Source organism: Pararoseomonas baculiformis (assembly GCF_017813395.1).
GTDB classification, from domain to species: domain Bacteria; phylum Pseudomonadota; class Alphaproteobacteria; order Acetobacterales; family Acetobacteraceae; genus Roseomonas; species Roseomonas baculiformis.
This window is the reverse complement of record NZ_JAGIZB010000019.1, coordinates 55,774-97,382: the sequence shown is the minus strand read 5'-3', so window position 1 is coordinate 97,382 and position 41,609 is coordinate 55,774. Positions and strand designations below refer to the sequence as shown.

Sequence of the window (41,609 nt, the reverse complement as noted above, 5' to 3'; positions counted from 1 at the left end):
GGACGAGTATGCCCGCGGCATGCTCACGGGCGGCACGCTCTTTGAGGAGATGGGCTTCTACTATGTCGGCCCGATCGACGGGCACGACCTCGACCACCTGCTGCCCGTGCTGCGCAACCTGCGCGAGGCCGAGGAGAGCGGGCCCATCCTGCTCCATGTGGTCACCCAGAAGGGCAAGGGCTACGCCCCCGCCGAGGCCTCGGCCGACAAGTACCACGGCGTGGTCAGGTTCAACGTCGTCACCGGCGAGCAGGCCAAGGCGCCCCCGGGGCCGCCCTCCTACACCAAGGTTTTCGCCAACGCGCTCATCGCCGAGGCCGAGGCCGACCCGCGGATCGTGGCGGTCACGGCGGCCATGCCCAGCGGCACGGGGCTGGACGCCTTCGAGAAGCGCTTCCCCCGCCGCAGCTTCGACGTGGGCATCGCCGAGCAGCACGCGGTCACCTTCGCCGCCGGCATGGCCACCGAGGGGCTCCGGCCCTTCGTCGCCATCTACTCGACCTTCCTCCAGCGCGCCTATGACCAGCTGGTCCATGACGTGGCGCTGCAGAACCTGCCCGTGCGCTTCGCCATGGACCGGGCCGGGCTGGTGGGGGCGGATGGGGCGACCCATGCCGGGGCCTATGACATCGCCTATCTCGGCTGCATCCCGAACATGACCCTCATGGCCGCCGCCGACGAGGTGGAGCTGATGCACATGGTGGCCACCGCAGCCGCCCATGACAGCGGGCCCATCGCCTTCCGCTACCCGCGCGGCGAGGGCACCGGGCTCGAACTCCCGGCCCGCGGCACCCCGCTTCCCATCGGCCGCGGCCGCGTGCTGCGCGAGGGCAGCAGCATCGCCATCCTCTCCTACGGCACCCGCCTCGCCGAGGCCCTGAAGGCCGCCGACGAACTCGCCGCCCAGGGCCTCTCCTGCACCGTCGCCGATGCCCGCTTCGCAAAGCCGCTCGATACCGAACTCCTCGAGCGGCTGGCCCGCAACCATGCCGTCCTCGTCACCGTCGAGGAAGGATCGGTGGGCGGCTTCGGCTCCCTCGTCGCCCAGCACCTCGCCCATGCCGGCCTGCTGGACGGCGGACTGCGCTTCCGCCCCCTCGTCCTGCCCGACACCTATATCGACCACGACAACCCTAAAAAGCAGTACGACCTCGCCGGCCTCAACGCACCACAGGTCGCCGCCACCGCACGACACGCTCTGGGGAGGGACAGGACAGGGCGCTCCAGCGCCCCCGATCGCCGCGGCGCGATGGCAAGCTGAACCCTGGCGGTGTATCCGGGCGCGGTCCGCCGCCCCGGACGCAGAGGGGCGGCCCGAACCATGCGTGGGGCGCCGCCGTGAAGACCAGTCCATCGCTCATCGGCCGCGTCACCGCCTTCAGTGCCGCCCGGCCCTGGCTGGTGCTGCTGCTGGGCCTCGTCCTCTCCGCCGCCGCGCTGTTCTACACCACGCGCCATTTCGCCATGACCACGGACACGGCGGAACTGATCTCCACCGATCTTGAATGGCGCCAGCGCGAGATCGCCTATGGCGCCGCCTTCCCGCAGAAGCAGGACCAGATCGTCGCCGTGATCGACGGCGCCACGGCCGAGATCGCCGAAGCGGCCGCCACGCGCCTCACGGACGCACTGCGGGAGCAACCCGCCCTGTTCCGCAGCGTGCGGCGCCCGGATGGCGGCCCCTTCTTCGACCGCAACGGCCTCCTCCTCCTGCCACTGGAGGAGGTGCAGGCCACCGCGGAACAGCTCATCCGCGCCCAGCCCTTCCTGGGTCCGCTCGCGGCCGATCCCAGCCTGCGCGGCGTGCTCGGCAGCCTCTCCACGGTGCTGGAGGGCGTGGCGCGCGGCCAGGCCGGGCTGCGCGACATCGCCCCCGCCGCCAGCGCCCTGGCCGAGAGCTTCGAGGCCGTGCTGGCCGGCCGGCCCGCCTTCTTCTCCTGGCGCAGCCTGATCGCTGGCAGCCCACCCGGTCCGCGGGAGACGCGGCGCTTCATCCTGGTGCAGCCCGTGATGGATTACGGCGCGCTGCAGCCCGGCGAGGCCGGCAGCCAGGCCATCCGCGAGATGGCCAGGCGCCTGGACCTCGATCCCGCTCATGGCGTCACCCTGCGCCTGACCGGCCCCGTGCCGCTGGCGGACGAGGAATTCGCAAGCCTGGCCGAGGATGCGGAACTGGTCACCGGCGCCATGGTGCTGGCGCTGGTCGGCATCCTCTGGGTGGCGGTCCGCTCCGTCCGTTTCGTGCTTGCCATCCTTGCCACCACCTTTCTCGGCCTCATCATCACGGCCGGGCTGGGGCTGATGGCCACCGGGCGGTTCAACCTGATCTCCGTCGCCTTCATCCCGCTTTTCGTCGGGCTCGGCATCGATTTCAGCATCCAGCTCAGCGTGCGCTGCCTGGCGGAACGGCTGGTGCATCCGGATATCCGGAAGGCTCTGGCGGAGGCGGGGCGCGGCGTCGGGCGCAGCCTCGCCCTGGCGGCTGCGGCCATCGCCGCCGGCTTCTTCGCCTTCCTTCCAACAAGCTATATCGGCGTGGCCGAACTGGGGATGATCGCGGGGCTGGGCATGGGCATCGCCTTCCTGCTCAGCATCACCCTGCTTCCCGCCCTGCTCGTGCTGATGCGACCACCCGCCGGTGGCCGGGCGGAACTCGGCTATGCCGCCCTCGCCCCGGTGGAGCACGCCCTGCACCGCCACCGCCGCGCGGTGCTGGCCGCATCGGCCCTGGCTGCGGCCATCTGCCTTGCCCTGCTTCCCCTGGTCCGCTTCGACTTCAACCCGCTGAACCTGCGCAGCCCCAAGGTGGAGTCCATGTCCACCATCGCGGAGCTGATGGCGGACCCGGACCGAACGCCGAACACCATCAGCATCCTGCTCCCTTCCCTTGCGGAAGCCGAAGCGCTGGGCCGCCGGCTCGAGGCCTTGCCGGAGGTGCTGCGGACCGTTTCGCTCGCCAGCTTCATCCCCGCGCAGCAGGAGGAAAAGCTGGCCCTGGTGCAGGACGCCGCCATGCTGCTCGGCCCCACGCTGGAAGGGGTGGAACCCCTCCCGCCGCCGGATGATGCGGCGCTGCTGCGCAGCCTCAACGCCACCACGGCGGCCCTGCGCGATGCGGCGGGCCAGGGGCGGGAGGATGCGGCGGCGGCGGCCCGCCGCCTGGCCGATGCGCTCGCCCGCCTGGCTGCCGGCACCCCCGCCCAGCGCGCCGCCGCCGCGGAGGCCGTGGTCGCCCCGCTGAACACGTTGCTGGCCCAGACCCGCGCCCTGCTTTCCGCCGGCCCCGTCACCCTCGCCGATCTGCCGCCCGAACTGGTGGAGGACTGGACCGCGCGCGACGGTCGCCTGCGGCTGGAGGTCTATCCGCGCGGCAACCCGAACGACAACGACGTCCTGCGCCGCTTCGCGGAAGCCGTGCAGGCCGTGGCGCCGGAAGCGGTGGGCGTGCCCATCTCCATCCAGGCGGCGGGGGACATGATCGTCACCGCCTTCCTCCAGGCCGGCTTTCTCTCCGCCCTCGCGGTCGTCATCCTTCTCGCCCTGGTGCTGCGGCGGGCGAAGGACGTGCTGCTGGCCATGCTGCCCGTGCTGCTCAGCGGAATGCTCACCCTCGCCACCTGCGCGGCGCTCGACCTGCCGCTGAACTTCGCCAACATCATCGCCCTGCCGCTGCTCTTCGGCATGGGGGTGGCCTTCAACATCTATTTCGTCATCGCCTGGCGCGCGGGGGAGCACGAGCTTCTGCAATCCAGCCTGACCCGTGCCGTGATCTTCAGCGCCCTCACCACTGCCACGGCCTTCGGTGCGCTCTGGTTCTCCAGCCATCCCGGCACGGCCAGCATGGGCCGGCTGCTGATGATCTCGCTGGGATGGGAGCTCCTGGTCACGCTGATCTTCCGCCCTGCGCTGCTGGCCGTGCCGCCGAAGCACCCTGCCGCGTAATTCACGGGCTCTTGCGCGATTGGCGGCTGTGCCCTGGCGCGGCGGCCACTATGCTCCCCCCATGCTCCGTCGCAGCCTTCCGCTCATCCTCGCCGCCACCCTCTCGCTTGGCGCCTGCGCCACACGAGGAACGGATGGCGAGCTGGCCTCCACGCCGGGCGACCCGCTGGAGCCGATCAACCGCGACATCCTGGACGCCAACCTGGCCGTGGACGACGCGGTGCTGCGCCCGGTGGCGCTGGGCTATCGCGAGGTGGTGCCCGAATTCGCCCGCACCGGGATCCGCAACGCCCTCGACAACATCTCGGAGCCGCGCATCCTCGCGAACAATCTCCTCCAGGGCCGCTTCCTCGATGCCGGGCACACGACGATGCGGTTTTTCTTCAACTCCACCGTGGGCCTCGGCGGGCTCTTCGACGTGGCCACCGATTTCGGCATCGCCCGCCGCACCGGCGATTTCGGGCAGACCCTCTACAGCTGGGGCCTGGATGACGGGCCCTATCTCATGCTTCCCCTCGCCGGCCCTTCCAACACGCGGGACACGGTGGGCATGGTAGCCGATGGCTTCATGAACCCGATCAGCTGGCTGCTGCCCTTCGAGGCGAATGTCGCTCGCACCGTGGTGGGCGGCATCGACCTGCGCGAGCAGAACATCGAGGGGCTGGACCAGCTCCGCAGCGGCTCGCTGGACTTCTACGCAAGGCTGCGCAGCGTGTGGCAGCAGCGCCGCAACGCTGAGCTGGGCCGGGTCGGCGATACCGGCGACCGGATCGACGTGCTTGAGGACCCGGGCGCTCAATAAGCCGCTCCAGACCGTGCGGCGTCGGTCCTGAACTGCCGGTTACCGGAGAGGGCTCTGCCCTCTCCGGACCTCACCCGCCAAGGGCCTGAGGCCCTTGGAACCCCGTCTGGCTGCCGCGGATGCGATGCACCAGGGATTTCTTATTCTCTATCCTGACCTTGCAGTCTCCTCCGGTCATGGACCGGAGGCGCACCGTCAGCGAAACCGCTCCAACTGCTAGAAAAAGATGATGGTGAGGGGTCCGGGGAGAGGAAGAATTCCTTCTTCCTCTCCCCGGGGGCCGCCAGCGGAGAAATCACCCCCGCAGCAGTTGCTCCGTCTGCTGCCGCAGTTCCGCCGCCAGCCGGTCAGCCCCGCCCTGCTGCAGCAGGGTGGCGAATTCAGAGCGGCGGGAAGCCAGCTCGCTGATCGTGCCGGTGAGATACACGTCCACGATACGCCAGCCCGCGCTGGTATTGCGCATCAGGTAGTTCAGCTGCACCGGCGCGTCATTCACCCGGTTGAGGCTGGTGCGGACCAGGCGATCGCCATTCTGCAGCGTGGTCTCGCCCGTGGTGGTGAAGCTTTCGCCGGAAAAGCCGTTGAAGCGGTTGGCATAGGTCGCGATGGACCAGTTGGAGAAGGCCTGGATAAGGGCGGATTGCTGCTCCGGCGCCATGCGAGACCAGGAGGGCCCCACCGCGATGCGCGTCATCGCCGCCAGGTCGAAGGCGGAGTTCATTGCGGGCTGCAGCCGCTGGTAGCGCCCGCGGATGCCGAGTTGCCGCGCGTTGCGCATCAGGTCGATCAGCGTGGCGTGGAACCCCTCAACCACCTGAGACGGCGCCGCCTGGGCCTGGGCGGCGCCCGGTGCGGCCAGGGCCGCCCCAAGGCCCAGGAGCAGGAAACGGCGGGAGGAGCGGGGTATGGAGGATAGGTGATCCATCCCCCGAACCTAGCATGCGCGAGCCTGCCGCGCCCCTGCCAAGCGCGCGAGCGGCGCCCCTAGCCCGCCGTGACCTTCGCGGCGCGGATCACGGGCGCCCAGAGGTCGAATTCCTCACGAACGAAGGCGTTGAGCGCCTCGGGCGCCGAAGGCTCTGCCTCGGTTCCCAGCTCGGCGAGCCTTGCCTTGGTGGTAGGGTCCGTCAGGCATTCCTTCACGGCAGCATTCAGCCGGGCCATGATCTCCCGCGGGGTGGCACGCGGAGCGAAGAGCGCGGTCCAGGAACGCACGGCAAAGCCGGGCACGCCGGATTCCGCCACGGTGGCGATCTCGGGCTTCAGCGCCGAGCGGCGGTCCCCCGCCACCGCCAGGATTTTCACCGTGCCCGCATTGTCCTGCGGCAGCGCGGTGGGCAGGTTCAGGAAGGCCATCGAGACCTGCCCCGCGACGAGGTCGTTCAGCGCCGGCCCGCCGCCGCGATAGGGCACATGCACGATCTCGACGCCCGCCTTCATGGCGAAGAGCTCGCCCGCCAGATGCTGCGATCCGCCAACGCCCGACGAGGCGAAGGAGTGCCGGCCGGGCTCGCGCTTCAGCAGCTCCAGCAGGCCGGGCAGGTCCTTCACGCCCAGCTTGTTGGCCACCGTCAGCGCCAGCGGCACGTCCACCAGCATGGAAACACCCGCGAAGGCCTCGCGCGGATCCGGAATCGAGCCCGGCGCCACGATCGGATACATGACGTGGTTGCTGGCGGAGGAAACGAGGAACAGGCTGCCATCCGCTGGCCCGCGCGCCACCGCCGCCGTGCCGATCGAGCCGCCCGCGCCGGTGCGGTTCTCCACCACGAAAGACTGGCCAAGTATGGCCTGCAGCTTCGGTGCCAGAAGCCGCGCCACCACGTCGTTCGACCCGCCCGCCGCATAGGGAACAAGCAGCGTCACCGGGCGATCCGGCCAGCCACGCTGCGCGATGGCAGGCATGGCAAGCGAAGCGCCCGACATCGCCAGCAACCCACGCCTTCCGAACCTCTCCATGTTTCTCTCCCTTTGATCCGAGCCGTTATCCAGGCCCGACGAATTGAATTGCATATGCAGCGTGCGCTGCATGACGATACCGGAACAGAGCCGGAAGTGAACGGCCGGAACCGGAGGAAACAGCATGACCACGCGCCGCAACCTGCTGCTGGCCGCGCCAGCTCTTGCCCTCGCATCCCGTGCGGTTGCGGCATCCTGGCCGGAACGGCCGGTCCGCGTCATCGTGTCCTTCACGGCGGGCGGCACGACGGACATCATCGCGCGCCTCGTCGGGAACCATCTCTCCGAGAGCTGGGGCCAACCGGTGGTGATCGAGAACCGGCCCGGCGCCGGCGGCAATATCGGCACGGAACATGTCGTTCGCTCCGCCCCGGATGGCTACACGCTGCTCGTCGGCTCGGTCGGGCCGCTCGCGGTGAACCAGTCGCTCTACCGCAACATGCCCTATGACACGCGGCGGGACCTCGCGCCCGTCACGCTGCTCGCGGGCGTGCCGAACATCCTTGTCGTCCGGCCGGAACATCTCGCCCGCGACCTTCCGGCGCTGCTGCAGCTGGCGAAGGAGAAACCGGGGGCGCTGTCCTACGGCTCGACGGGCGTCGGCACCTCGTCGCATCTCTCGGGCGCAATGATGGACCAGATGGCGGGCACCCGGACCACGCATGTTCCCTATCGCGGCGCGGTAGCGCTGAACGACCTCCTGAGCGGCCGCATCGACTTCATGTTCGCCACCATCCCCTCGGTCATCGAACAGATTCGTGCGGGCAAGCTGCGGGCGATGGCGGTGAGCAGCCAGCACCGCTCCCGTTCCGCGCCCGATGTGCCGACGATGGTGGAGCTGGGCTTCGCGGGCTTCGATGCCTCCTCCTGGTTCGGCATCGCCGCGCCGGCCGGCACGCCGCCAGCCATCGTGCAGAAGATCGCGGCCGATGCCGCCGCCATCGTCAAACGGCCCGAGCTCGAGAAGCAGATGGTGGACCAGGGTGCGGATCCGGTGGGAAGCACGCCCGCGGAGTTCGGCACCTTCATCGACACGGAGATCAAGCGCTGGGCCGATGTGGTCCGGCTTTCCGGCGCGCGGGTGGAATAGCCCGCCCCCGGCCAGGGGGCACGCATCCCGCCCCCTGGCCGTGAGAGTCATTCGGCGTAGCTCGGGTCCAGCCGGTCCAGCATCCGCAGCAGGGCCGGCCATTCCATCACCCCGTAGGGACGGCGCACATTCGGCTGGTAGTTCTGGAAGGTGGCGTCCAGCACGGGCTGCGGCACCTGAACCAGCGGGGTGTTGCAGGCCATGGCCGCGAGCTGCGCCTTGCAGGACAGTTCCAGCCGGTGCAGCGCGTTGAATGCCTCCCCCACCGTGCGGCCCACCGTCAGCAGCCCGTGGTTCCGCAGGATCATGGCGTTGTTGTCGCCCAGGTTGCGGATCAGCCGCTCCTGCTCATCCAGGTTCAGCACCACGCCCTCATAGTCGTGGTAGCTGATATTGGTGAAGCGCATCGCCGTCTGCGTCAGCGGCAGCAGGCCGCATTGGAGGGATGAGACGGCCATGCCGGGCCAGGTATGGGTGTGGATGACGCAGTCGAGTTCATGCTTCGCGCCATGGATGGCGGAATGGATCACGTAGCCCGCGCGGTTGATGCCGAAGTCGAAATCCCCGTAGTCCGGCTTGTCGAGGATGGCGCCGCTGAGATCCACCTTGATGAGGGATGAGGCCGTGATCTCCTCATACATCATGCCATAGGGGTTGATCAGGAAGGCGTTGTCCTCCCCCGGCACGCGGACGGAGATGTGGTTCGCCATCATGTCCGCCATGCCGTAATGCGCGACCAGCCGGTATGAGGCCGCGCAATCGATCCGCGCCTGCCATTCAGCCGGCGAGACGCGTTCGCGCATCGGGCTGATGCGCAGCACCTTTCCCGCATTCTCCAGCATATCCGTTCCTCCCGCCCGTTTTCCCGGGGCGGCTTCTCCGCCGCCTCCGCCATTTTCCGCCCGGCCGCTTCGCCGGGCCAGTGTTTTCGTCCCGCTTCAGGCCGCCGAGCCGAGCGCGCGGTCGGAGGGCTTGTTGCCCGGCGGCGGCGTGGGGTGCCGCTCCAGCGCATGGCGCAGCAGCGCGCCGGACCGGTACACGCCATGCACCATCTTGCTGTAGGGCACGATCACGAACAGGGCGAGGATCACGCCCAGATGGATGGCGAGCAGCACGCCCATCGCCCCCGTCGCGCGCAGCCCCAGCAACAGCAGCCCGGTGAAGGCCGAGAGGAAGAGCAGGATGAGCAGGGCGTAGTCCGCCCCCAGCAGGTTGCGGGCCGCCGGCGCGGGATCGGAAACCACCTTCACCCAGATCAGCCCCGCCGTGCCGATGACCATGCCCACCCCGCCCCAGGTGCCGAGCTGCACGGGCAGGCTCCAGAAGGGATAGGGCGCGGGGTGCCCCATGATGTGGTCGTAGAAGGTCGCGGTGGTTGTGGAGGCGAAGCAGAGCAGGAAGCCGTAGAACATGAAGTGGTGGAACCGCCGCCGCAGCTGCGAGAATCCCTCGTCCACGTCGTTGCAGCCCCCTCCTCCGCCGCCCAGGTTCTTCAGCGTGAGGATGTCGTGCAGCGCCACGGCCAGCGGCTTCGGCCGCGTCAGCTCGTCGGGGCGTCCGCCCGTGTCGCGCCAGAAATTGCGGAACCCCATGCCAAGGGCGAGGATGGAGAAGAGGAAGGTTCCCCCGGCCAGCGTGACCATCAGCCACCACGGGATCACGCGGTAGAAGGCGCCGGGCCCGATCTGCGGCTGGTACAGCACGCGCGGATCCACCAGCGCCATGGTCAGGATGAGGGTCAGCGCGATGGCCGCCGCCGTGACGAGCGAGACCACGGTGCCGTTGCGCTTGAACAGCCCCGCCAGCGGACCGGGCCAGGCATATTCCTCATAGGTTTCCGCCCGCACCTGGGCGAGCACCTGGGGCAGGTTGATGTTGAAGGGATGCGGCGGCGCGTATTGGCAGGCGTAGTAGCAGCCGCGGCAGTTGTGGCAGAGATTGGCGATGTAGCTCAGGTCGCCGGTGCTGAATTCCCGGCGCATGGTCATCGCGGGAAAGACGGCGCAATAGCCCTCGCAGTAGCGGCAGGCGTTGCACACCTCCATCGCGCGGCGGGCATCGGTGGTGGCCTCAGTTTCGCGCATTCCTCGCGGCCTCCCTGCCCGCGATCCGTCCGAAGACGGTGCCGATCGCCATCCCGAAACCGGCCAGGTAGCCCTTGCCCAGGATGGAACCCGCCATGATCTCGCCCGAGGCGAAGAGGTTCGCGCTCGGCTTGCCGTCGTCCATCAGCACCCGCGCATTCTCGTCCACCTTCACGCCGAGATAGGTGAAGGTGATGCCGGGCCGCAGCGGATAGCCGAAGAAGGGCGGATCGGTGATGGGCCGCGCCCAATGCGTCTTGGGTGGCGCCAGCCCCTCCGTGCGGCAACCATCCAGGCCGGTGGGGTTGAATGCGCCGGGCACGCAGGCCGCGTTGAACGCGGCCACGGTCTTCTCCAGCGCCTCCGGCTCCAGCCCCAGCTTCACCGCCAGCTCGCCCAGCGTATCCGCCTTGATGGCGGGGAAGACGCTGGGCATGAACAGCCTCTCGGATTTCACGTCGATGATGGCATAGGCCACCTGGTCCGGCTGCTGCGCCACCAACCGGCCCCAGATCGCGTAGCGCTTGGGCCAGACATCCTCACCCTCGTCATAGAAGCGCTCGCCGTGCTTGTTCACGACGACGGAGAAGGGCACGCAGTCCAGCCGCGTGACGATGCCGCCATCGAATTTCGGCGCGCGCCCGTCGATCGCCACCGCATGGCACTGGGTGGGGTCGCCCACCTGTCCCACGCCCTGGTCCAGCAGGTTCCGCAGCACCTTTCCCTTGGCATAGGGCGTGCCGCGGATGAGGAAGTTCCGCGCCGCCGGGCCCCAACCCTTCTCCAGCCATTCCAGGTCGGCCTGGAAGCCGCCGGAGGAGGCGACCACGGTCTTCGCGCGCACCGTCTCGGGGAAGCCGCGGTGATCGATCACCACCTCCCGGACGAAGCCGTCCTCCATCCTCAGATCGACCGCCTCGGTGTCATAGAGGATCTCGATCCCAAGCCGCTCGGCGGTGGCGTAATAGGCATTCACCAGCGCCTTCCCGCCGCCGAGGAAGAAGGCGTTCGTCCGGCTCAGGCTCAGCGTTCCGGAAAGCGAGGGCTGGAAGCGCACCCCGCAGGCTTCCATGAAGGGCAGCGCCTCCTGGGTCAGGCGGATGGTCATGCGTGCCAGGTGCTCGTCCGTCTGCCCGCCCGTCACGCGCAGGAGGTCGTCCCAGTACTCGTCCTCCAGGTAGGCCTCGGTCAGCACCGATGTCGGGGCGGCGTGCATCGTCCGCATGTTGCGGGTGTGCCGGCTGTTGCCGCCGCGGAAGGCCTTGGGCGCGTGCTCGATCAGCATCACCGAGCACCCGGCCTGGCGCGCCGTTACGGCCGCGCAGAGGGCCGCATTCCCGCCGCCGATGACCAGAACGTCCCAGAGCCGCGAAAAATCCGGCATCTCCTCCCGCATCCCATTTTGTATGCCAGGGGATACGATCTTGACGGGCGCGTTTCAAGCCGCGCCCTCGATGAGCGTGGCTCGATACCGGCAGTGCCGTCCTGCAGGGGGAGGCCGGAAGGCCGGGGCTCAGCCCCGCCGTCCCTCCCAGTGCTCCAGCCCGATCCGTACCTTGAAGGCGTTCCGGATGTGCCGCCGCGCCGCCGCTTCCGCCGCGGCCGCGTCCCGCGCCTCGATCGCAGCCATGATGGCGGCATGCTCCTCCACCGATTCCGCGCCACGCTTCGGCACTGCCAGGGTGGTGCCCGCCAGCAGCGCCAGGGAGATCCGCATGTTCTCCAGCATGGCGTTCAGGAAGCGGTTGCGGGCGGAAAGCCGGATCTGGCGGTGGAAGGCGCGGTTGGTGGCGGCCAGCGCCACCGGATCCTCCAGCAGGCCCCGGTCGCGCTCCACCATCTCGCGCAGGATTTCCACCTCGGTGGCGGTGGCATGGGTGGCGGCCAGACCCGCCGCCGTGCCCTCCAGCACCTCCCGCATGTGGTAGAGCTCGGTCATCTGGCCGTAGTCCAGGCTGGCCACCACGGCGCCATGATGCGGCTCGTGCAGAACCAGCCCCTGCGCCTCCAGCCGCTTCAGCGCCTCGCGCACCGGGGTCCGGCTGATGCGGAAGCGCTCGGCCAGTTCCGCCTCGCGCAGCCGGGTGCCGGCCGGTAGGGCGCCACTGTCGATCGCCTCCAGCAGCAGGTCATAGGCCTCGGAGCCGGAGGAGCGGCTGGGCCTGGGCGCTTCGATCACCACCGCCCGCTACCCCGCCTGCCGGCCACGCGCGATATCCAGGAACACCTCCTCCAGGTCGTCGCGGCCATAGCGCTCCAGCAATTCGGACGGGGAGCCGCTATCCACCAGCCGCCCCTTCTTCAGCATCAGCACATGGTCGCAGAGCCGCTCCACCTCCGCCATGTTGTGGGAGGCGAGAAGGATCGCGCAGCCGCTCTCCGCCCGGTAGCGTTCCAGCCAGCTTCGCACCCAGTCCGCCGTGTCCGGGTCCAGGCTTGCCGTCGGCTCGTCCAGCAGCAGCACGTCCGGGTGGTTGATCAGGGATTTCGCCAGGGCCACGCGGGTCTTCTGCCCGGCGGAGAGATCGCCGGCCGGACGGTCCAGCAATTCGGTCAGGGAAAGCTGCCCGGCCAGCTCGGCAATCCGGCCGCCCGCATCCGCCACGCCGTAGAGATGCGCATAGACCTTCAGGTTCTCCCGCACGCTCAGCCGGTGCGGCAGGGCGATATAGGGCGAGGAGAAGTTGGCCCGCGCCAGGGCCGCGAAACGATCCCGCGCCATGTCATGGCCCAGCACGCGCACATGGCCCGCGCTGGGGATCAGCAAGCCCAGCAGCATGGAGATGGTGGTGCTCTTGCCGGCGCCATTGCCGCCGAGCAGCCCGAAGGTGGCGCCCCGCGGTAGGATGAAGCTCAGGGAATCCACGGCCAGCACCTCGCCATAGCGCTTGGTCAGCCCCTCGGCGGCGATGGCGGGGGCGGCGGGATCGGTGGCGTGGCGCATGGCAGGGGCATAGGCCCCGGCACGGCGGCCGGCCAGGACGGTCCGCTTCACAAGGCATCATTGCCGCAGGTGCCGGTCCGTCGCGCGGCCCTGGAACAAGGTGATCCCGTTCTCCCAGCCCCAGGCGATGGCCGCGGTGCGGTCCGCCCCCGTCAGCACCACCGGCAGCCCGGCCCGCGTCACGGCCGCCAGCGGTCCGGGATCGGCCGGCAGGGAGTCCGACCAGGCCAGGCGCAGCATCCCTGCCCCGATCCGCCCTGGCGGCAACAACGCCAACGCCGCGCCGCACCCCGCCTCCAAGGCCAGCCCATAGCCGCGGCTGACGGCCAGGTCCCGCCCGAGCGCGAAGCCCGCCGAGTCCGACAGGATCCCGGCGGCCGGGATGCACAGCGTCAGCATCGGCCGCACGGCGCCAGGCAAACGCCCATCCATGGCCAGGAACGCATCCGACGTCAGCGCCGCCACCGAGAGCGAGAGATGCAGCGGCCGAGGTGCCGCCAGCCATTCCGGCCGCGCGATCCCCGCCAGCATCCGCAGCTCCAGCGAAAGGCGCAGCTGCGCGGCCAGGGCTGGCACATCCTCCAGCCCCTGCCCGGGCAGCAGCCGGTCCCGCAGCGCGCCGGGCATGGGAGCGACGGATTCAGCGAGGATTCCGGATTCTCCCTCCGGCGTCAGCCGGCAGAGAGGCTGGCGGCGCAGATAGGGCGCGGGATCGGCCTGGGCCAGCCCCGGAAGGATCGCGGCCAGGGACGCGGCTTCCAGCGGCGGCAAGGCGGCGCGGGGTTCCGGCGCGGGCGGGGCAAGGCCCAGGCTTTCCTCCAGCACGGCCAGCAGCGCGCCCGATTCCTCCGGCAGCCGCAGGCTGCGGATCACCTGCACCAGCGCCGCCTCCTCCACCGCCCCGTCCAGCACCCGCAGCACCGCCGGGCGCAGCGTGTCCGGCGGGGCGGTAGCCACGGCCATGTCGCCATCGGGCAGGTGGAAAACGCGCGCGCGGCGGGCGTGCTGGGGCAGGGCCAGCGCCTCCCGCAGAAGGCGGCGGTGATGCGGGCGATCGAGCCCCCTGGGCAGGCGGGAAAGGCGCAGCCACAGGACGTCCCGCACGGAACCGGAGGCCAGGCAGCGGCGGACAAGCGCCGCCAGCTCCGCCGCGCCGCCCTCCGGCCCTGTGAGGGGTGGCGGGTCCGGCAGTGCCAGCCCCTGCGCTTTCATCCGCCCCTCCGTCGCAGCGCGGCCAGAACCCGGTCGGGTTCCGGGCCGCTGAAGCGGGCGATCCCCCGCGCCAGCCCCCAGCGCAGCCCCGCCTCGTCCTCGACCCCCTCCAGCACCACGCGGCCCGGGCCGAGCAGGCCCCAGAAGGTGGCCGGAAGCAGGTCGAGGGCGGGTTCATAGGCCAGGTGCAGCACCTGGGCCCGGAGATAGGCCGGATCCACCATTCCCAGCGCGGCAGCGGCCGGCCCATCCACGGCGAAAGGCACGGGGGGTGGGCTGGCCAGGGCACGGGGGGGAAGCACGGGAAGGAAGGGCGGCGCACCGCGTGGCGGCAGCACCTCGGGCGGAAGGTCCAGATGCAGGGGCCCTTCCCCGGGCCAGGGCAGGGCCGCGATGCGGCGTGCCACCAGCTCCCATCCATGGGCCTGCCAGGGAGCGCCGACCCAGCCCGCGCCCAGCGCCGCGGCGATGGCGGCCCGGTCCGGCCGCAGGCGCCAGCCAGCAGGGCGGGGCATCCCCCCCGCGCCGAAGCCGAGGATGGCCCGGCGTTCCACCAGTTGCTCGATGGGGCGGGTGGCCAGCATGGCTTCCAGCCCCCTTTGCCCGGGCGCGGGCGGCGGCGGGGCGGCCAGGGCTTCGGTCACCAGCGCGGCGTCACGGCCATGCAGCACGGCGGCCAGGGTACGGCGGGCCACCTCCAGTGCCGGTGGGGCCGCGACCAGGCGCCAGCCTCCATCCTCATCTGCCGAAGCGCGCCCGCCGCGGCGGCGGGCCGCATCCTCCAGCAGGGCGCAGGCGACACGATGGGCCTCCGGCGCCAGGGCCGGGCCCGGGCGGAACAGGAGGGCCGCGAGCGGCGCCGGCCCATCCTGGGCCGGATGCGTGACAGGGAACATCACGGCACCGAATCTGCACCTCCCGCGGTTAATGCTTGGTCACCGAGGGCAACGCCCGGTTGCCACCCGCCCCGGCGGCGGGCTACGCCGGATGCGATGAACGGCGCCGCGCCCGATACCCCTGCCTTGCCCATGGCCGCCGCCGACCTCGCGGAGGCCGTGCGTTCCCTCCGGCGTGCCTCGGTGCTGGTGGTCGGCGACGCCATGCTGGACCGCACGGTCTATGGCCATGTGAACCGCATCTCGCCCGAGGCCCCCGTGCCCGTGCTGAGCGTGGAGCGCGAGGTGGCCATGCCCGGCGGGGCCGGGAACGTGGTGCGCAACCTCACCGCCCTCGGCACCTCGGTCGCCTTCCTCTCCGTTGTCGGGGATGACCAGGCCGGGTCGGACCTCACCGGGCTGATCGGCGGCCAGCCCGGGGTGGAACCCTGGCTGCTGGTGCAGGGCGGCCGCGCCACCACCACCAAGACCCGCTTCATCGCCTCCGGCCAGCAATTGCTGCGCGCGGACCAGGAGGTGGCGCAGCCCATCCACCCGCGCCTCGCGGACCGGCTGGTTCGCATCGCGCAGGACACGGTGGCGGCCACCAAGGTGATGATCCTGTCGGACTACCGGAAGGGCGTCCTGGCCGGGGACGTGCCGGAACGGCTGATCGCCGCCGCCCACGCGGCCGGCCGCCGCGTGGTGGTGGACCCCAAGGGAGAAGACTTCTCCCTCTATTCCGGGGCGGACCTTCTGGTGCCGAACCGCGCGGAGCTGCGCCGCGCCACGGGCATGAGCGTGGAGAGCGAGCACTCCCTCCTCGCCGCCGCCCGTGCCATGCGGGACCGGTTGGGGATCGGCGCCGTGCTCGTCACCCGCGGGCGGGACGGCATGACGCTGCTGGACGGCGACGCCGTGCACCACTTCCCCGCCGAGGCGGCGGAGGTGGTCGATGTCTCCGGCGCCGGCGACACGGTGGTGGCGGTGGTCGCGGCAGGGCTGGCGGCGGGACTGCCCCTGCCTGTGGCGGCCCGGCTCTCCAATGTCGCGGCCGGGCTGGTCGTCGGCAAGCTCGGCACGGCGGTGGCGCGCGACACGGACATGCTGGAGGCGATGAGCGGCGAGCATGGCACGCTGCGCAAGATCGTCTCCCGCAGCCGCGCCGCGGAGCTGGCGGAGCGCTGGCGCCGCCGCGGCTGGCGCGTGGGCTTCACCGACGGGCATTTCGACCTGCTGCGTCCCGGCCATATGCACCTGCTGGAACAGGCGCGGCGCTGGTGCGACCGGGTGATCGTGGGCGTGCAGACCGACGCCGCCGTGCGGCGCGTGAAGGGCCCGGCGCGCCCCATCCAGGCCGAAGCGGCCCGGGCCGCCGTGATCGCCTCCCTGCCCAGCGTCGATCTCGTCACCTTCTTCGACGAGGACACGGCCGAGGCCGCGATCGAGGCCATCCGCCCGGACCTGCTGGTGAAGGGCGCCGATCGCCGGATCGACGAGGTGGTGGGCGGCCTGATGGTGCAGGAATGGGGCGGCGTCGTGCGCCTGGCCGAGCTGCTGCCGGAACGGGCGATCAGCGCCGCCGATATCGGCCGCTAAGGCGCGGCGGCGGGTTGCCGCCGCGCCCTCGCGCCCGCCTCAGCGGCGGCCGCGCAGCGTCCCGATGTCGATCAGGTGCTCCCGGATCCGGTCGCTGGCCAGCAGCGCGGTGATCTTGTCCGGGGTGGGCGCCTGGCCCTCGACGATGGCGGTGGTGAGGTTCAGCAGCTCCTGGTGGCCCTGCTCCTGCACCTCCAGGAAAAGCTGGTCGAAGGCCTCGCCACTGGTGGACTGCAGGCGCTGGATCGTCTGGTACTTCTGGCCGCCGAACTGGGGCTCGGGGAAGTTGTGGCCGGCCATCTTCATGGCCTGCGCCACGGCCTCCTGCTCCCGCGCCTCGAAATTGGCGAAGCGCTTCACCTCGGCATTGGTGGCCTTCTCCATGCCCATCCGCGCGGTGGCGAGGGAGAAGGCGCCGGCCTCATGCGTCATCTTGGCCAGCTGCTCGGGCTGCATGCCCGCAAGGTTCATGGGCGGGGTATTGGCCTGGGGCGTCGCGCCCGCGGCAGGGGCACGGGTGGCACCGGCGCCCTGGCCCTGGGGCTGGCTCTGGGCCTGGGCCATGGCGGGAACGAGGGCTGCACCCGCGAGGGCGAGCGGAAAGCTGCGGCGAAGCATGTCGGGGATCTCCGAGAAGGCGCCCTGGGGGGAACGGGCGCGGTGGGAGAACGGCCAGGCGCAGAAGCGGTTCCGCGCGGCCACGCCATCAAAGACGCAGGAGGCGGGTCTTGACGAACAGCGCTACTCGCAGAGAAGCGCGGCCCGCATCTCCTGCGCGCCCACGGGGTCGCAGGCGGCGGCGAGCCGGCCCGCCGCCAGCACGGCATAGCGGTGCATCAGGGATTTCCGGCGGGCGCCGGCCAGGGCCTTGTGCTCCGTGTCCCGCACCAGCACCGCGTCGAAGCCGTCGCTGACGATCAGCCCGATCTTCTCGGGGATGAGTTCCTGCGGGAAATCGCAATCGACCGCGAAATAGAGCCGGTCGCACCAGTCCCGGTACTCGTGCCACTTGTTGTCCGAAAGGAAGTCGCGCGGGCCCGACTTCACCTCGATGGCGTAGAGATGCCCCTCGGGTGTCAGGGCCATGATGTCCAGCCGCCGGCCGCAGGGAATGGGCATCTCGGCCAGGGGCGCCCAGCGGTTGCGGGCGCAGAAGCGCATGGCGGCGCGGCAGGTGGCGGCCGTGCGCTCGGGCATGCTCAGGTCCAGCGGCATGTTCCCGTTTCGCCCCATGGGGCCGGGCAGGTCAAGCTTTCCGTCCGCTCTGCCCCGGGTGTAGAGGAACGGCGTGTCAGACCCCCTGCCTTTCTGGAAGCGGAAGTCCCTTTCGGCCATGACCCGGGCCGAATGGGAATCCCTGTGCGATGGCTGCGGCCGCTGCTGCCTGCACAAGATCCGCGACGAGGAGACGGAGGAGATCCACTTCACCAATGTCGCCTGCCGCATGCTGGATACCCAGGGCTGCGGCTGCCGCGACTATGCCAATCGGCGCGACCATGTGCCGGATTGCGTGCAGCTGAAGCCCAAGATGCTGGCGGCGCTGGACTGGCTGCCGCCCACCTGCGCCTATCATATCCTCGCCCGCGGCGGGGATCTGCCGGACTGGCACCCGCTGGTCTCGGGCGATCCGGAAAGCGTGCACAAGGCCGGCATTTCCGTGCGCGGCCGCGCCATTTCGGAGCGCGAGGCCGGGGCGCTGGAAGATCATGTGGTGACCTGGCCGGGCCGCTGGCCGCCCGGGTCCCGCAAGGGGGGCCAGGCGCCCCGCGCGGCGGTGGCCGCGGCCAAGGCGAAGGGAAGGAAAGCCGGATGACGGATGCGCTTTACGCGGGGGTGAATGCCGCGCTGATCACGGCGGTGCATGCGGATCTCTCGCCCGACCACCGGCGCACCGCCCATCTCGCGAAATGGCTCCTGGCCAATGGCTGCAACAGCATCGGCGTGCTCGGAACCACCGGCGAGGCCAATTCCTTCGGCCTGAACGAGCGCCGCGAGATCCTGGAGAAGCTGGCCCGCAACGGCATCCCGGTTGCGCGCATGATGCCCGGCACGGGCTTCACCAACATCACCGACACGGTGGAGATGTCGCGCCATGCACGCGACCTCGGCTGCCCCGGCGTGCTGGTCCTGCCGCCTTTCTACTACAAGAACCCCAGCGAGGACGGGCTCTTCGCCTATTACTCGGAGGTGATCGAGCGGATCGGCGGCGGGCTGGCGATCTATCTCTACCACTTCCCCGCCCAATCCGCCGTGCCGCTGACGGTGGAACTGGTGGGGCGCCTCATCGAGGCCTTCCCCGGCGTGGTGCGCGGCATCAAGGACAGCACGGGCGATGCTGCCCAGACCGAGGCCTATATCCGGGCCTTCGCCTCGCGCGGCTTCGAGGTCTATCCGGGCGGGGACAGCCTGTTCCAGCGCATGCTCGGCCTGGGTGCCGCCGGCTGCATCACGGCCGCCACCAATCTCAGCTGCCGCTTCGCCCAGCAGGTCTACACCCACCGCACCGGGCCGGAGGCGGATGCGGGCCAGGCCATGATGAACAGCTGCCGCGCCGCCGCCGGCACCGTGCCCCTGATCCCCGGCCTGCGCGAGATCATCGCCCGCAGCACCGGGGATGACGGCTGGCGCCAGATCCGCCCGCCGCATACCCGCCTGACCCGGGAGGAGGCGGACCGCGTCTGGGCCGCCTGGCAGGCCACGGGCGCCCTGCCCCTGCCCGGGCTGGAAGACGCCGGGCTGCTCCGGGACGCGGCCTGAGCACCGCATGAGCCGCCGCCTCCGCGCGTCGCCTTGCATTCACATTCCGCTTCACGGAACGGAGGCGCGCTGCTACCCTAGGTTGTAGCGTGCCTGGCGGGGTTTCCGGCTGCCGGGCCATTTCAAGGCTCCAGCCCATGCCCGTCCGGCTTTCACCGGGCCAGAACGCCAGTGGCGTCTGGCTCGCCACCAGTGCTGCCCCCAGGAACTGGATCAGCGGCCTCGAACGCCGCGGCCAGGCCATGCAGGGAACGGTGGAGGCCGACTACATCTACGGCCCGGGCGGCGGCGGCACGATGGCCGGTGGCCTGGGCGATGACACCTACTTCATCTGGGAAATGGACGACCAGGTGTTGGAGGAGCCAGGCGGCGGGGTGGATACCGTTGTCTCCTACGCCCCGGCCTACCGGCTGCCCCTGAATGTAGAGAACATGTCGGTCGAGAACGCCGGCAGCTCCGGCACCGGCAATGCGCTGCCCAACATCATGGCGGGCGGCGACGGCGCCCAGCTGCTGGACGGCGCGGGCGGCGACGACATCCTGGCCGGCGGGGAAGGCGCGGATGCCTTCCTGTTCCTGCCGGGCGGCGGCCGGGACATCGTGACGGATTTCCAGCCGGGCACGGACCGGATCGTCCTGGGCGGCGGCTTCGATGCCTTCACGGATTTCAGCGTGGTGCTGGACCACCTCACCCAGGTCGGCACCGATGCCGTGCTCGATCTGGGCGGCGGGGATGCCGTCATCCTGGCCGGGCTGGACAAGGCCCGGCTCACAGCGGCCGATTTCGCCCTGCCCGCCTCCTCCATCACCGGCCTCCGCCTTACCTTCGAGGATGAGTTCAACGGGTTTGCCGCCAGCCCGAGCGGCCTGGGCACGGATGGCGCGGCCGTGTGGCGGTCCACCCTGATCTGGGGCGGCCGGACCCAGGCTTCCAACAACGAGGTCCAGTTCTACGGCGATGCCGTGGCCGGGCCCGATCCCTTCTCCCTGGGCAGCGCCGATGGCGCGGGCGTGCTCGACATCACCGCTCGCCCCGCGCAAGGCCTGCCGGACGGGCTCACCTATTCGAGCGGCCTGATCACCTCCCTCGCCAGCCATGTCCAGACCTATGGCTATTTCGAGATGCGCGCACAGATCCCGGCGGGCAGCGGCTTCTGGCCCGCCTTCTGGCTGCTGCGCGCGGATGGCGTGTGGCCTTCGGAGCTGGATGTGATGGAGGTTCTCGGCGGGGCGCCGGGGCGGATCTACACCACCGCCCATTCCCAGGCCGCCGGCACGCATAGCCAGGCCCAGGGGGCGTATTGGGGAGAGGACCTCTCGGCCGGCTTCCACAGCTATGCCGTCTCCTGGCGTCCGGACCGGCTCACCTGGTATCTCGACGGCACGGAACTCTTCTCCACCGCCACGCCGTCCGACATGCACAGCCCGATGTACATGCTGGCCAACCTTGCCGTGGGCGGCGAGGGAAGCTGGCCTGGTGCCGTGGATGGCCAGGCCTCGGCCGTGATGCGGATCGATTCCATCCGGGCCTACCAGTTCGCCGACCTGCCCGGGCCATTCCAGCCCGCGCCGCTTCGTATCCTGCTCGCAGAAGGCGATACGGGCGCCAACCGCATCGAGGGCAGCACCGGGAATGACCGCCTTCACGGCGGGAAGGGCGCGGACACCATGACAGGCGGCGCCGGGGTGGATGTCTTCGCCTTCTATGCCGGCGACGGGAAGGATGTGATCACCGATTTCGCGTCCGGCACGGACAAGCTGCATTTCTACGGGCTGCAGGCGTCCCAGGTGACTTGGAAGGCCTCCAGTGCCGGCGTGCTCGTCTCGGTGGCCGGCAGCAAGGACGCCATCACCCTGCAGGGGGTGAAGGCGCTGGCGGCGGGGGATCTCACCTTCGGCGACATCCCCGTTGGCGGAACATCCGGCGACACCGTCATCGACCGCTCCTCGGCCACGCGCCCGCAAAGCCTGTGGGATACAACTGGCAACGACGTGCTGAAGGGCGGCGCGGGCCATGACTGGATCCAGGGCGGCCAGGGGAATGACCGGCTGACCGGCGGGGCCGGCGCGGACAGCTTCGTTTTCGACGACTGGGACGGCGACGACGTCATCACCGATTTCCAGCCCGGGCTGGACCGGATCATCCTTCGGGGGGTGCAGCCAGGCACAGTCTGGGCCAATCCCTCCCGCGATGCCGCGGGAACCAGCGGGCTGGAGATCGACTACGGCACAGGCAACGCGATCTTCCTGCCCGGGATCAACGCGATCTCTGATGGCGATATCGTCTTCGCCTGAAGAAGCGGCCGGCGGGGATGGCCCGCGCGGGGGAAAGGACCCTAAGTTCGGCGCGGGGGCGGCCCTGAAGCCTCCTCCCTTCCCCTTTCGCGAAGAGCCCGATGTCCGAACCCCTGCGCTGCCGCATCCCTGCCATCGCCACGGTCCAGGCCGATGACGACACGGCCCGCGTCACCCGCTGGGACTTCCCGCCGGGCGCAGAAACCGGCTGGCACCGCCACGGATGGGGCTATCTGGTGGTTCCCGTGACGGACGGGACCATGCTGCTGGAGGAGCCGGGGGGCGCGATCCGGGAGGCCAGCATCAAGGCCGGCGTCTCCTACACCCGCCCGCCGGGGGTGGAGCACAACGTGGTCAACAATGGCACCGAGCCCTTCTCCTTCGTGGAGATCGAGTTCAAGGCCCATCCCGGCTGACACGGTGCCCGGCCCTCTGGGTCGGGACCTCCACGAGGCGGTGCAGGAGGATCGCGCACCCGAAGGCGAGCAGGGCCGCGAGGAGGATGGCGGCCAGGGGCGGCGCCCCGGCTTCCAGCATCAGCCGGATGACCGCATAGCCCGCCACGCCATGCACGACATAGAGCGGGTAGCTGATGCGGGCGAGCCAATCCCAGGGCCGGGGAACACGCCGGATGGCGTGGCGGCGCGCGAAGAGGGCCGCGAAAAGGGCCAGCGCCGCCCCATAGGAGGCCAGCCCCGGCAGGAGTTGGCCCGCCATCACCCCGCCAGCCCATTGCAGGGCGAAGAGGCCCAGCAGCGCCGCCCCTGCCCCGAGGCAGGCGGTCCAGCCAGCCGTACCGCGATGCCACGCCCCGAATACCGCCCCCACCAGCATGAAGGTGATCATCTGCGCGCTCAGCGCCAGCTCACCCAGCCCGCCGCCCCAGCCCGCCGGCAGGGGCATGGCGCCAAGGATCGCAAAGACCCCGGTCAGCACCAGCCCTGTGGCCAGCAACGGCCGCACCTGCCCCTTCCAGAGAACCGGAGCGATCAGCAGGCAGAGAAGATAGAACCGGACCTCGATCTCCAGCGTCCAGACGATGCCGTCGATGGAGAACATGCCCAGCAGGTCCCGGATAAACAGGATCTGCGCCAGCCATTCGGCCCAGCCGAAGGGCACGGGCCTCCCGAAATACCGGGAGGAGGCGAGGACGGCGAGCATGGTGACCGAGAGCCCGGCGACATAGGTCGGCCAGATCCGGAGAAAGCGCCCCAGCGCGAAGCCTGCCCGGCCGCGCCCGAACAGGGAGAAGGGCACGACGAAGCCGCTGATCAGGAAGAACAGCGCCACGCCGAAATGCCCCGCGAAGTCTTCGGGCAACCAGGCATGGACCGCCACGACCGCGGGCGCCGGCCCTTCCCATTCCGGCGCGCCCAGGAAGGTCGCGGCGGCGGCGCGGTGGTTCCAGAAATGCTCGGTGTAGTGGCTGAGCAGCACGGCCAGGGCTGCCAGGCCGCGCAGGCCGTGGGCGAAGGCGATCCGCCCGGGGCTTCTCCCTAAACTGCTGATTTCACTACTCTCAGGCATCGCGCCATCCACATGCCCCACCGAGTCCTTGTCAAGCCGTTGAACCGGACCCCTGGGAGGGTCCATTCTCCGGATCATGGAACATAACGAGACCGAGAGCGTCCCCCTGCGGGCTCATCCGCTGGCCCTCCCGACGCCCACGCCGGTACGCTGGAATCGCTCCAGCCGGGCGCGGCGGGTCTCGCTCCGCATCGATCCGCGGGCGGGGGAGGTGGTGATCACCCTCCCTCCCCGCTCCAGCCGCCGCGCCGGGATGGCGCTGCTGACCACCCATGCCGCCTGGGTGAAGGAGCGGCTGAGCGGCCTTGCCCCGCCCGTGCCGCTGCTGGAGGGGGAGAGCGTGCCCCTGGGCGGCGTGCCCCATGTGATCCGGCATGACCCCACCGCCCGCGGCCCCGCCATCCTGTGGAACGGGGAGATCGTGGTGGCCGGGGACAAGGCCTTCCTGACCCGCCGCGTGGGGGATTTCCTCAAGGCGGAGGCGAAGCGGCGCATCGCCGTGCTGGCCACCGGCCATGCCGCCATGCTGGGGGTGAAGATCCGCCGCATCGGGCTGAAGGACACGCGCTCCCGCTGGGGGAGCTGCGCGCCGGACGGCACCCTCGCCTTCTCCTGGCGGCTGGTGATGGCCCCGGACTGGGTGCTGGACTATGTGGTGGCGCATGAGGTGGCGCATTTGCGGGAGCTGAACCATTCGGACCGCTTCTGGGCCCATGTCTCCCGCCTGACGCCGCATCGCGAGGCCGCGCAGGACTGGCTGCGGCGCCACGGCCCCACCCTGCTGCGCGTCGGGTAGCGCCGGCGGGCAGATCTATCCGGGCCCGCTGACCATCAGCGAGCCGCATTTCCTCGCCGGCGTGAATGGCAGCGCGCGGGGGATCGCGGATAGCGATCCACTGCCGGCCAGCGCCCTTCCCCTGAACGCGCGGGCCTCGGCACGATGGAACGGGCCGGACGGGCCGCCCTAGATCCCCCGCTGCAGCCCGCCATCCACGGCGATGGCCTGGCCGGTGACATAGGAAGCGGCGGGCGAGGCGAGAAAGGCAACCATCGCCGCCACCTCCTCCGCGCTGCCCAGCCGGCCCATGGGAATGTCCGAGGCCACGCGCGACAGCACCGCGGCCTCGGTGATGCCCTCATCCCGCGCCATCTGCGCGGCGCGGCTCTGCCAGAGCGGCGTGAGCGCGCGGCCGGGCGATACGCTGTTCACCCCGATCCCGTCCGGCGCCAGTTCCAGCGCCAGCGTCTTGGCCAGGGCCAGCACCCCGGCCTTGTGGACATTCGAGACGACCTGATGCGCCGTGGGCTGGCGCGCGGACACCGCGCCCAGCAGCACAACCCGCCCATCCCCCGCGCGCCGCAGCGCGGGCAGCATGGCGCGGATGGCGCGCACGGTGCCGAGGATGTTGAACTCGTAGTTCTGCAGCCAGGCCTCGTCGGGCAGGTCCTCGAAAGCGCTGCGGCGGCTGCCGCCGGCCGCGCAGACCAGGGCGTGCAGCGGGGCGTCGCCGAGATGCCGCAGCAGCGCGGCCAGGGATTCCGGATCGGACTGGTCGCAGGCCACGCCCTCCGCCCCGGTTTCCCGCGCCGCCGCTTCCAGCCTTGCCCGGTCGCGCGCGGCAATGGTCACCGCGGCCCCCTCCCGCACCAGCATCGCCGCGGTGGCGAGGCCGATGCCCGAGGAACCGCCGATCACCAGGGCGCGGCGGCCCCGCATGCGCAGATCCATGCGCCTATTCCACCTTCGCCCCGGTGGCGCGCACGATGGGCGCCCATTTCTCCTTCTCGCCCCGGATGAAGCGCGCCAGCTCCTCCGGCGAGCTGGGAAGCGGCTCCACCCCCTGCCCTTCGAGCGAGGCGGCGACCTGCGGATCCGCCAGGGTCTCCCGCATCACCGCGTTCATCCGCGCGGTGATGGCGGGCGGAAGCCCCTTCGGCCCGACCAGCGCGTACCAGTTCTGCACCTCGTAGCCCGGCAGGGTTTCCGCCACGGTGGGCGTATCGGGCAGCGACTTCACGCGCTGCAGGGTTGGGACGGCCAGCAGCCGCAGCCGCCCGCTCTGCACCTGCGGCAGCGCCGTGGGCGCGGTGGAGAAGGCATAGTCCACCTTGCCGCCCATCAGGTCCGTCATCATCGGGCCGCCACCGCGATAGGGCACATGCACCGTTTTCACCCCGGCCATCTGGTCCAGCAGCGCGCCGGCCAGGTGCCCGGCCCCACCGACGCCGGAGGAACCGTAGGTGATCGTCTCCGGCTGCGCCTTCGCCGCCGCGATCAGGTCGGCCACGCTGCGCCAGGGCCGGTCCGCCGGCACGACCAGCACGTTCAGCACATTTCCCGCCATGGCGACGGGGGTGAGATCCGTCTGCGGATCGAAGGGAAGACTGCTGTAGAGCGTGGGGTTGATGGACAGCGCGCCGATCGTGCCCATCAGGAATGTGGTGCCATCGGCCGGGGCGCGCACCACGATCTCGGTCGCCAGGTTACCGCCCGCACCGGGGCGGTTGTCGATCACCACGGGCTGGCCGAGCAGGGCGCTCAGCCGGGGCTGCATCACCCGCGTGCTGATATCGGTGGCCCCGCCCGCCGCGAAGCCCACGACGATGCGGATGGGCTTGCTGGGCCAGCTCTCCTGGGCCTGGGCGCGGACCGCCGGGATGGAAAGCGCGCAGCCCCCCAGCCCGGCGCCAAGCAGGGCGCGACGGTTCATCATCGGACTCTCTCCTCCATCGGCCTCCCCGGGGCCCGTCTGTCGCGGGTCTGTCCGGGGGGCCGTTCAACGCGTGATCAGCGGCCTTTGAACTGCGGGGGGCGCTTCTCCATGAAGGCGCGGCGCCCTTCGATGTAGTCCTCGCTGGCGAAGCAGCCGAGGACGAGGCGGTTGCACAGCTCCTCATCCGGCTGCGCCTTCAGCGCCTCGCCCACGATGGCCTTCACCGAGCCGACGGTGAGCGGCGCGTTGCCCGCGATGGTGCTGGCATAGTCCTCGATCGTCGCGTCCAGCGCGTCATCGGCCACCACGCGGTTCACCAGCCCCATGATGCGGGCATCCTCGGCGCTGAAGCGCTTGGCGGTGAAGAACAGCTCCTTGGCGAAGGAGGGGCCGACGAGATGCACGAGGCGGCGGATGCCGGGCAGCGGATAGCCCAGGCCGAGCTTCGCCGCCGGAATGCCGAAGGAGGACTTCTCCGTGCAGATGCGCAGGTCGCAGCACACGGCCAGCGCGCTGCCGCCGCCGATGCAATGGCCGCGAATGGCGGCGATGGTCGGCTTCGGGAAGTCGGACAGCGCCTCGTACACCTTGGCGGTCTGCGCCTGGTAGGCATCCACCGCCTCCTTGCTGCCGCGCTCGCTCTCGAACTTCGAGATGTCGGCGCCGGAGACGAAGGCCTTGCCGCCCGCGCCGGTCACGACGACCACGCGCACCTCGGGATCGGCGGCGAAGTCGGCCAGGATCCGCTCCGCCGCGACCCACATCTCCATGGAGACGGCGTTGTGGCGCTCGGGGTTGTTGAAGATCATCCAGCCGACGCCACCCTCCTTGCGGGAGAGCATCTTGTCGGTGCCAAGCGCCGGGTTCGGCGGGGGAAGCGCGTCGGGCATCTTTGCGTCTCGGTCCTAGATCACCTGGCGGGACTTGAGGCCCGCGATCTCGTCTTCGGAATAGCCGGCATCGCGCAGCACCTCGGCGGAGTGCTCGCCCACGGCGGGCGGATGGCTGACGATGCGGCTGGGCGTCCGCGACAGCGCGATGGGCTGCGCGACATAGGTCTGGGACTTCGTGCCATCATCCAGCGTGGCCGCGATGCCCAGATGCTTCACCTGCGGGTCGTCGAACATCTGGTCGATCGAGTAGATCGGCCCGGCCGGCACGCCGGCCTCGTTCAGCGCCGTCACCCATTCCTCGCTCGTGCGCTCGGCGATCTTCGCGTCGATCAGCGCGTTCAGCGCGTCGCGGTTCGCGGAACGCGCGCCCGCATCCTTGAAGCGCGGGTCCTCCAGCCATTCCGGCGCGTTCACGGCGGCGGCGAAGCGCTTCCAGATGGCGTTGCCCGTGGCGGCGATGTTGATGTGCCCGTCCCTGGTCTTGAACACGCCGGTCGGGATCGAGGTCGGGTGGTTGTTGCCCGCCTGCTTCGGCACCTCGCCGGCCTGGAGCCAGCGCGCGGCCTGGAAGTCCAGCATGAAGGCCTGGGCCTGCAGAAGCGAGGTCTGCACCCACTGGCCCTTGCCCGAGACCTCGCGCTCCAGCAGCGCCACCAGGATGCCCTGGGCTGCGAAGATGCCGGCGCAGAGATCGGCGATGGGGATGCCCACGCGCACCGGCCCCTGTCCCGGCAGGCCGGTGATGGACATCAGCCCGCCCATGCCCTGCGCGATCTGGTCGAAGCCCGGGCGCCCCGCATAGGGCCCGTCCTGCCCGAAGCCGGAGATGGAGGCGTAGACGAGGCGCGGGTTCACCTCGGCCAGGTCCTTGTACCCGATGCCCAGCCGGTCCTTCACATCGGGGCGGAAGTTCTCGACCACCACATCGGCCCCGGCGGCCAGCTTCTTCAGGATGGCCACGCCCTCGGCGGACTTCAGGTTCAGCGTCAGCCCGCGCTTGTTGCGGTGCAGGTTCTGGAAGTCCGGGCCGTTGCGCGGGCCGCCCATCGGGTCGCCCTGGTCGAGCCCTTCCGGCATCTCGATCTTGATGACCTTCGCGCCCCAGTCCGCCAGCTGCCGCACGCAGGTCGGGCCAGAGCGGACGCGCGTGAGGTCGAGCACGGTGTAGCGGGACAGGGCCCCCGCCTGGTTCGCGTCGGCGCCGCCTTCGGCGGCCGGGTTGGTGGCGTCGAGCATGGGGGTTCCTCCGTGCAACGCAGGCTGCGGGTTTCGCCGGGCCCTGTCAACAGCCTGTTGACAGGACATGCGGTGTCGTGATGGCCTCTCCCGCATGGATGCTCTCCCTCCCCCGGCGCCCCTTTCCGAGCGTGCCCGGGCCGCGCTGGAGGCCCTGATCCTCTCCGGCGAGCTTGCCCCGGGCAGCCGGCTGAACGAGGTGGCGCTGGCCGCCCGCCTCGGGCTTTCGCGCGGCCCGCTGCGCGAGGCGCTGCGCGGGCTGGAGCGGGACGGGCTGGTCACCGCCGGCCCGGCCGGCCAGGGCATGAGCGTGCGCCGGCTTGAGCCGGAGGAGATGGCGGAGCTCTACGACATGCGGGCGCTCCTCCAGGGCTTCATCCTCGCCCGGCTGGCGGAACGGCAGGCGGCTGGCGCGCTTCCCGCCGCTGTACTGGATGGGCTTTCGGCCGAGGTGGCCGCCATGGAGCGGGACGCGGCGGCCGGGGATGCCGGGGCCTATTATGCCCGCAACCTGGCCTTCCACGACGCGCTGCACGAGGCGGCCGGGCATCGCCGCGCCGCCTCCCTCTATCTCTCGCTTCTCAAGGAGAGCCATCTGGCCCGGCAGCGCTCCCTCTCGCGCCCGGAGCGGATGCGGGAGAGCAATGCGGAGCATGCCGCCATGCTCGCCGCCGTGGCCGCCGGAGACCCCGTGCTGGCAAGGGATCTGGGCGAGGCCCATGTGGCCGGCGGCGGCAAGCGGCGCTGGCTGGAATCCCTCGGCCGGGGCTGAGGCGGGCCGCCCCTACTCCGCCAGCATGGGCCGGAGGCCCCAGCGCTGCGCGGCGCGGAACAGGGTTCCGTCACTTCGGGCCGAGGCCAGGAAGCCGTTCACCTCCGCCAGCCAGGCAGGGTCGCCCTTCGGGACCGCATAGGCGTAGAGCGTGTCGGCCAGGCTGTGCGGCGCATCGAGCACCTGCCAGCTCCCCTCTCCCCGCAGGCGCCAGGAATCGGCGTGGTCCGTCACGAAGACATCGGCCCGGCCGGCATTGATCTCCTGCTCCGGGACCGAGGGAGCCCTGACCGGGAGAAGTTCCGCCTGGCGAAGCCGCTGGCGCATCGACTCCTCGGCCACGGAGCCGGCGATCACGGCCACCACCACCCCTTTCCGGTCCAGTTCCGCCCATCCGGCCACCCTCTGGCTGGCGCGCGGCACGACGGCGGCCAGGGGCCCGGCCATATAGGCCTTGGTGAATGCCACCCGCTCGGCACGCGCCCCGCTGATGCCCAGCCCGCCCATCCCCAGGTCGCAGCCGCCACGCTCCAGCATGGCAATGGCCGATCCCGCCGGGCTGTCCAGGAAGACCGGGCGCACGCTCAGCCGTGCGGCGAGGGCATGCGCCATGTCCGCATCCAGCCCTTCCATCGCCCCGTTGCGCGCATTGCGCCAGGAGATCGCGGGCAGGTCGGGGGCGGTGCAGACCAGCAACTCGCCCCGCCCGCGAATGGCGAGGAGGCGCCCGGCCCCGGCCAGGGCGGGTGCCGGGAGGGATGGCAGCTGGGCCGCCGCCGGAACGAATTGCGCCTCACGGCACGAAGCAGTCTCGCAAAAGATAGACAGCCCTGCGATGATGGCCAAGGTCGCACGACGCATGAACACGACGCCATCCCCCCTTCGCCGGGTCTTGAATCTGGGTCCAGCCAAGCCGGCAGCGCCGCGGCCGTGGCGGCTCTTTGCCGCGACCGTGCTGGTGGTCGGAATCTGCTTCGCGGCAGTTTATCTCATTCTTTTCGACCGGGGCCAGCGCGAGGCGGCGAATGACGCCGAACGCCTGACGCTGGGCGTAACGGCGGCCATGGCGGACCAGCTGGCCCGCGCGATCCAGACCGTAGACTTCGTCCTGCTGGACATGGCCGAGCGCAGCGCCGCTTCCGATCCCGCCGCCACCGCCCGCGCCCTGGCAGGGCGCATCCGGGACGTGCCGCAGCTGCGGGCCGTGCTGATCGTGGATGCGAACGGCATCGTCACGGCCGCCACGGTGGAAAACCTGCGCGGGTCCTCGGTGGCCGACAGGGACTGGTTCCGGGTGCTCCGGCTGGGTGGGCCGGCGCTGCGGCTGGGCTCGCCCGAGGCGGGGCGCTTCCTCGGCGGATCCGCCGCCATGCAGGGCCGTGCCATCCAGGCAGCCGGGATCTGGTCCATTCCCCTGGCGCGCGGCCTCCGGAACGCGCGGGGCGAGTTCACCGGCGCCGCGGTGGCGCTGCTGAACCCGGACTACCTGATCTCCGTGGGGCGGCGCCATGCGGAAGCCTTCGGGGTCACCGTCCGCATCCACTCCCTCAACGGCCTGCTGCTCGCGCGGTCGGACGGGCGCGTGGAGGGGGTGGGCCAATCCCACCCCACGGCCTGGCTGTTCCGGGATTTCCTGCCCCGGCGGGAGAGCGGGACCTATTCGGGGCTGGATCAGGACGGGCAGGACGTCTTCGCCGCCTTCTCCACCATCCGCCAGGGCACGCTGGTGATCGAGGCGGCGCGGCGCAAGGCGGCCGCCTTCGAGGGGGTGGAACGCCTCGCCACCCTGCTGATCGGCGGGGGCATCGCCATCGCGGCCATCATGGTGGTCGCGCTCTGGCTCATGTCCCGGCAGGCGGCGGCGCTGAAGGCGCAGGGCGACGCCCTGGCCGAGAGCGAGCAGGAGGCCCGGGCCGCCACGCGGGCGAAGGAGGAATTCCTCGCGGCAATGAGCCACGAGATCCGCACGCCCATGAACGGGGTGATCGGCATGACCGGCCTGCTGCTGGACAGCCCGCTGGACCCGATCCAACGCCGCTATGCCGAGACGATCCAGGGCAGCGCCGAGCATCTGCTGATGGTGCTGAACGACATTCTCGACTTCTCGAAGCTGGAGGCGGGGATGATCGAGCACGAGCACATCCCCTTCACCCTGGAAAACGAGATCTCCATCATCGTGGAGCTTTTCGCCGCCCGCGCGGCCGCCAAGGGGGTGGAGATGGTGGCCTCCCTGCCGCCGGAGCTGCCACGCCAGGTGCTGGGCGATCCGGGCCGGTTCCGGCAGATCCTGTTCAACCTGGTCGGCAACGCGATCAAGTTCACCGAAACCGGCTGGATCGAGGTTTCGGTTTCCGCCGCGCCGCAGGAGGACGAGGAGGGCGCGCTGCGCCTGGTGTGCTCCGTGGCGGATACCGGGATCGGCGTGGATCCGGCCAAGGTGCCGATCCTGTTCGAGCGCTTTACCCAGGCCGATGCCTCGATCAGCCGCAAATACGGCGGCACCGGGCTGGGCCTGGCCATCTGCCGCAAGCTGGCCGAGCAGATGGGCGGCGGGATCGAGGCCACGCCCCGCAAGGGTGGCGGCAGCGTGTTCCGCTTCTGGATCGTGGTGGGGGAGCTGCCCGGGCCGGCGGCGCCGCCCGCGCGCCTCCCTCTCTCGGGGCGCCGCATCCTGGTCGTGGACGACCTGCTGCTGAACCGGGAGCTGATGGTGCGCCAGATCACCGCGGCGGGCGCCTCCGCCCTGGCGGCGGAAAGCGGCGAAGCGGCGCTGGCGCTGATGCGGCTGGCCGCACGGCGCGGCACCGCCTTCCACGCCGCCGTGCTGGACAACGCCATGCCCAGCATGGGCGGGCTGGAACTTGCGCGGCAGATCCGGGCCGAGGCCGCCGTCCTCGGCAATCCGGCGCTCGTGCTCTGCTCTTTCGGGGTGGAGGCCCAGCAGATGCCCGCCGGCGGGCCGCCGCCGGGCCTGGTGGATGCCATGCTGCTCAAGCCCGCCTTGCCCGGGCGGCTGCTGGAATCACTGGCACAGGCCCTTGCCCCTGCCACGGCCACGCCGCCCGCGCCGCCCATGAGGCGGCCGGCGGCCGAGCGCCCGCTGCGCGTCCTGCTGGTGGAGGACAACGCGACGAACCAACTCCTCATGCGCGCCCTGCTGGCCCGGCTGGGGGCGGAGGTGATGGTGGCGGGGAACGGGGCCGAGGCGCTGGAGCACTGCCTGACCGAGGTGTTCGACGTGATCCTGATGGACCTGCAGATGCCGGTGATGGACGGGCTGGAGGCCACGCGGGAGATCCGGGCCGAGGGGCTGAACCGGCAGACCCGCATCGTGGGCCTCACCGCGGCGGTGGGCCCGGAATTCGAGCGGCAATGCCGCGAGGCCGGGATGGACGACTACCTGTCCAAGCCGGTGCAGCGGGACCTGCTGAGCCGCGCGATCGGCCTGGTGCCGCCCGCGGACGTGCCCGCGGGGCCCTGAGGGCGCGGGGGCCGCCTCAGCCCTAGTCGGGCTGCCGGCCCGCCAGCACGGCCAGTTCCTCCAGCGCCTGCTTTGCCTCCTGCCCGATGGACAGGATCATCTGCCGGGCCGGGACGTCATCATCCGGCCGCATGGCCTGGCGTGCCAGGGCCTCCAGAGACCTGGCCCCGATGGATCCGGACGCGCCGGCCAGGGCATGGGCGGCCTGACGGTAGCCGCTGACATCCCCATCCCGCGCGGCATCGGTCATCTGCCGGACGAGGCGGGCCAGATCCTGTTCAAAACTCTGGACAATCGACACGAACACGTCGCGGGGGAGTTCCGCCGCCAACTGGCCGGCCACTTCAGGGTCGATCGCGCTCACCGCGCCAAACTGCCCTGTTCCCACCGCGGAATCAATGCATCCGCAAGGACGTGACAGCCCGGTCCCATTCCCCGGGACAGCGGTATCACACCTCCGGCATGCGCGTCTCAGCCGTAAGATTATTGTTGATGCAACCTTAACGTGTGTCTAGTTTCTGCGCACACCGTTTCCGTGCAGCCGTTGAGGCCACCGTCATGCCGTCCGACAGCCCCGAGCCCGCCCGCCCAGCTCTCACTGCCGGCCGCCGCGCCTTTCTCGGGCTTCTCGCAGCCCCTGCCCTGGCAAGCCTGCCTCGCGGCGCCACAGCCCAGGGCATGCCGGAGTGGCTGGCCGAGCTGAAAACCGAATGGGCCGTGTTCCGGGGCCGTTTCGTGACCCGCGAGGGGCGCGTGCTGGATTCGGGCAAGGGCGATGAGAGCCATACGGAAGGTCAGGGCTTCGGGATGCTTTTCGCCGCCGAGGCGGGCGATGCGGTGAGCTTCGACAAGATGCTGGACTGGACGCGGCGCTATCTGCGCCACAGCCGGGGCAACCTGCATGCGTGGCGCTACCGCGGCGATGCCGTGGACCCCGTCTCGGACCGCAACAACGCCACGGATGGCGACATCATGATCGCCTGGGCGCTGATGCGGGGCGCCGACCTCTTCGCCCGCCCCGCCCTGGCGCGGGAGGCGGCGCTGATCTGCCGCGACATCCTCACCCACTGCACGCGCGAGGTGGCGGGCAAGCTTGTCCTGCTGCCGGGCATGCAGGGCTTCGAGAAGCGCGACCATGTCGTGCTCAACCCGTCCTACTACATCTTCCCGGCCCTGCTGGAGTTCGAGAAGATCGTGCCCGGCCCGCAATGGCGCCGCCTGGTGGCGGATGGGATGGAGATCTGCTGCAACAGCGCGCGCTTCGGCCGCTGGAGCCTGCCCGCCGACTGGATCGAGTTCTACCGCGAGCCCAGCTTCCAGCCGCGCATGGCCTCCAGCTGGCCGACCCGCTTCTCCTGGGATGCGGTGCGCGTTCCGCTCTACCTCGCCTGGGCGCGCCAATCGGACAATCCGGCGCTGAAGGCCTGCGTTGATTTCTGGCATGCCCCCGGGCAGCGCACCCTTCCGGCCTGGGCTGACCTGCGGAGCAACACGCTGGCGCCCTATCCCGGCCATGCCGGGGTGCAGGCCGTGGCGAATCTCGCCCGCGCGAGCCGCGACCGCAACCGGCGCATGCAGGAGCTGCCGCGCGTGGCCCAGGCCACCGACTACTACGGCGCCTCGCTGATCCTGCTCTCCCGCATCGCCTGGCAGGAAGCCCGCGCCGGCGCGCCGATCGTCTGATCCGCGGGGCGTCACCGCATCCTTGTGGGCGCTGGGGCCGGGGGATGGAGGCATTCCCCGGCCCCAGGCGTTTTCATCCCCTTCCAGGCGGTTCGGGCCGGAGGCATCCTGGGCTCCGCGATCGGTAGAGGAGCGCCCCCATGCCCCGGATCACCCTGCTTGTCCTGCTGGCCTTGTCCGCCTGCGCCGGCAACGAGGGCCCTGGCGAGCGCGCCGGGCGCTCGGTGGACCGTGCGGCGGTGCGCACGGGCGATGCGCTGGGCCATGCGGCGCGGGAAACGGGGTCGGCGCTCAACCGGGCCGGGAACTGGGTGGGCGACCGGGTGGACCCCGACCGCCGCTGAGCCGGGTCAGAGATACCGGCGCGCCCCGCGCAGGGCGATGGTGGAGCCGATCCCGCAGCCGGCCATGACCAGGGCGGTGGCGATCCCCGCCCCGCTCTCCAGCGCGCCGTTCACGATGGTCATCAGCGCGCCGAAGCCCATCTGCATGGCGCCGAGCAGTCCGGAGGCGGTGCCTGCCCGTTCCGGCCGCACGCTGATCGCAGCGGCCACGGCGTTGGGCAGGCTGATCCCGTTGCCCAGCGCAACCAGCGCCATCGGCAGGAAGAAACCCATGAGCGTGTGCGGCAGGAAGAGCTGCACGGCGAGCATGATGGCCGCCCCGGCGACGATGACCCAGAGCCCGGCCGAGAGCATCCGCGCCAGGCCGAGCCGGGATGAATAGCGCCCCGCCAGCCAGGAACCGCAGGCAAAGAACACGGAGACGGCGATGAAGGCCGTCGCGTAGTCCCGCGGAGAATAGCCCATGGTGGCCGCCACCTTCGGTGCGCCCGCCATGAAGCCGAAGAACACCCCGGTGGAGGCCGCGCCCACCGCCGCGATCCAGCGGAAGGCGGGCAGGCTCAGCAGGGACATGTAGGCCCGCCCCATGCCGCGCAGCCCGGGCAGGGGCTGCGGTTCCCGCAGCGTCTCCGGCAGGCGCAGCCACACCGCGAGGAAGAGGGGAGCGCCGAAGAGCAGGCAGGCGAGCATGGCGGTGCGCCAGCCCGAATGCTCCTCGATCAGCGCGCCGGCCATGGGGGCGATCATGGGTGCCAGGGTCATGGCCATGACGACGTAGCCGATGCGGCTTGCCGCCTGCTCGCGCGGCCAGACATCGCGGATGATCGCACGGCCCAGAACCATGCCGGAACAGGCCCCCATGGCCTGCGCCACCCGCCCCAGGCCGAGCCAGGCCATGGAAGGCGCGAATGCCGAGAGGGCCGAGGCGACGAGATAGAGGGACAGTGCCCAGAGCAGCACCGGCCGCCGCCCGAAGCGGTCCGAAAGGGGGCCGTAGATGAGCTGGCCGAGGGCGACGCCCACCAGGAAGAGCGTGAGGGTGAGCTGCGCGGCGCCATAGGGCACGGCGAGATCCGCCGCGATCCGCGGCAGGGCCGGGATCAGGATCTGCATGGTGAAGGGGCCGAGCCCCGTCATGACCACCAGGAGCCAGAGGGCGGGGCGCGGCCCCGGCGGCGTCACCTTCGCCGCCCTACCAGCGCAGGCCGCGCAGCGCCGCGACGGGGGAGACGCCCTCGGCCTTCGCGCGGGCGGCCAGGGTGGCGGAATCGGCATTCGCCAGGCCTTCCTCGGCGGCAAGGCCGCCCAGGGCCCAGACCGCGTCCAGCCCCGCCGCCAGGGCACCGGCGAGATCGGTATGGGGGCTGTCGCCGATGGCCACGCAATCGCCGCGCGGCAGGTCCAGCAGCTGCATCACGGGGTCATAGGCCGCCGGGTCCGGCTTGCCGATCTCCAGGGTGCGGCCGCCGAGCCGGGCATAGCGCTCCGACAGGGCGCCGGCGCAGATGATGAGGCGCCCGCCGACCACCACGTGACGGTCCGGGTTCACGCAGAGCATCGGCAGGTCCCGCGCCAGCGCCGCGCCGAGCAGGGCCTCGTAGGGCTCCACGGTCTGCACGCCGCGATCCGGGTCGGGCCCGGTGTTGAGGACCCAGTCGGCGTCCTCCACCCGGTCGGTCAGGCTGATGCCGAGCTCTTCCACCACCGAGCGGTCATCAGGCTTGCCGATATGCAGGGCGCGGGGCCCGAGGCCCTGGACGAAGGGATGGGCGCGGTCCCGCAGCAGGCGCCAGGTGATCTCGCCGCTGGTCATCGCCGCGTCGTAGAGCGTACGCCCGATGCCGAAGGCGGCGAGCTGGCGCTCGACCACATGGGAGCGGCGCGGGGCGTTGGAGAGGAAGCAGATCCTTGCCCCCGCGCCTTTCATCCGTGCCAGGGCATCGGCGACACCTGGGAAGGCCGCCTGGCCGTCATGCACCACGCCCCAGATATCCAGCACGAAGCCGCGGTAGCGCCCGACCAGGGGCGCGACGCTGTCGAGGATCTGCATCAGGCTTCGGCTCCGATGGCGTCGGACAGGCTCTTCACCCCGTCCTGCCGCAGCAGGGCGGCGAGTTCGCGCTTGATCCGGGGGATGAGGACGGGGCCGGCATAGGCGAAGCCGGCATAGCTCTGCACGAGGGAGGCGCCGGCCTTGATCTTGGCATAGGCCGTCTCGCCGCTCTCCACACCGCCCGCGCCGATGAGGGTGAGGCGCCCGCGGGCAAGGCGGTGGACACGGCGCAGCAGCTCGGTGGAGGGCTGGAAGAGCGGGCGGCCGGAGAGGCCCCCCGTCTCACCCTTCTTCGGGGAGCGCAGCGTCTCCGGCCGGGTAATGGTGGTGTTGGAGACGATCAGCCCGGCCACGTCGCGGTCCAGGCAGGTCTGCACGATGGCTTCCACCGCGCCTTCGGCCAGATCGGGGGCGATCTTCACCAGCACGGGCGGGCGGCGGGGCAGTTCCCCGCGGGCGGCCAGGGTTGCGTCCAGGATGGCGGCCAGCCGGGCCTCGCCCTGGAGGTCCCGCAGGCCCGGGGTGTTGGGGGAGGAGACGTTGATCGTGACGTAGTCGGCCAGCGGCGCCACGCGCCGGTACAGCGCGGGGTAATCCTGCTCCGGCGTCGTGCTGTCCTTGTTGATGCCGATATTGGCGCCGAGCACGGCGGGCAGCGGGCGCGGCAGGGCGGCGAGATTCGCCGCATAGGCCTCGATGCCCGCATTGTTGAAGCCGAAGCGGTTGATCACCGCCCGGTCCTCCTCCAGCCGGAACAGGCGGGGGCGCGGATTGCCGGGCTGCGGGCGCAGGGTGGAGGTGCCGGCTTCCACCAGGCCGAAGCCCAGGCGCATCAGGGGCAGCACCGCCACCGCGTTCTTGTCGAATCCGGCGGCCAGCCCGACCGGGTTGCGGAAATCCAGCCCCATGGCGCGCGAGGCGAGAATCGGGTCGTCCTCCCCGGGGTCACGCCCGGCCAGGCCGAGGCGCAGGGCGCGCAGGGACAGGTCATGCGCCGTTTCCGGATCCAGCCCCCGGACCAGGGGCATCAGGGCGGAGGCAAGGGCGGCGCGCATCGCCGCCGCTTGTGCCGCAGCCCGGCGCGAAGGGCCAGGGGGTGGGGCGCGTTGACGGCGCGGCGGGGGAACGGGAGAAGCAGGCCGGGACCGATCCGGGAGAGACGCGTTGCGCGGGCCGTTGCTGATGCTGTCCGCGCTCGCGCTCTTCGCGGTGCTGGACGCCAATTCAAAGGTGCTCTCCGGCGGCTACCATGTCAGCCAGGTGCTCGCCTTCCGCTACGCCATCCTGCTCATCCTGCTGGCCGGGGCGCGGATGGCGCGGCCGCGGGCCGGGGGCGGGCTGGCTTCGCGCCGGCCCTGGTCCCAGGTGCTGCGCGCCGCCTTCATGGTCGGCTCGGGCGCGGGCTTCTTCCTGTCGCTTCGGGAATTGCCGCTGGCGGAGGGCTACCTCGTCTATTTCACCGCGCCGTTCCTGCTGCTGGCCCTGTTCCGTCTGCTGCTGAAGGAGCCGGTGCCGGCCTCTGCCTGGGGCTGGTGCGCGGTGGGGTTCGCGGGGGTGCTGGTGGCGCTCTGGCCCGGGCTGTCGGCGGGCGGTGCCTGGGTGGCCTATGGATGGGGCCTGTTCGGCAGCTTCTGCCACGCCATGGTGCTGGTGATGAACCGCAGCCTGCGCGACGAGCCCGGCATGGCGCGGGTGATCTTCTGGAGCGCGATACCCGCCCTGCCCTTCCTCGCGCCCTGGGCGGCGGTGGAATGGGTGACGCCTTCCTGGGGGGATGCGCTGGCGCTCTCGGCCAATGGCGTGCTGGCGGGCGGGGCGACGCTCTGCCTCGCCTCCGCCTTCCGCCACGCCAGCGCGGGGCGGCTGGCGCCGCTGGAGTTCTCCGCCCTCATCTTCGCGGTGATCGCGGATGTCACGGTCTGGGGCGTCTGGCCGCCGGCGCTGGTCTGGATCGGGGCGGCGATCGTCGCCTTCGCCGGGGTCATGGCGCAGCGGCGCTCGACCGCGCATTAACGGCCCCCTACCCTCCTCCGCACCGCCCTGGCGGGCAAAAACGGAGGAACGCCGATGTCCACCACCTCGCGGGCCGTCGGGCTTGCGGCCCTGATCGCGGCTGGCACATGGCTGGCCCAGCCTGCGTCAGCCCAGAATGCCGCGCCCGTCACGCAGGGGCCGCTCACCATCGAGCGCCAGGGGTCCTTCTTCGTGGGTGGGCGCACGCTGCGCTCCGACACGCTTTCCACCCTGCCCGCCTATGCGCCGAATGGCAGCATCACGGTGGATCAGATGTATGTCCGCTACCAGGTGCCCCCGAATGCGGCGGAGAAGCCTTCCCTGGTTCTGGTCCATGGCTGCTGCCTGACGGGCAAGACCTGGGAGACGACGCCGGACGGGCGCATGGGTTGGGACGAGTATTTCGTCCGCCGCGGCTATCCGACCTATGTGGTGGACCAGGCATGGCGCGGCCGTTCCGCCGCCCATCCGACGACGATCAACGCGGTGAAGACCGGCCGGAGCGGCCCGGACACGCTGCCGACGGTGTTCGCCGCCGGGCAGGAGGATGCCTGGGCCATCTTCCGCTTCGGCCGCCGCCATCCCGAAACCTTCCCCGGCCTTCTCTTCCCGCTGGAGGCGCAGGACGAGTTCTGGAAGCAGATGGTGCCGGACTGGAACTTCTCCGTTCCCTCCCCGAACCCGACGGTGACGGGGCTTTCGGAACTCTCCAGGCGGCTGGGGCGGACGGTGCTGGTCAGCCACTCGCAATCCGGCATCTATCCGTTCCAGACCGCCGCGATGAGCCGGGAGGGGATCGCGGGGATCGTCTCGATCGAGCCTGGCGCCTGCCCCGCCGCGAATGGGGACATGAAGCCCTATGAGGGGCTGCCCATCCTCGTCCTCTGGGGTGATTTCGTGGAGGAATCCACGCGCTGGGCGCCACGGCTCCGCGCCTGCCGCGAATTCGCGCGGGCCGCGAATGCCGCTGGCGGCAAGGTGGAAATCGCGGTGCTGCCGGAAATGGGCATCCCCGGGAATTCCCACATGCTGATGCAGGACCGGAACTCGCTGGAGATCGCGAACTGGCTTGCGGGATGGGTGGCGAAGAACGTGGAAGGGGGCCGCTGAGGCGGCCTTCCCGGCCGCTACGGCACCCAATCCGGGAAGCGGTGCAGCCCATCCTTGCCAAGAGGCAGGAAGACCGCGCCGCGCACGGCCGAGAGCGGCAGCGGCGCATAGAGATGGGGGAAGAGGCCGGGGCGCTTGCCGCCGGCGGCCGGTTCCCAGCGCAGCGCATCGCCCAGAGCCACGGATTCGGCGCTGACCAGCCAGAGATCCGGTTCGCCCGCGCGGTGCTTCGCGGCGCTGGCGCGAAGCTGGGCGGCGGTGGAGAAGTGCAGGAAGCCGTCGCGCCTGTCATCGGCGCTGCCGTGATAGACGCCGGCTTCCTGCGCGGCACGCCAGTCGGCCCCGCGCATCAGCGTGTGGATCAGGGCTTCGGGTGCATCGCCCATCGGCTTTCCTTCCGGCGTTCCGCCGCGGCGGATGCCCGGGCCCGCCCGGCTTGTCCAGCGCCGGGGCAGGTGGTGCCCTATTGCCGCTGCAGCCGGCCCGCGGCGCTGGCCTCGGCCCAGATCCGGTCCTCGCGCTCCATGGCCGCCATCAGCTCGGCCGGTGGGCGCAGGTCCGGCTCGATGCCCAGCGTCGCGAGGCGGGCGCGGAAGGCCTCGCTCGCGAAGGCCCCGGCCACGGTCCGGTGGATCTGCCCGGCCAGGGCCGGCGGCATGCCCTTCGGGCCGAGCAGCCCGACCCAGCCCGCCAGGTCGAACCCGGCCAGTCCCTGCTCCTGCGCGGTGGGCACATCCGGGAAGAAGGGCGTGCGCGTGGCGGTGGAGACGGCGAGCGGGCGGACCTTGCCTGTGGCGACATGCGGCGTGACGCTGGCCGTGCTGGTGCAGCCCAGGGGCAGGTGGCCGGCCACGATGTCCGTCATCAGCTGGCCGCCGGAGCGGTAGCTGACATCGGGGATCTCCACCCCGAGCCGGCGGGCAAATTCCTGGCCGATGAACTGCGAGAGCGCCTCGGTGGAGCCGGTGCTGAGGCGCGACGTGCCGCGCCCGGCCTGCTCGCGCAGCTCCGCCAGGTTGCGGAAGGGCTGCCCGGCGCCGGTCACCAGAACCATCGTGTTGCGGGTCAGCATGGATACCGGCGTGACGTCGCGCAGCGCGTCATAGGGCAGGCGTTCCATGGTGTAGCTGTTCATCACATGGGTGCTGACCACGGCGGTGAGCGTGTGGCCGTCCGGTTCCGCGCGGGCCACCTGCTCCGTGCCCACCACCCCCGCGGCCCCCGCGCGGTTCTCCACCACCATGGGCTGGGGCAGCACCGGGCGCAGCGCATCCGCCAGGGCGCGGGCAAGGATGTCCGTCCCGCCACCAGGGGCATAGGGAACCACGAGGCGGATCGGCTTGGCGGGCCAGGATTGCGCGCGGGCCAGGGCGGGAAGCCCCAGGCCGAGCGTGACGGACATGGCGGCGCGGCGGTCGAGCAGCATCAGCGTTTCCCCATCTTCTTGTCCCGTGCCGCCACGCTAGGGCGGGCGGCCCCGCGCGGGAAAGGGAAAGCGCTGGACCGCTCAGGCCACGAGCGCGGGAGCGAGCGGATGCGCCGGGCGCGCGCCCGTTTCCAGCCGGTAGAAGACCAGGCCGCCCATTTCGGCCAGGGGTGCCCGGGCCACGGCCCAGGCGGGCAGGTTATCGGCGGCGTGCCAATGGGTCGCGCCGCCTGTCGGGTCCGGCAGCACGCCGGCCAGGGCACGCGCCGCGATGCGGCGGCAGGTGGCCAGGGCCGATGCTTCCTCCGCCGGGGGATCGGCCAGCCGCGCATGGCCGGGGCTGCGGGGATTCCTGCAGGGGAAGAGAAAGGGGTCGCGGCAGAGGGCCAGCATTTCCGACGCGCCTGGCTCCGGCAGCCGGGCATGGCCGCCCGGCGCGAAGGGCGCCGCGCCCGGAACCCTGGCGGGGCGCGGCATGGCGGCCCGGGCTCGGTTCACCGCCAGGGCGGCCAGGGCCTCGATGGCGCGCACGGGGCGTGCCCCGGCCTCCGCGAAGAGGACGCGGGAGAGAGCTTCGGTGGCATCCATGGTTCAGCGGTCCTCGGCGAGCACGCGCATCTGGGCGGCGGTGCTGTGGGCGGCGCGGGTGGCTTCGTCGAGCTTCTGCTCGATGCGGATGAGATGGGCGGTCAGCCGCCCATCCACGTCCCGGATCAGGGAGAGCGGGACATAGGTGCGGGCGACCTCCAGCTTGAAGGCGGCCAGCTCGTCCCGCGTGCGATCGAGCGCGGCTTTCTGC

Annotated in this window: 41 protein-coding genes (1 of these 41 running past the window's edge); 16 read left to right on the top strand and 25 right to left on the bottom strand. The window is 71.0% G+C overall.

The genetic code is table 11. The features are described from left to right. The 3 genes from dxs to J8J14_RS18130 form a co-directional block, all read left to right on the top strand. Positions 1–1,261, top strand: a 1,261-nt coding sequence (dxs, locus tag J8J14_RS18140) for a 1-deoxy-D-xylulose-5-phosphate synthase (protein WP_209380957.1), incomplete at its 5' end; no start/stop codon positions are given. Between the two features lie 77 nt (positions 1,262–1,338). Beyond that, positions 1,339–3,942: a hopanoid transporter HpnN gene (hpnN, locus tag J8J14_RS18135; RefSeq protein ID WP_209380956.1), complete on the top strand. Its 2,604-nt coding sequence runs from the start codon at positions 1,339–1,341 to the stop codon at positions 3,940–3,942. Between the two features lie 61 nt (positions 3,943–4,003). Then, complete coding sequence (locus J8J14_RS18130; RefSeq protein WP_209380955.1) at positions 4,004–4,744, top strand: MlaA family lipoprotein; 741 nt, start codon at positions 4,004–4,006, stop codon at positions 4,742–4,744. Positions 4,745–5,039: 295 nt separating this feature from the next. On the opposite strand, the gene J8J14_RS18125 is transcribed toward J8J14_RS18130, so the two are convergent. Further along, complete coding sequence (locus J8J14_RS18125; RefSeq protein ID WP_209380954.1) at positions 5,040–5,669, bottom strand: ABC transporter substrate-binding protein; 630 nt, start codon at positions 5,667–5,669, stop codon at positions 5,040–5,042. A 59-nt stretch (positions 5,670–5,728) separates the two neighbouring features. Further along, a complete protein-coding gene (locus J8J14_RS18120; RefSeq protein ID WP_209380953.1) occupies positions 5,729–6,703 on the bottom strand; it encodes a Bug family tripartite tricarboxylate transporter substrate binding protein in 975 nt (324 codons plus the stop codon). A gap of 124 nt (positions 6,704–6,827) precedes the next feature. Here J8J14_RS18120 and J8J14_RS18115 point away from each other — a divergent pair, with 124 nt between their 5' ends. Next, on the top strand, positions 6,828–7,793 hold the full coding sequence (locus J8J14_RS18115) for a Bug family tripartite tricarboxylate transporter substrate binding protein (protein ID WP_209380952.1): 966 nt from the start codon (positions 6,828–6,830) through the stop codon (positions 7,791–7,793). Positions 7,794–7,840: 47 nt separating this feature from the next. Here the strand turns inward: J8J14_RS18115 and J8J14_RS18110 are convergent, their stop codons facing one another. The 7 genes from J8J14_RS18110 to J8J14_RS18080 form a co-directional block, all read right to left on the bottom strand. After that, complete coding sequence (locus tag J8J14_RS18110) at positions 7,841–8,635, bottom strand: class II aldolase/adducin family protein (protein WP_209380951.1); 795 nt, start codon at positions 8,633–8,635, stop codon at positions 7,841–7,843. 96 nt (positions 8,636–8,731) lie between these two features. Beyond that, positions 8,732–9,877 carry a tricarballylate utilization 4Fe-4S protein TcuB gene (tcuB, locus tag J8J14_RS18105; protein ID WP_209380950.1) on the bottom strand — a complete coding sequence of 382 codons (1,146 nt, stop codon included), beginning with the start codon at positions 9,875–9,877 and terminating at the stop codon, positions 8,732–8,734. Next, complete coding sequence (gene tcuA, locus J8J14_RS18100) at positions 9,864–11,261, bottom strand: FAD-dependent tricarballylate dehydrogenase TcuA (protein WP_209380949.1); 1,398 nt, start codon at positions 11,259–11,261, stop codon at positions 9,864–9,866. Before tcuA ends, tcuB begins: the two co-directional genes overlap by 14 nt. Positions 11,262–11,390: 129 nt before the next feature. After that, positions 11,391–12,056 carry a GntR family transcriptional regulator gene (locus J8J14_RS18095; protein ID WP_342452483.1) on the bottom strand — a complete coding sequence of 222 codons (666 nt, stop codon included), beginning with the start codon at positions 12,054–12,056 and terminating at the stop codon, positions 11,391–11,393. A 9-nt stretch (positions 12,057–12,065) separates the two neighbouring features. Continuing rightward, a complete protein-coding gene (locus tag J8J14_RS18090) occupies positions 12,066–12,872 on the bottom strand; it encodes an ABC transporter ATP-binding protein (protein ID WP_456307526.1) in 807 nt (268 codons plus the stop codon). 6 nt (positions 12,873–12,878) lie between these two features. After that, a complete protein-coding gene (locus J8J14_RS18085) occupies positions 12,879–14,033 on the bottom strand; it encodes a hypothetical protein (RefSeq protein ID WP_209380947.1) in 1,155 nt (384 codons plus the stop codon). After that, entirely contained in the window at positions 14,030–14,929 is a 900-nt protein-coding gene (locus tag J8J14_RS18080; RefSeq protein ID WP_209380946.1) for a hypothetical protein, read from the bottom strand. Before J8J14_RS18080 ends, J8J14_RS18085 begins: the two co-directional genes overlap by 4 nt. Positions 14,930–15,025: 96 nt before the next feature. Here J8J14_RS18080 and rfaE1 point away from each other — a divergent pair, with 96 nt between their 5' ends. Beyond that, on the top strand, positions 15,026–16,507 hold the full coding sequence (gene rfaE1 / locus J8J14_RS18075; protein ID WP_209380945.1) for a D-glycero-beta-D-manno-heptose-7-phosphate kinase: 1,482 nt from the start codon (positions 15,026–15,028) through the stop codon (positions 16,505–16,507). A 39-nt stretch (positions 16,508–16,546) separates the two neighbouring features. Here rfaE1 and J8J14_RS25645 read toward each other — a convergent pair whose 3' ends face one another. Further along, a complete protein-coding gene (locus J8J14_RS25645; RefSeq protein WP_209380944.1) occupies positions 16,547–17,209 on the bottom strand; it encodes a DUF4142 domain-containing protein in 663 nt (220 codons plus the stop codon). A 39-nt stretch (positions 17,210–17,248) separates the two neighbouring features. Then, positions 17,249–17,722: an MmcB family DNA repair protein gene (locus J8J14_RS18065; protein WP_209380943.1), complete on the bottom strand. Its 474-nt coding sequence runs from the start codon at positions 17,720–17,722 to the stop codon at positions 17,249–17,251. A 73-nt stretch (positions 17,723–17,795) separates the two neighbouring features. Here J8J14_RS18065 and J8J14_RS18060 point away from each other — a divergent pair, with 73 nt between their 5' ends. The 4 genes from J8J14_RS18060 to J8J14_RS18045 all read left to right on the top strand — a co-directional run bounded on the left by J8J14_RS18060 (position 17,796) and on the right by J8J14_RS18045 (position 21,974). Next, positions 17,796–18,320, top strand: a complete 525-nt coding sequence (locus J8J14_RS18060) for a YcgN family cysteine cluster protein (RefSeq protein WP_209380942.1) — start codon at positions 17,796–17,798, stop codon at positions 18,318–18,320. After that, positions 18,317–19,264, top strand: a complete 948-nt coding sequence (locus J8J14_RS18055) for a dihydrodipicolinate synthase family protein (RefSeq protein ID WP_209380941.1) — start codon at positions 18,317–18,319, stop codon at positions 19,262–19,264. The genes J8J14_RS18060 and J8J14_RS18055 overlap by 4 nt, the downstream gene beginning before the upstream one ends. Before the next feature lie 137 nt (positions 19,265–19,401). Further along, positions 19,402–21,558, top strand: coding sequence for a family 16 glycosylhydrolase (locus J8J14_RS18050; RefSeq protein WP_209380940.1), 2,157 nt, complete (start codon positions 19,402–19,404; stop codon positions 21,556–21,558). Between the two features lie 101 nt (positions 21,559–21,659). Then, the gene (locus J8J14_RS18045) at positions 21,660–21,974 is read left to right on the top strand and encodes a cupin domain-containing protein (protein WP_209380939.1); all 315 of its coding nucleotides are present in this window, start codon (positions 21,660–21,662) and stop codon (positions 21,972–21,974) included. Here J8J14_RS18045 and J8J14_RS18040 read toward each other — a convergent pair. Further along, a complete protein-coding gene (locus J8J14_RS18040; RefSeq protein WP_209380938.1) occupies positions 21,955–23,085 on the bottom strand; it encodes an acyltransferase family protein in 1,131 nt (376 codons plus the stop codon). The two genes, J8J14_RS18045 and J8J14_RS18040, sit on opposite strands and share 20 nt — an antisense overlap. 76 nt (positions 23,086–23,161) lie before the next feature. On the opposite strand from J8J14_RS18040, the gene J8J14_RS18035 reads away from it, so the two are divergent. Continuing rightward, a complete protein-coding gene (locus J8J14_RS18035; protein WP_209380937.1) occupies positions 23,162–23,881 on the top strand; it encodes a M48 family metallopeptidase in 720 nt (239 codons plus the stop codon). 168 nt (positions 23,882–24,049) lie between these two features. Here the strand turns inward: J8J14_RS18035 and J8J14_RS18030 are convergent, their stop codons facing one another. From J8J14_RS18030 to J8J14_RS18015, 4 genes are all read right to left on the bottom strand, one after another. Next, on the bottom strand, positions 24,050–24,814 hold the full coding sequence (locus tag J8J14_RS18030; RefSeq protein ID WP_209380936.1) for an SDR family oxidoreductase: 765 nt from the start codon (positions 24,812–24,814) through the stop codon (positions 24,050–24,052). A 4-nt stretch (positions 24,815–24,818) separates the two neighbouring features. Further along, on the bottom strand, positions 24,819–25,799 hold the full coding sequence (locus J8J14_RS18025; protein ID WP_209380935.1) for a Bug family tripartite tricarboxylate transporter substrate binding protein: 981 nt from the start codon (positions 25,797–25,799) through the stop codon (positions 24,819–24,821). Between the two features lie 74 nt (positions 25,800–25,873). After that, positions 25,874–26,689: an enoyl-CoA hydratase gene (locus J8J14_RS18020; RefSeq protein ID WP_209380934.1), complete on the bottom strand. Its 816-nt coding sequence runs from the start codon at positions 26,687–26,689 to the stop codon at positions 25,874–25,876. 15 nt (positions 26,690–26,704) lie between these two features. Then, on the bottom strand, positions 26,705–27,928 hold the full coding sequence (locus tag J8J14_RS18015; protein WP_209380933.1) for a CaiB/BaiF CoA transferase family protein: 1,224 nt from the start codon (positions 27,926–27,928) through the stop codon (positions 26,705–26,707). A gap of 94 nt (positions 27,929–28,022) precedes the next feature. Here J8J14_RS18015 and J8J14_RS18010 point away from each other — a divergent pair, with 94 nt between their 5' ends. Then, positions 28,023–28,700: a GntR family transcriptional regulator gene (locus J8J14_RS18010; RefSeq protein WP_209380932.1), complete on the top strand. Its 678-nt coding sequence runs from the start codon at positions 28,023–28,025 to the stop codon at positions 28,698–28,700. A gap of 12 nt (positions 28,701–28,712) precedes the next feature. On the opposite strand, the gene J8J14_RS18005 is transcribed toward J8J14_RS18010, so the two are convergent. Further along, on the bottom strand, positions 28,713–29,561 hold the full coding sequence (locus J8J14_RS18005) for a substrate-binding periplasmic protein (protein ID WP_209380931.1): 849 nt from the start codon (positions 29,559–29,561) through the stop codon (positions 28,713–28,715). Positions 29,562–29,652: 91 nt separating this feature from the next. Between J8J14_RS18005 and J8J14_RS18000 the strand changes: the two genes are divergently transcribed. Beyond that, positions 29,653–32,181, top strand: a complete 2,529-nt coding sequence (locus J8J14_RS18000) for a hybrid sensor histidine kinase/response regulator (protein WP_209380930.1) — start codon at positions 29,653–29,655, stop codon at positions 32,179–32,181. Positions 32,182–32,203: 22 nt separating this feature from the next. On the opposite strand, the gene J8J14_RS17995 is transcribed toward J8J14_RS18000, so the two are convergent. Beyond that, entirely contained in the window at positions 32,204–32,545 is a 342-nt protein-coding gene (locus J8J14_RS17995) for an Hpt domain-containing protein (protein WP_209380929.1), read from the bottom strand. Positions 32,546–32,739: 194 nt separating this feature from the next. Here J8J14_RS17995 and J8J14_RS17990 point away from each other — a divergent pair, with 194 nt between their 5' ends. Both J8J14_RS17990 and J8J14_RS17985 read left to right on the top strand, forming a co-directional pair. Beyond that, positions 32,740–33,864: a glycosyl hydrolase family 8 gene (locus J8J14_RS17990; RefSeq protein WP_209380928.1), complete on the top strand. Its 1,125-nt coding sequence runs from the start codon at positions 32,740–32,742 to the stop codon at positions 33,862–33,864. A 140-nt stretch (positions 33,865–34,004) separates the two neighbouring features. Further along, a complete protein-coding gene (locus J8J14_RS17985) occupies positions 34,005–34,208 on the top strand; it encodes a hypothetical protein (RefSeq protein WP_209380927.1) in 204 nt (67 codons plus the stop codon). Positions 34,209–34,214: 6 nt separating this feature from the next. Here the strand turns inward: J8J14_RS17985 and J8J14_RS17980 are convergent, their stop codons facing one another. The 3 genes from J8J14_RS17980 to J8J14_RS17970 are packed head-to-tail and all read right to left on the bottom strand — an operon-like array spanning position 34,215 to position 37,316. Then, complete coding sequence (locus J8J14_RS17980; RefSeq protein ID WP_209380926.1) at positions 34,215–35,390, bottom strand: multidrug effflux MFS transporter; 1,176 nt, start codon at positions 35,388–35,390, stop codon at positions 34,215–34,217. 10 nt (positions 35,391–35,400) lie between these two features. Further along, the gene (locus tag J8J14_RS17975) at positions 35,401–36,258 is read right to left on the bottom strand and encodes a TIGR01459 family HAD-type hydrolase (protein WP_209380925.1); all 858 of its coding nucleotides are present in this window, start codon (positions 36,256–36,258) and stop codon (positions 35,401–35,403) included. Beyond that, positions 36,258–37,316, bottom strand: a complete 1,059-nt coding sequence (locus J8J14_RS17970) for a quinone-dependent dihydroorotate dehydrogenase (RefSeq protein ID WP_209380924.1) — start codon at positions 37,314–37,316, stop codon at positions 36,258–36,260. Before J8J14_RS17970 ends, J8J14_RS17975 begins: the two co-directional genes overlap by 1 nt. Before the next feature lie 127 nt (positions 37,317–37,443). Here J8J14_RS17970 and J8J14_RS17965 point away from each other — a divergent pair, with 127 nt between their 5' ends. Then, the gene (locus J8J14_RS17965) at positions 37,444–38,274 is read left to right on the top strand and encodes a DMT family transporter (protein WP_209380923.1); all 831 of its coding nucleotides are present in this window, start codon (positions 37,444–37,446) and stop codon (positions 38,272–38,274) included. A gap of 54 nt (positions 38,275–38,328) precedes the next feature. Continuing rightward, positions 38,329–39,384, top strand: a complete 1,056-nt coding sequence (locus tag J8J14_RS17960; protein WP_209380922.1) for an alpha/beta hydrolase family protein — start codon at positions 38,329–38,331, stop codon at positions 39,382–39,384. 17 nt (positions 39,385–39,401) lie between these two features. On the opposite strand, the gene J8J14_RS17955 is transcribed toward J8J14_RS17960, so the two are convergent. From J8J14_RS17955 to J8J14_RS17940, 4 genes are all read right to left on the bottom strand, one after another. Further along, positions 39,402–39,770, bottom strand: a complete 369-nt coding sequence (locus tag J8J14_RS17955; protein ID WP_209380921.1) for a DUF952 domain-containing protein — start codon at positions 39,768–39,770, stop codon at positions 39,402–39,404. 77 nt (positions 39,771–39,847) lie between these two features. After that, positions 39,848–40,810 carry a Bug family tripartite tricarboxylate transporter substrate binding protein gene (locus J8J14_RS17950; protein WP_209380920.1) on the bottom strand — a complete coding sequence of 321 codons (963 nt, stop codon included), beginning with the start codon at positions 40,808–40,810 and terminating at the stop codon, positions 39,848–39,850. Positions 40,811–40,891: 81 nt separating this feature from the next. Continuing rightward, a complete protein-coding gene (locus J8J14_RS17945) occupies positions 40,892–41,398 on the bottom strand; it encodes a cell wall hydrolase (RefSeq protein WP_209380919.1) in 507 nt (168 codons plus the stop codon). A gap of 3 nt (positions 41,399–41,401) precedes the next feature. Next, positions 41,402–41,609, bottom strand: partial view of a hypothetical protein gene (locus J8J14_RS17940; protein ID WP_209380918.1) — the 3' portion only. 143 nt of this gene lie beyond the right edge of the window; 208 of the gene's 351 nt are visible here — the last part of the coding sequence; its start codon lies off the right edge, out of view; the stop codon is at positions 41,402–41,404.

Bases quoted from the DNA above. Each gene is read 5' to 3' on its own strand.
- J8J14_RS17970 (WP_209380924.1), bottom strand. From the start codon at position 37,316: ATGCGCGCCGCCCTTGCCTCCGCCCTGATGCCCCTGGTCCGGGGGCTG.
- J8J14_RS17950 (WP_209380920.1), bottom strand. From the start codon at position 40,810: ATGCTGCTCGACCGCCGCGCCGCCATGTCCGTCACGCTCGGCCTGGGG.
- J8J14_RS17985 (WP_209380927.1), top strand. From the start codon at position 34,005: ATGCCCCGGATCACCCTGCTTGTCCTGCTGGCCTTGTCCGCCTGCGCC.
- J8J14_RS18045 (WP_209380939.1), top strand. From the start codon at position 21,660: ATGTCCGAACCCCTGCGCTGCCGCATCCCTGCCATCGCCACGGTCCAG.
- J8J14_RS18030 (WP_209380936.1), bottom strand. From the start codon at position 24,814: ATGGATCTGCGCATGCGGGGCCGCCGCGCCCTGGTGATCGGCGGTTCC.
- J8J14_RS18020 (WP_209380934.1), bottom strand. From the start codon at position 26,689: ATGCCCGACGCGCTTCCCCCGCCGAACCCGGCGCTTGGCACCGACAAG.
- J8J14_RS17960 (WP_209380922.1), top strand. From the start codon at position 38,329: ATGTCCACCACCTCGCGGGCCGTCGGGCTTGCGGCCCTGATCGCGGCT.
- J8J14_RS17955 (WP_209380921.1), bottom strand. From the start codon at position 39,770: ATGGGCGATGCACCCGAAGCCCTGATCCACACGCTGATGCGCGGGGCC.
- J8J14_RS18080 (WP_209380946.1), bottom strand. From the start codon at position 14,929: ATGTTCCCTGTCACGCATCCGGCCCAGGATGGGCCGGCGCCGCTCGCG.
- J8J14_RS17945 (WP_209380919.1), bottom strand. From the start codon at position 41,398: ATGGATGCCACCGAAGCTCTCTCCCGCGTCCTCTTCGCGGAGGCCGGG.
- J8J14_RS18010 (WP_209380932.1), top strand. From the start codon at position 28,023: ATGGATGCTCTCCCTCCCCCGGCGCCCCTTTCCGAGCGTGCCCGGGCC.
- rfaE1 (WP_209380945.1), top strand. From the start codon at position 15,026: ATGAACGGCGCCGCGCCCGATACCCCTGCCTTGCCCATGGCCGCCGCC.
- J8J14_RS18015 (WP_209380933.1), bottom strand. From the start codon at position 27,928: ATGCTCGACGCCACCAACCCGGCCGCCGAAGGCGGCGCCGACGCGAAC.
- J8J14_RS17990 (WP_209380928.1), top strand. From the start codon at position 32,740: ATGCCGTCCGACAGCCCCGAGCCCGCCCGCCCAGCTCTCACTGCCGGC.
- J8J14_RS18025 (WP_209380935.1), bottom strand. From the start codon at position 25,799: ATGATGAACCGTCGCGCCCTGCTTGGCGCCGGGCTGGGGGGCTGCGCG.
- J8J14_RS18050 (WP_209380940.1), top strand. From the start codon at position 19,402: ATGCCCGTCCGGCTTTCACCGGGCCAGAACGCCAGTGGCGTCTGGCTC.
- J8J14_RS18065 (WP_209380943.1), bottom strand. From the start codon at position 17,722: ATGCCGCTGGACCTGAGCATGCCCGAGCGCACGGCCGCCACCTGCCGC.
- J8J14_RS18130 (WP_209380955.1), top strand. From the start codon at position 4,004: ATGCTCCGTCGCAGCCTTCCGCTCATCCTCGCCGCCACCCTCTCGCTT.
- J8J14_RS18120 (WP_209380953.1), bottom strand. From the start codon at position 6,703: ATGGAGAGGTTCGGAAGGCGTGGGTTGCTGGCGATGTCGGGCGCTTCG.
- J8J14_RS17975 (WP_209380925.1), bottom strand. From the start codon at position 36,258: ATGCAGATCCTCGACAGCGTCGCGCCCCTGGTCGGGCGCTACCGCGGC.
- J8J14_RS17965 (WP_209380923.1), top strand. From the start codon at position 37,444: ATGCTGTCCGCGCTCGCGCTCTTCGCGGTGCTGGACGCCAATTCAAAG.
- J8J14_RS18055 (WP_209380941.1), top strand. From the start codon at position 18,317: ATGACGGATGCGCTTTACGCGGGGGTGAATGCCGCGCTGATCACGGCG.
- J8J14_RS18035 (WP_209380937.1), top strand. From the start codon at position 23,162: ATGGAACATAACGAGACCGAGAGCGTCCCCCTGCGGGCTCATCCGCTG.
- tcuB (WP_209380950.1), bottom strand. From the start codon at position 9,877: ATGCGCGAAACTGAGGCCACCACCGATGCCCGCCGCGCGATGGAGGTG.
- J8J14_RS18125 (WP_209380954.1), bottom strand. From the start codon at position 5,669: ATGGATCACCTATCCTCCATACCCCGCTCCTCCCGCCGTTTCCTGCTC.
- J8J14_RS18085 (WP_209380947.1), bottom strand. From the start codon at position 14,033: ATGAAAGCGCAGGGGCTGGCACTGCCGGACCCGCCACCCCTCACAGGG.
- J8J14_RS18005 (WP_209380931.1), bottom strand. From the start codon at position 29,561: ATGCGTCGTGCGACCTTGGCCATCATCGCAGGGCTGTCTATCTTTTGC.
- tcuA (WP_209380949.1), bottom strand. From the start codon at position 11,261: ATGCCGGATTTTTCGCGGCTCTGGGACGTTCTGGTCATCGGCGGCGGG.
- J8J14_RS18040 (WP_209380938.1), bottom strand. From the start codon at position 23,085: ATGCCTGAGAGTAGTGAAATCAGCAGTTTAGGGAGAAGCCCCGGGCGG.
- J8J14_RS18110 (WP_209380951.1), bottom strand. From the start codon at position 8,635: ATGCTGGAGAATGCGGGAAAGGTGCTGCGCATCAGCCCGATGCGCGAA.
- J8J14_RS18115 (WP_209380952.1), top strand. From the start codon at position 6,828: ATGACCACGCGCCGCAACCTGCTGCTGGCCGCGCCAGCTCTTGCCCTC.